Below are 57,671 nucleotides of genomic sequence, written 5' to 3'. Positions count from 1 at the left end.
GGAATACATCACGTGGCTTACTGAAGCTAAAACAGAAGCTACCAGAAACAAAAGAATGGAACAGGCTTTGGAATGGATTGAAGAGGGCAAGGGCAGAAACTGGAAGTACGAAAAAAAATAAACACAACACACAATGAAGAAAAAAATTACGTTCTTTTTCTTCCTCATTATTTCGACATATTCATTTTCTCAAACATTTGATTTTGAGAGACAGTATAAATATGCACGAGGACTTTCTTCAAAAAATCCGGACAGTTCAGAAATTGTTCTCAATACAATTATAGACTCCGCACAAAGAAGAAACTTGACAGAATATCTTGCCAAGGCTTATTATTTAAAGTCATACAACAGCTATTTAAGATCAGATGCAAAGAGCAGTCTTGACTTTTCCGAAAAAACACTGAAGACTTCCATACAAAATAATTATGCTATAGGAAAAGCCCTTGCCTACAGAATGCAGGGCACACAATATGCAAAGTTGGGACTTTTAGAAGAATCTTCTAGAAATCTACAAAAGGCATTGGCCGAAGTCAAAAATAATAATACAGATGAAGGACATGAACTGAAAGGAATGATTTATAATTCTTTTCTGATTCTCCTCAATGAAAATCAGTACAAGGAAAAAGAACTTTACTCCAAAAATGCTATTCAGGAATTCAGAAAGATCAAAAATATACCCCGGCGAAACGAACTATTGATCTCAGCCTATACCAATATGGGGTACAGTTTATCTGAGGTAAAAAAATTCAAGGAAGCAAAATCTTATTTTATACAGGCTCTCACCCTGATAGACGATAACAACCATTATCTTAAATCCAATATTCTTAATGATATCGGGTTTTCATTCTTTAAGCAAAATAAACCGGACAGTGCCGTTTTGTATTATCAGCAGGCATTGGCTATTGTCAATAAGTATGGTTTTAATGAAAAGAAAATAGAAGTTACAAAAAATCTTGAAACGGCCTATACCCAGCTTCACGACTCATCCAATATTCAAAAATATAAAGTTGAAAATCTAAAACTGAAAGACAGTATTTCCTACAACAAAGCAATAGCGATCAATAAAACACTTTCAAAAAAAGAGGAAAATTTTGACAAGGAACTTAACAAAAGTCATAGATTTTCAAAAGGGTTACTTATTGTTTGTCTTGTAATGGTTCTGATATTGGGTGCGGGTATTTTTAATAGTATTCGCCTTAGAAAAAAACATAAAGAAACAGTTGCCAGAATATATAGAGAAGGGGTTGCTCTTCCTGCCTATGAAGAGGATTCCAGTGAAGTTTCTGAGGAACCCCAGCCTCAACACAGCAATACTCGGGCGGAAGTAAAAATTTCCGCTGAAGCAGAAGAAAATATTTTAACGGGATTAAAAAACTTTGAAGAGAGTCTTCAATTTAACAGCAAGAATATTTCACGCTATAACCTAGCCAATACCCTTAATATAAATACGAAGTATCTTTCAGCGGTTATAAGAAAGCATAAGAACCTCAACTTCAATCAGTATATCAATCATCTTAGGATCAACTATATTGTAAATCAACTAAAAAATGACCCGCAATATCGAAAATACAAGATTAATCACCTTGCTGAAATTACGGGTTATTCTTCTCACAGCGCCTTTTCCATTGAGTTTAAAAGAATCACAGGACTACATCCGTCAGCCTTTATTAAAACTCTTGGAGAGGTTACATAAATTACTGCTCTGCAATGGTAAGGTTGTTATACCCGCCCGTATTATTTAATGAAAAATTGGCAGTATTTGAATTATTTAAGTTAAACCAGATATAAGGCATTAGTCTTTGTCCTGTAGTCATATAGAATGATGCCGTACAGTTACTTCCTGCATCAATATTGGTTAAACTATTCGAAGACATTGTATTCACACACTTTACTGTATTTACAATATTGGTGACGAGCAATCCTGTTGTATTATCATACAGTTGCCAGATCGCCTCTATCTGAATCGGATTTAAAACATCCGTAGTATAATTAATGGCAAGCGGTGCAAGATCTGTAGTGAAAGAAGCTACATAAACCCCATTTCTGGGTGCTGTAAAAACTCCTGTAGATGCATTAAAGCTTGTACCGGAATTACTTTCAAAGGTCTTTGCCCAATCTACCAGATAATTACTGGCTCTGTTTTGCAAACCTGCATTTACTGTAGGTATGGCGGGAGTACCCAGTTTTACATTATTATTGGTCTTGGCTGCAATCACAATGATCTTATTATTTGTCGGCTGTGCTGTAAGTAATGGCAGCCACTCTTTTCCGTTGGAGTATTCCATTCCATTATTATAACGGACAGCCCCCTCGTCTGCTGCTGCTGCCGTCAGTGAAGATGTTCCAAAGCCAACAGCACCATTTCCAGAGTTTCTGGCATCTACTTTTACAGCAGGACTATGAGTACCCACTCCTACTCTTCCGTCGCTATTAATCAGGATATCATTACTTTGTTGAACAGGAGTAAAAAGTGTTCCCGAAACGGGATTATCCGCCTTTCCATCAATATGCAAAATGCCTTGTGGATTTGGAGTATTGATTCCAACTTGTGAAAATGCACAATTGAAACCTAATGTCATCAAAATCAGTAAACAGTTCTTTTTCATCATTAATTTTTTTATAATCCGAAAATACTTAAAGAAGTAAGGGTTGCATCTGCATCCAGAGTTTTTGTGCTGCCTAGTTTTTGGTTCAGGCTTACCGTAATATTATCTCCTTTGATGAGGTTAAAGATTCCTGAACAGTTTCCGGCAATACGATTCCCAATGGTATTATTTCCTGGATAGCTCCCTACGCACTTGAAAACCGTATTGGTAGCAGTAGAAGTAGAATTTGTCTGAATCAGGGTTTCATACCGTGAGTCGTTTGCCACACTTCCGGAAGCCAATGAAAATACAAAAGAGACAACATAAACCCCTGTTTTTGAAGCGATAAATGTTCCGGTTCCCGCATTAAAGCTGCTGTTCACATCAGTTTTCTTCGTCCAGCCCTTAATAGTAGTCTGTGTGCTATTGCTAAAGCTTTGCCCAGATGCATTTTCAGCGTCTACAAAGTCATTTGAAGCCTTGTGAGCCAGGGTAACCCAAGATGTACCATTAGAATAACTTAGGTCTTGGGTGCCAGAATTATACCTCACCGCTCCTGATTTTGCTGCGGTTGCAGTCTGGGAAGTCCCTCCAACACCAATTGCATTTACATTTTCCTTTGATCTTAAGTCCAGCCTTGTTTTAGGAGATTTTGTTCCCACTCCCATATTACCGCTAGAAGTTATCACTACATCATCATAATAAGTAGAGGGTACTGAAGCAGAAGTATTTTTTTGTCCGTCCACATGAAGCACCCTTTCAGGCGAGGTTGTATTTATACCTACCTGTGCGTTAATCTCTAAACCTCCGAAAATGATTAGGATGGGTATTAATTTTTTTATCATATCAAAATGTGTTATTGTTCTAATATTGAAATATTTACAAAGCCATAGTCATTACTTGAAGACGAAGTGTTTGTTCGTAAACTCAAACTTCCGTTGTACACTGACTGATAGATTTGTGGTTGAAGCGTATCTCCTTTGTTCAGTTGCACTCCTGCAACGCATGAGCCTGCTACCTGAGCCTGTTTTGAAATATTGGAAAATGATTTTACACACTTCTTAACAGTAGCATTTCCGTTCACTACATATCTCGCTTCAGAAAAATATCCGGATTCAATAGGGATTCTCACAAAATCATACGTAAAGGATACCAGATAAACTCCTGTTCTTGGTGCTGTAAAAGTTCCTGTGGCCGGGGTAAAATCGCCTGTAGGATCGGTAATTTCGTTCCATCCCAGAATGCCTGTAGAAACTTGATAAGGAATTTTAATGGCAAAACTAGCGGCCTCTATATTAGCCACTACAACAGCTTTGGTAGGAGTAGAAATAAGATCCTGCCACACTACTCCATCTGAATATTGCATTTTCCCACCATTTAAGGGATTATATCTTACAGCCCCACCTCCTGCTACAGAAGCAGCTTGGGAAGTCTCACCAATACCAATCGAATTATCCGTATTATCAGTGGAGCGGGCATCTATCTTTACTGCCGGAGACAATGTTCCTATTCCCATCTCACCAGAAGAAGTAATCACCATATCATTGGCAGCCTGTACAGAGGTTATATTTCCAGATGCAGGGTTATCTTTCCCCCCATCCACATGGAGCATTGCCTGAGGATTAGCTGTATTAATTCCTACCTGTGCGTTTGTAAAATTAAAAGAAAGACATCCTGAGACCAGAATCCCCTTTACCAGATAATTTAAATTTTTCATGTAATTTGTGGTTTTAAAATGTGTAGAATTTCTGTTTCAAAGATAAATCCAAAAGGATGTCTTACACAATAGCCCCACAAGCTAAAAACAATAAAAAACCCTGATTTAAAGCAAGTTAACACATTGTTTTACAATATCAAAATTCGGTATTTTGATATATTTAAAGAAATAAAGCCCTATTTTTTTCAGAATTTTTGAAAGGATGGTTTCTCAATACAAATCTTGAACTCCTAATGGAACCTAAAGTTAGCTTCAGGTAAAGTATTATTTTTTAAGAAAGCTTCATATTCAGGAGACAGCTGCGTACGGCCAAAAGTATTCTCACCGCTCATACTTCCCAGACGCACTTTATCTTTCCCGTATTTTCTGTTCATGGCGTCCATTGCTTTCATCACAGGAAGATGTTGATTTTGGGTATCTTCTTCGAAAAGACTGATCTGTCTTTGATCTTCAGGAACAAAGTCATTTACCATAACGCCGGCCCTTTTATAATGAAACCCATCCTTGTAGATGGCTTCAAACAGTTCATTTACAACTCTTCCTATTAAAATGGAGGAATTGGTGGGATTGGGAAGAATTTGGGTCATTCCATTTCTATATTCAGGAAGATCTTTTCTAAACCTATTGGTTTGTACAAACACCGTTATCATCCTGCAACAGGTATTTTGCCTGCGTAGCCTTTCCGAACAATACATTCCAAAGGTTTCTATGCGCTCTCGGATGTCTTCCTTATTTGTAAGCATTTGCATAAAGCTTCGGGTAACGGCAATAGACTTTTTGGGTGATGGAGCATCTAATTCCAGCTGACGAATTCCTTTCAACTCATTGATCATTCTTATTCCATGAATTCCCATTATTTTTCTAACCCAAGCTTCCGGTTTCTGAAGAAGATCCCATGCCTTATAAACCCCACTGTCATTCATCTTTACAGCCAGCTTTCTACCTATTCCCCATACATCACCTATATTAAGCCATTTCAAAGCTTTTTCAATTTTCTCAGGAGTATCCATGATATAAACCCCATTAAATTGTTCCGGAAAATCCTTTACAATTCTATTGGCAACCTTACACAAGGTTTTACTAGGTGCAACTCCTATGCTTACAGGAATGTTTTCTTTTTCATCAATTTCTTCCTTAATTTTAAAACAATAATCATAAATATCAATGTACTTAAACCCCGTTAAATCGAGAAAAAGTTCATCAATACTATACACCTCATAATCCAAAACATAAGAGCTGGCAATATTAATAACTTGCTGGCTTTTGTAATTATACAGCTCAAATTTCGCTGAAAAGCTTTTTACATCATGCTGCTTGAAAAGCTCCTTGTATTTGAAGGCCGGGGCAGCCATGGGAATACCCAGGTCTTTCGCTTCCTTACTTCGGGATACAACACATCCGTCGTTGTTGGAAAGAACCACAACGGGTTTGCCCTCAAGTGCAGGATCCAGAGTCCTTTCACAGGAAACAAAAAAATTATTACAATCTACCAGTGCATACATGATGTATCTTGAATTATCTATGCAAAATTATTGTTTTTAAAGAACAAAATAATCTTTTAAGCCGGAATTAACATTAGATTTAACACACTGAAAAACAAATGAATGATATTTTTAAATACGACATATTTTGTCGCATTATCATTATAGTTTTGTTTTCAAAAACATTTTTCTATACTTCTATTTTTCTTTCCGTTTTTAATTAAAACACGTCAATTTTTGTCGCTTTCCCCTACTAATTTTGCTTTAAAAGATAAAGATTATGGACAAAGTAACATCAGAAAGAATTCAGAAACTTCACCCGCTGGTAAGAGATGAAGTGAAACAAATTATCAAGGAGTGTGACGAAGCTCTTACCGGAAGAGCCAAAATAAGAATCACCCAAGGATTAAGGTCTTTTGAGGAACAGGAAAAGCTCTATGCCATAGGAAGAATTACTTCCGGGAAAAAGGTGACCAATGCCAAAGCCGGACAAAGTATTCATAACTATGGGCTTGCTATAGATATTTGCCTGATGATTGACGGAAAAACCGCAAGTTGGGATACGGTAAAAGACTGGGATAATGATAAAATTGCCGACTGGGACGAATGTGTAAAGGTTTTTGCCAGACATGGTTGGGATTGGGGCGGAAACTGGAAAACATTCAAAGACCTTCCCCACTTTGAAAAAAAGAGTATTTCATCGAAAAAAGGACATATAAAAATTAGCTGGAGAAAGCTTTTAAAGATGCCAAAAGATGAACAAAATTATGTCATTTTTTAATTGAAATTAATTAAAACACGACAAGTTCTGTCGCTTCTCCGTCCTATCTTTGATTTACAAGAAAACAACTAAAAAGGCAATGAAATTCAGGCATTAAGCTCAATAACAGATTTGGTAAACAGCTAATTTCCTAATTAAAATTTGTCTGTATTCTTCAAAAAAAAAACAATTAAAAATATCACATGAAAAAGACAACCATTCTTTCTTTGGACGGAGGCGGAATAAGAGGAATTATTACCTGTATTATTCTACGCTACATAGAAGAACAGCTCCAGTATTATGATAAACCAAGTGCCAAGCTTGGGGATTATTTTGATTTGGTAGCAGGCAGCAGCACAGGAGGTCTGATTGCATCTATTATTCTTTGTCCTGATGAAGTTCGTAAAGCAAAATATTCCATTCAGAAAGGTTTGGAATTGTATGCTGAAAAGGGCGGTGATATCTTCCAGGTTTCCTTTTGGGAAAAACTGGTTAATCCATTTGGATTGTTGAATGAGAGGATTTCGCAGGAAGCGCTTCAGAAAAACCTAAATGACTTTTTTGGAAATTTAGAATTAAAGGAATTAATAAAACCATGTTTAATAACAAGTTATGATATAGAGAACAGACGTGCAAAGCTTTTCAATTCCTGGGAAGCTCATCTTAGCACAGATAATTTTTACGTAAAAGATGTTTGCAGAGCCACATCAGCAGCACCCACCTATTTTAGTCCTGTGCAGATTAAATCTATGTACGGACAAATCTTCAGCTTGATTGATGGGGGTATGTTTGCAAACAACCCTGCTCTTTGTGCTTATGCAGAGGCTAGAAAAATCCCTTTTGCTGAGGTTTTAAAAAACCATCAGAAAGCCAACCATCCGGGAGTTAATGATATGATTATCATTTCTATCGGAACAGGAATTGAAGCCCGCCCTTATTCTTTTAAAAGACTGGAAAAGGCCGGGAAAATAGGCTGGGTAAATCCTATCATTGATATCTTAATGTCTGCCAACGCAGAAACGGTGGATTATCAGCTGGGTCAGATGTTTCAGACCTTAGGATTGAGAAACCAGAAAAACTATTACCGCCTCAATCCATCCTTGAAAAATGCCTCTCCCGCTATGGATAATGTAAGACGCTCTAATATTGAAAACCTGATACAGGCAGGATTAAGCTATATTGATGATAACAGAGAAACATTGAATCAAATTGTTCAGAAGCTCATCAAAAACAAAATATAAGTTTTTAAGCTTATAAATACCCAATATAAGCTAAAAAGATTATATCATTACCTAGAAAAATATTTTTTTAATACGTCAAGTTTTGTCGCTTCCCACCACTACTTTTGGTAGTATAAACAAAGCCACAAAATAACAATCAACAAAAACTTTAAAAGCCTTTGATTTCAACATTTATCAATGCTGAACAACTCAAAATATGTTCAAAATATAACCAACACCTTATCACAAAAAACATGGAAACGCCAACTCACAACACAGATACAATCTTCGATGAAGATCTCTACACCATAGAGTGGAGCGACATCGAAAATGCAGAGATGGACTATGAAAACTATCTCAATGACATTGAAAACTTCTTCAGAACAGACTTTGAAGACGATGTTCTGGAAGAAGACACAATTTAATATATACTTTTAAACACAACACGTTCTGCTGCTGTTCAGTCATTCTATACTACACACCAACAGTCTCATTACTATTATTCTCGAATCCTTTGAATCACCATCACAAGATGCTGAACAGCCAGAGCTGTGTTTAAAATAATCATAAAAACACTAATAAAACCCACCCAAAAGCAGAACAGCCTACAACCACCCCAAAAACAAGGCTATAATACCTTGAAGCCATCCAATATTCTTTAAAATTACGAGAAAAGTTTCAAAAAGAATTTGAGGAAATTGGAGGTTCACTTTTATATAACAATGAATCTTTTGAGTTTCTTGCTTCAAGAGAAAAATAAGATTGAAGGATACCCGGAGCCCATTCTTCAATTTGTTATTGTAGATGCTGAAAAAGGAGAAGTCCTTTTTACTTCAACAAAACATGGCTATGCTGAGGAATGGGAAGACGAAGAAGAACTATAAAATATGTCAGATTATGGAAGATATAATGATATTAATTTTCAATATTGTTTCTTCAAAAAAATAAAACACGACAAGTTTTGTCGCATTAAGAGCATATATTTGTCTTACAAAACTTTACCATGAAACACCTGTGTTTCATACCCTATTAATAACTGTAAGTAACACTGTAAACATAAATATATCCGAATGAAGAAAGATTTTTATCTGACACGATATGCCTTAATTATTAAAAGACTAGAAAGTTCTCCGGCTACTTATTCTCAGCTGGAGGACTATCTTTTAAACTCCTTCGAATTCCAGGATGCTGGAATCAAGAGCTACTCTATTCGTACCTTGCAGAGGGATATTCGTGAAATTTCGGATCTTTTTAACCTTTCTATTCACAACAAAAAAAAGGGTGACAACCGTTATTATATTGAGAGCCGCCCTATCATGGAAGTGGATGAATACAACCAAAAGCTATTGGAATCTTTTCAGGTAAGCAATGCCCTGAATCTTCATCCCAACTTTTCCGACTTTATTTTCTTTGAAAGTAGAAAACCAACCGGTGTAGAGCATTTTTACGATCTGTTCTTCGCTATTCGTAATAAAAGAGTAGTATCTTTTGAACACTACAATTACAAAAACAAACTAATGACTTCCAGAAAGGTACACCCTCTGGCTTTAAAAGAATCTAAAGACAGATGGTACCTCATCGCCATTGATACCAAGGACAAAATTCTAAAGTCATTTGGACTGGACAGAATCAATTATCTGGATGTAGCAAAGAACCAATTCAGAGAAAAATACAAATATAATTTCAAGGAGCATTTTAAAAATGCTTTCGGAGTGATGAATCTGGCAGAACAAAAGCCTCAGAATATTATATTAAAATGCAGCCGTCATCAGGGAGAATATATCAGAAGTTTTCCGCTTCACCAATCACAAAAAGAAACCAAGGAAACTCCGGAAGAAATCTATTTTGAGTTCTTTCTTCACCCTACCTATGACTTTATGCAGGAAATTCTTTCTTATGGGAAAGAGGTAACGGTTCTAGAACCTAAATGTTTAGTTGATGACATTCGCAACCATCTTCAGGAATCATTAAACCGATATCTTGAGAGCTAACAGATCATAAATAATTCTCATATTTTTTGATTATATTTACATAAATATATCCTTATTGAGAACTATATTCATTTGCATTTGCTGTATTATTTCTTCATTTTGCTTATCACAGCAGAAAGAAGAATTTCGGCTTGTAAAAAACTACTACAACCAGCACAGAGGTATGCTGAATAAGGAGTTCAAGAAAAAATTTGATGCAGAAAGCAATACTTTCAAAAAAGAAGCAATCAAGGGGGACTTTCTTTTTTTCATGAAAAAAATGGATAGTATTGAGAACACTGCTTTAATCGGGGCTTTGCTAAAAGTAAGAAATATAGAAGACCTTCAGACCTTGAAAACAATAGGTGGAATCTCTCAAAATCCTACTGATAAACCCGCCAATGTAGAAAAGATTGCTGATTATCCTGGAGGAATGAATACGCTGAGACAGGAAGTTGCCAACCTGCTTTACGTGGATGGCGTTAATTCTGATGCTAAAACCGTAAAAACAGATGTTGTCTTTATTGTAGAAAAGGACGGAAGCATCAGCAATGTTCACGCTCAAGGTGATAATTTCACTTTCAACAGACAGGCAGAGATTGCACTGTATTCTATTACTGAAAAGTTTTCTCCTGCCCTTGTTAAAGGTGACCCGGAAAGGTTTCGTTTCAGAATTCCCTTAACGTTAACTATTTCAGATTAATGAAGAAGTATTCTTTTTTATTTTATTTTTCAATTTAAATTTCGATTAAAATGTTTACTGACGAATATTACATGAAAATGGCTTTGCAGGAAGCAGAAACAGCCTTGGAGAAAGATGAGGTCCCTATCGGATGTATTGTGGTTTCCAATAACCGAATTATTGCAAGAGCACACAACCTTACTGAAACATTAAATGATGTTACCGCTCACGCTGAAATGCAGGCAATAACTTCAGCAGCCAACTTTCTTGGAGGCAAATACTTAAAAGACTGTACATTATACGTAACAATGGAGCCTTGTGTAATGTGCTCCGGAGCACTCTCCTGGTCACAGATCTCAAAGGTGGTTATTGGTGCCAGAGATGAGCAGAGAGGCTTTATCAATAAGCATCTTTCCCTACATCCTAAAACAGAAATTATTACAGGCATTATGGAAAACGAATGTTCTGCCATTGTTAAATCCTTTTTTAAAAGTAAAAGATAATTTTCGCCACTACATATTGAACAAACAACACGCAAGTAATCAAATAATTACCTAAATTTGAATACAACCAAACTCAATCAATATGAAAAAATTAACGAGAAAAGAAGCTTCCAAAATTAACGGAAGTGTGGGAGTAGGCCAATGCCTTTATAAAGATCCTGAAACAGGAAAAACAAGGATCGGGTGTTTGCTACAGCCTATTCCTGATTGCTGTGGAGGATGGGTATACCCTAATCCCGGACATGAATGCCAACCATGCTAAACAAAAAAAACAGCCTTAAAGGCTGTTTTTATATTTTTAAGAAGAAATTATTCCTTGAAAATAGAATACAGAGCAAGATCCAGATATTCTCCGTCTTTCTTTATTTCCTGTTTTAATATAGCTTCTCTCTCCATTCCTATCTTTTCCATAATCTTTCCGGAAGCAGGATTATGAAGAAAGTGAGTAGCAAATATTTTATTGAAATTCAATTCCTTAAATCCAAAATCTACAATAGCTCTTGCTGCCTCGGTGACATATCCTTTATTCCAATAAGGCATTCCTATCCAATATCCCAATTCAGCTTTATCATCATCTCTGTCATGCAATCCGATGGCCCCAATAAGTTGATTTTCTTTATTACGAATCCCAAAAGTATAGCCACTATTATTTTCAAAGGCGTCCTTGGACATCTTTAACCAGAACCTGGCATCATCTTCCGTATAAGGATAAGGAATATTAGACGTCAAATCTGAATAAATTCTGTGCTGAAGATACTCCACGATAAAAGGAATATCCGCCTCTTCCAACTGTGAGAGAATGAGCCTTTCGGTTTCTATGATCGGAAACTCATTTAATTCTTTCATATTACTCAAGGTTAAAGTTAAGGTTCGGACCTGATTTAAGTTTATAGGTCTTTTCCAAGAAAATAAAGCCCTTTTAGGGTATGTAGCCTATCCATCACATGGATTTTATCTGTTAAAGGCTTATAAACATGAGAGACCCCTCCTGTTGCAACCACGAAACAGTCGTCATTTACCTCTTCATTAATACGATCAATAAACCCCTCTACCATTCCCAAAAATCCATACACCATTCCACTCTGCATACAAGTTACGGTATCCAGTCCTAAAACAGTTTTTGGTTTTTTAAGTTCTATATCTGGAAGCTGGGCTGTTTGATTGATCAGAGAGTTTAAGGAGGTTACAATTCCCGGAGCGATAATAACTCCAAGTGTTTCTCCTGTTTCCGTTACACAGCTTGCTGTAAGAGCCGTTCCAAAGTCGATAACAATTTTTTTTCTGCCTGGGTACAAATTGTGAGCGGCAACAAGATTGGCATAAATATCCGTTCCCATCTGCTTTGATTTTGCCTGTACCCCTGATGGAGTTCCTCTGTCAACAATAACCGGATTAACTCCGTGAATCTTTTTGATCCCTGAACTCATCACTTTGGTAAGCTGAGGAACTACCGATCCTATGATCACTTTATTTATTTCCTTTGGATCAATTTTATAGGTCTGATAAAGCATCAGCATTTGTACATACAGCTCATCCGCTGTTCTGTAAGGTTTCGTATTGATCACCCAGGAAATATCACAATTATCACCATTAAAAAGGCCGAATCTGATATTGCTGTTCCCTACATTTATTACAATTGAATTCATTTATATTTTAACAGGCTATGATTTGAAAAAATTTGAGCTTCAAATTTATAAAAAAATAAAAGGAGTATTTGCAAATACTCCTTTTATCTATATGTTTATCTTTTTATTTTACTTCTACAAAATTATCCGCCATGTTTACATCTGCAATTCTTTGGCTGAAATCAATTCCCAAAACGGATAATTGAGATTTTGTATAAGGAACAGTGATGGTATATTCTTTCTGTGTCCAAGGCCAATAAGGCATTGTTTTAAAATCACCATAAATATCCTTTTCTTTCCACGTATGCGTCATGTTCAATGGAATCTGATACGTAACAATCTTTTTGTCTGTTGTCATTACACTGAAATCAATTGGCATTGGAACCTGACCATTATTCACAAGGGTAATTGTAGTAGATTTTTCATCGTACTTTACATCCTTAATTCCATAATCTATTGTCTTGGTAGTATTGATCCAGTAATTGTGGAACCACTTCAGATCCATCCCGGAAACTTTTTGGGCAATATGAAGAAAATCTCTATCTGAAGGATGCTTCATGCTCCATTGATCATAATATTGCTTTAGGGTTTCTGCAAGGTTTTGCTCCCCCATAATGTATCCTAACTGTACCAGATACAACTCTCCTTTCACATAAGTAGAATAAGTATAAGCCGTTCCGTTATCATGGTGGTCTCCTAACCAAACTGCAGGTTCTTCAATTCCTTTTTTAATGAAGTTTCTGTAGGCTTCTATGGTTTTAGCAAAAGGATTTGGAAGTTCTTCAGGAAATAGCTGGTGCATTGTATACCCCTCTGCGTAGCTTGTAAAACCCTCATCCATCCATGGACGTACAGATTCATTGGTGGCAAGCATCTGCTGATACCATGAGTGTGCTCCTTCATGAGCCATAAGCCCCATTAAATCTTTAATATTTTTAGCCTCTCCAAGAATCATCGTACACATTCCATACTCCATTCCTCCATCACCTCCTTGAATAAATGCATAGGTAGGATACACATATTTTCCGAAATGAGAATTCATGATCTGGAAATACTTTGTGATATAAGAGGGTGCCTCGCTCCAAACTTTAGTCTTATCATTTTTCTGATATACTAAATATACTTTCGGTCCATCCGGAACGTTAAAGCTTTCTACAGAATAGTCCCTGTCTGCACTCCATGCAAAGTCAAGAATATTCTTAGCTGTCCATTTCCAGGTTACTTTTTTATCTTTCTCTGCCTTTATTTTTGCGTTAGCGTCATATCCTTTTACATCAGCTGGATTTTCAAGAATCCCTCCTGCTCCTACTACATAATCTTTATTGATCTTAATATTGACATCAAAATCTGAAAACGGTGCATGGAATTCTCTTCCCATGTAATCGAATGTTGCCCAGCCATCATAATCATATTCAGCAATTTTTGGGTACCATTGCGTCATGGTCATATCTACACCTTCTCTGTTATTTCTTCCGCTTCTTCTAATCTGCTCAGGAATTACCGCATCCCAATCCATTGTAAAAGTTGTTGTAGAATTTGGCTTGATAGGCTCTGCCAGATACACCTTCATTATGGTTTCCTGAACTTCAAACTTCAGATCCTTGCCATTTTGCTTGATCCAGTGAATATTTTGAGCGCCCTCCTGATCTTTTGGAATAGAAGACAATCTTGAGATCCCGTCTTTTTGCAATCTTGAGTCACCATTTTTTCCTTGGGAAGCCACCCTTTGATCCATCATCGAATTACGCTTGAAAGCATTCCAATACAAGTGGAAATAAACCACATTCAGCTCATCCGGAGAATTGTTGGTGTATTCTAAGGTTTGTTTTCCCTGATAGGTAAATTTTTCAGCGTTAACATCAATATCCATCTTGTATTTCGCAGCCTGCTGATAATAAGATCCTTGCTGAGCATGAAATTGTGAAATGATAAACGCAAAAATGATTGCAGCCGATTTTCTCATTTAAAATTTTATTTTTTCTAAAGGTAGTTATTTTAAATAAAAACCTCAAACAGGAGTTATCCGGAGGTTTTATTCTGTTGAATATGGTTTTAGATTGATTTTTATTTCAAATGTTAAAGGAGATTTTTGATGATCAATAGAGTAAATTTCTTACACACAAAAAACCTCAGATGCAAATACACCTGAGGCTAATCTTGTAATTTTAAAACTACAATTATTTTTTAGAAGAAGCTTCTTTTTTCGAACTTCTTAGGATCTTTTCAAGAATTCTCAATGTGATCAGGTATGTTGGCTTCACTCCTGTAAGGCCTAATCCTCCTGAAGACAATGTACTTCCTGTTTCCAAAGGATTATCCGAAGCATAATATGCATAGCAAACAAACAGATCCGGTGAAATGTGATGTCTGATCTTGGATGCTACCTGAATGGCTTTTTGGTAATGTGCGCCTTCCATTTCAAGACCAATGGCTTTCCATGAAGTGTTCATAAAGTAAGAAAGAATATCCTTATTCTGAAGTGATGTTCCTAAAACAGTGATCATCGGACCTTCAAAAGCCTTTAGTTCGTCGTCATTGAAATCATCAAGCTTTAATGCGTTCTCAAAAGGATAGTTATCTGCAGTTCCTTCAAAAATATGAGAAGTAGGGATCATAATATCTCCTTTTGCACCGGTAAGAATTCCTGCTTTCCCCATAATGGAAACAGACTTCACGTGCATCATGTATATTTCTCCTTTCTGCTCAAAAGGCTTCAGTAACTCATCCATTACCTCGAAAGCCTGCTCTCCGAATGCGTAGTCGAAAACCATCACTACATCATCTCCTGAGAACTTGCAGTCAGCAAATGGAGTATTTTTCAGATCAGTCTTACTAAGATCGATGATCTGAACATCAATATTACTTCCGCTTTTATCAGCAATATGAATCATTCCCTCGTCCAAGGCATACTTTAATACCTTGTCGCGAAGTTCTTTTTTATTTGAAATTTCTTCATACAGCTTATAGTCTACCTCATTATGATGCTTCTTTTTAAGAGCTTCATTCGCATACAGCACATTTTTCACTGAGTGCATATTGGCAGAAATAATATGTAATGGACGCATATGAAGATTATTTTCAAATAAAACCTCTTTCACTTTGTTTGCCCATTTCTCACCAAAATAGTGATGTCCTACTCTTTCTTTTAATATAGCACTGAAATGAATTTCTCTTTCTCTTGCGCCTTTTGCATCTTCAAGACTTACCTTTCCCAGGTTGTAGATAATTTTGAATAAACGGTCAGGATTATCATCATCACCAAAAGTATTGTAAGCTCTTAACGTTTCATCAAAGGATCTTCCTATTAAAGAAGAAAGATGAATAAGTGCCACTTCTTTTTCTTTTCTGCTGAATTTCTTCTCACCTTTCACTACCTCTTCAATAATTTTAAAGGCACGGATTGGTTTCCAGTTTTCATCTTGGATGAAAGCCAGATTACGGATTTTATCCGCTTCTATAAATAGGAATGTAAGGTGGGTAAGAATGTCATAAATTTCGGAACGGCCCAAAAGAACCTCAATATTCATCTGGTGTTCGTCTATTCTATAGCAGTTTCTTCTTCTTTTCTTTGGAACAATAGGTTCGAAACTTCCTTTATCAAACCCTTCATCTGATGTAAGATGAATAAAAGCACATTCTTCAATCCCCTCAGGAAGTCTGTCTAAAACATACATCAACCCGTCCAGTTCCAATTTGTTTGGAATATTCATGGTACCATAAATTTCCGGATTGATCGTCTTTAACAAACTTCTGATACTTTCTCCTGAAACCCCTCCTGGCTTGAAAAACCCTCTATAAAATAAATGTCTCATAGAGATGTATAACCTTTCAATAGCCTCTGTAGTTTCTCTTGCTCTAGAATTTGTCATAAAATAAATTTCACACAAATATACAAAATCTCCGCTCAACTTATTTTAACTATCTTTTAATTCAGTTGTTTAAAACCCATAAATAGACAGTATTATTTTAAGATATAATGATCTTCTTCTTTATTTTAATATGAAATGAATATTACGGTTTTAATCTTATATTTATACAAGCATAAAGTTTTATGGCTGAGGTTAAAAAATAAATTCAATTTGGAGAGTAACATGACAATATCAAAGGCATTTAACCTGATGAAAGGCAGATTAAATAATATTCCCCTTTTTGGGAAAGTATGGATATGTCATATTTTAATTTATTTTTTACTGCTGATTATATTTTTAATCATAAAAGAAGGCAAGACTGATGATGGTATTTTTCGTAACGACATCCTCCTACTGATATTGAGAAGCACCATAATAGGATTATTCGGGATATTGGACGGAATCGGGGGATTAGTCATTATATCAATGATAACAATGTATCTGATCAATCTGTACTTTCAGAAGTTCTACATAAGCTATATCCTATCATTAGCTTTAACGTATCCTATTTTTATGCAGTTTTGTAATGAAGGCTATGGTTCAAATACCATAACTGTTATATGTCTAGTAATAACAATTATACTTAATATGGTTATTTTTAGAAAGCACATCATCCATACATAGAAAACCTCCAACACTGTATTTCCGGCAATGCTCAATGCTATTTTTCATTTTAATATTTCGTAACAATAAGTCTCAATTCCAATTTACCCCTCTCAAAAAAGTAAAACCATTGTTTAAATTTTAGTTAAAATTACAAATACCCCTAAAAAAATTAGGGGTAAAATATTTTCGATTTATTTTTTTTGTAAATTTGCCCTGTAAAAAATCACCCAAATATGTCAACCTTAAGATTCAAAGCATTAGAAACCCTACCATTTAAGGATTTCAGAAAAGATAACTCTGTTGAAATTCCTGCAAAACTATCGGAACTATTCTGTAAAAATGTTTTCTCGGAAGAAACGATGAGAGAATATTTAACAAAAGAAGCATTCGGTTCTATCATGGATGCCATTAAAAAAGGCACTAAGATCCAAAGACATATCGCAGACCAGGTAGCTGTGGCGATGAAAGACTGGGCTATGAGCAAAGGAGTAACTCACTACACTCACTGGTTTCAGCCTTTGACAGGGACAACTGCAGAAAAGCACGATTCTTTCTTTACACCTATTGAAGGAGGTAGAGCTATTGAAAGATTCAGTGGAAACATGCTGATCCAACAGGAGCCGGATGCATCATCTTTCCCTAACGGAGGAATCAGAAACACTTTCGAGGCAAGAGGTTATACAGCTTGGGACCCTACATCCCCTGCTTTCATTATGGGAACTACATTATGTATTCCTTCCATCTTCATTTCTTATACTGGTGAAACTTTAGACTACAAGGCACCTTTATTAAGAGCTTTGAATGCTGTAGATGAAGCCGCAACCAGCGTAATGCAGTATTTTGATAAAAACGTAACGAAAGTAACCCCTACCTTAGGTTGGGAACAAGAATATTTCCTTGTTGATTCAGCATTATACCAATCACGTCCGGATCTTGTTTTAACAGGTAAAACATTATTGGGACACTCTCCTGCAAAAGGACAGCAGTTAGATGACCATTACTTCGGTTCTATCCCAACAAGGGTAATGAACTTCATGAAGGAGTTGGAAATCGAATGTATGAAATTGGGCATTCCTGCAACAACAAGACACAACGAGGTAGCACCTAACCAATTTGAGCTTGCACCAATGTTTGAAGAAGTAAACGTTGCTGTAGACCACAACTCTTTATTGATGGACATCATGGCAAGAGTAGCTCACAAGCACCACTTCCACATTCTATTCCACGAAAAACCATTCGCAGGAGTAAACGGAAGCGGAAAGCACAATAACTGGTCTTTAGCTACAGACACAGGAGAAAACCTTTTAAGCCCAGGAAAGAATCCAAAGAAAAACCTACAGTTCTTAACATTCTTCGTGAATACAATTAAAGCTGTTCACGAATATGCAGACCTTTTAAGAGCAAGTATTGCCTCAGCGAGCAACGATCACAGACTAGGTGCCAATGAAGCTCCGCCTGCAATTATCTCCGTATTCATCGGAACTCAGTTGTTCAGCGTTTTGGAAGAACTTGAAAAAGTAACTAACGGGAAATTATCTCCGGAAGAAAAAACAGAATTAAAATTAAATGTAGTTGGAAAAATACCTGAAATCCTATTGGATAACACGGACAGAAACAGAACTTCTCCATTTGCATTTACAGGAAATAAATTTGAAATCAGAGCAGTAGGATCTTCTGCAAACTGTGCAGAGTCTATGACCGTAATGAATACCATCGCGGCAAAACAATTAAATGATTTCAAGAAAGAAGTTGATGCTTTAGTTGAAACAGGCCTTAAGAAAGATGAAGCTATATTTAATGTATTAAGAGAATACATCAAGCAATGTAAAAACATTATGTTTGAAGGTGACGGGTATTCTGATGACTGGGCAAAAGAAGCTGAAAAAAGAGGACTGAATAACCTTAAAACAACTCCTGAAGCTCTTAAGCAGGAGATGGATAAGAAATTCTTGGATTTATATGAAGAAATGGGAATTTTCAACCATAGAGAAGTTGAAGCAAGAAACGAAATTAAATTAGAGAAATACTCTACCGTTATTGATATTGAAGCAAGAGTATTAAGTGATATCGCAAGAAACCACATCATTCCTTCTGCTTTAAATTATCAGAACAGATTAATTGAAAACGTAAAAGGTCTTAAAGAAATCTTCGGAGATAAAGATTTTAAACCATTGGCAAAAGAACAAATGAGTTTAATTACAAGCATTTCTGAAAATGTTTCTAAAATCAAACTTGGCGTTGAAGATCTTCTTAAAGCCAGAGAAACAACAAAAAGCATATCAGACAGCCAAAAGCAGGCAGAAAGCTATTGCAACAATGTTAAGCCTTTATTCGATGGAATCAGAGAAGCTTCTGATGCTCTTGAGATGATGGTAGACGATGAGCTTTGGCCGCTGACAAAATACAGAGAAATGTTGTTTACAAAATAACATCTGTAAAGTTCCATATTAGTTTAAATTCCTCGGTTTTCCGGGGAATTTTTTTGTTTTGTTAACAACCTGAAAAATTGGAGTTTCAAATCTTAAATGCCGAATTATAGAAGAAAATCGATATTGTTTGTTAAAGAATCTTAATAAAAAAAACCGCAGACTCACCAAAAATAGGCTGTTGCGGTTTATTTTTCTTTAACATAAGCAAATAATATGTTAAATAGTGTTAAAATAAGATCCTGACAATTATCATATCAGGGGTCTTTTGCTCGGAATCTCTACTTTTGTATTGCTTTTGGAAATAAATATTCCTTTTAACACGGTTAATCAAATATATATGAAGAAAAGAGTTTTGTCTTATTTAGTTGCTATAGTTACTACAGTATCATTGCAATCGTGTGCTACTAATTATGTAGTTTCAAAACCAGCAACTTACGCTAAAGAATACAAAACAGATGCCAAACTAGCTTCTATTGATAACAAAAAAATGGAGCTGGATAAGCAAAAGCTTATTGATTCTTTTCTTGCTGAAAAGGCAGCATCTATAGCTAGCGCTAAAAAAGCCATTAAGAATTCTGAGATTGCAAAAGCAGTCAGATATAATAAAACCATTGACGGTATCCTTACTGAAGCTGAAACATACCTTGGAACTCCTTACAGATATGGAGGAACTACAAGAAGAGGTATAGATTGTTCGGCTTTTGTTCTTTCTGTATTCGGAGCTGCAGCAGGTCTTAGCTTACCAAGAGTAGCAGCATCTCAGGCTCAGGAGGGAGAAAGAATTGAAAAAGAAAGCCTACAGAAAGGAGACTTAATTTTCTTTTCTCATGGAAGAAGAATTTCTCACGTAGGTATTGTAGAAAGTGTTACTGAAGATGGAGAAGTAAAATTCATCCACGCAGCTACATCAAAGGGAGTAATGATCTCTTCACTGAATGATTCTTATTGGGGCCCTAAATACAGATTCGCAAAAAGAGTTATCAACGAAGAAGGAGAAGCTTATAACAACCTAGCGTCAACTACTCCAGCTACACCAGCAAATTTTTAATTTTATAAATAATTGATTTAAATAATGAAGCCATCAGATCCTGATGGCTTTTTTATCTACTCTATCTAAATACCTGAATAAATAATCTAATATATTTAAAGGGTATGGGTTTCTAAAATCCAAGTTCTTTATCTCAGCTATTTTTATCTATTTCTATATCGAGCTTATATAACAGACCATATACTTCAGAAAGCGAAAACCTGGCCTTTTTAAGCCTGTTTAAAGCCGGATCTATTGAATAATTGAACGACGTCCTCAAATCTGTCTTTTCAAGGTTTGTACTATCGAAAACAGCACCAGACAAATCGCAGTTACTAATGATTGCATTTGATAAGTCACATTCAGTGAAATCAACTTCAATCAATCTAGAGTTTTTGAAAACGGTTTTCTTAATTGAAGTCTGATAAAATATGGAATTATTCAGCGAACAACACTCAAATGTAAATGACATCCCAAATTCATTGCAATTACTAAACTCTAGACCAAACATTTTACATTCTTTAAAATTCACCTCCCAAAAGGCTGTACTTATAAGTTTTGCCATGCTAAGATTGCATTCTATAAACTCGCAGTCAGTAAAACTAAAACCTGATAGGTTGATGTATTCGAAATTACAATTTCTAAAAGTACAATTTTCGTATTCTCCTTTTTCTAATTGAGAACAATCTATATTTTCAAAGTTTTGATCTAAAACATAGGCTTCTTTCATAAAAATATAATGGTATATGGGTACAACTTCACAGTCTGCGGATTGGGCAGATTTAAAAAAATAAGAATAGGTTTTTTCAATTACTTAAAGATAGTACCTATACTAAGCTGTTTTTGTCTGAATAATTAAGTTTAAAGAAAATAAAGGTCATCATTGAGAATGCCAACAAAGAACTACCCCCATAACTGAAATACGGAAGAGGAATCCCTACTGTCGGGAAAAGCCCCATAACCATTCCTAAATTGATTGAAAAGTGCATCAGCAGGATCGAAGCAAAGCAATATCCAAATACACGATTAAAGGTGGACTTCTGTTTTTCAGCCAGATAATAGATTCGGCCAATATAAACCATGTAGCACAAAATAAGAATAGCACTTCCCATGAATCCCCATTCCTCTCCTACTGTACAGAATATATAATCGGTTTCCTGCTCAGGAACAAATTTCCCTTGGGTAACAGATCCTTCACGATATCCTTTTCCCCAAAGTCCTCCGGAGCCAATTGCAGTTTTGGAATATAACAAGTTGTATCCTGAAGTATCCCTAAATGCCTTTTCACCTTTGTAAAGAACCTCAATTCTTTCTCTCTGGTGCTTGGGAAGTTTTTCTAAGATAAAAGGTGAGCCAAATGCCAACCCACAAAGCAAAAGAATAGATCCCGTAATTCCTGAAATAGAAATCACATCCCAGGACATTCTATGGTAGTTCATGGCAATCAAAACACCGGCTATTACCAAAACGGCCACAGCCACGTAAACCGGAGGTATTGCCAAGGAAATAAGGAAAACTCCCGCAAAGATAAAGCCTACGCCAAACAACATTCCACTAAGCCCCTCTCTATATAAAGCAATGAAAAATGCAATAAATACAAGCATTGATCCAACATCAGGAATGGCCAATACTACTACAGCTGGAATACCAATAACCGCCAAAGCCGTTAATAAGGACTTCCTGTTTTTAAGATTAAAATCAGGTCCCGAAACATAATTTGCAAGCATCAAGGCCGTACCTATTTTTGCAAATTCTACAGGCTGCATGGTAAAGCTTCCGAACTTATACCAGTTCTTTTGACCCAGTATTTCCTTTCCAAAAGGGAAAAGACCTATTAACAAGAGAACGCCACCAATATAAATAATCCCTGACATATTCTCGAAGAACTTACTTCGTCCTACAAATATGATAAGACCTACAAATACCGATATACAGAAGAAAACCAACTGCTTTTCTCCTAATTTCTGGTCAACACTGTAAATATTTGCAATGGCAAAAATGCAAAGCAGGAAATACAGCCCAAGGCCCAGTTTATCTATTCCTTCAGTCCATTTCATTGCTTGGCAGGTTTTTTAGCAGCTTTATTATTTTTAGTTTCCTCTTGTATCTTCTTTTGAAGCTTGGCTTTTTGTTGCTTAACCAAGTCCAGACTATCCTTTATTCTTTTTTGCTTAATTGAATCCGGTTTAGGATCTTTATAAAGTCCTTTACGCTTCAAATCTGCAATCCATTGTCTTTTATATTCCGGCATGAAACTCGAAGTAATCATTTTTTTATACAGATTTTCTCTTTTCAAATCACCCGTAATATATTTTTCAGCAATCACTGTACACGCTGGACCAGCCCATGTAGCTCCAAATCCCGCATGCTCCATTACTGCAACCACAACAATTTTGGGTTTATCAGCCGGAGCAATCAATACAAAGATGGAATTATCCTTTCCTTGTGGAACCTGTGCGGTACCTGTTTTTGCTAATTGTGTAAAGTCGTTGGATTTTAACCCTCTTGCCGTTCCTCTCAAAACTACGGCTTCCATACCTTTTAAAACAGGTTCAAAATGTTTTGGATCAACCAAAGTTTTATGCTTAACCTTAAATCTTGGATCAGGATTTGCCTTTCCGTCAATTCCTTTTACGATATGAGGCGTATAATACCAACCTTTATTAGCAATAGCGGCCACATAATTCGCAAGTTGAATAGGAGTTACCAAAACATCTCCCTGCCCCATCCCATTATAAATAGCTCCGGTTGACATCTCATCCCAGTTTTTAAAATCAGTTCTCTGGGAACCACTTGCTTTCATGATGGCTTTAAACCTTTTCTCATAAAAATCTCCTGAAGGTATTCTTCCCTTTGCCCCCACAGCAAAATCATTATTTAAAAACTCTCCAACTCCAAAGCTGCTCATGATCTTTTTCCACTCATCAACACCTTTTGAAGGATTTCCTGGATATTTTTTGATTATTGCAATAAATGCGTAGGTGAAAAAACAGTTACTGGATACCTGAATTGAAGGAATTAATGGATCAGCTCCACCATGCCCTTTAATTCTTTTACCTTTATAGAAAAATCCTCCTCCACAAGGAAAAATAGTTTTTTCATCCATTACCCCCATCTGCATTGCAGCTAGGGCTGTCAGCAATTTGAAAGTTGACCCCGGAGGATATCCCGCCTGTAAAGAACGATCAAAAGTCGGTTTATTCTCATAAAGCGTATCTTTTGACAGAGCATATAAATTTTTTGATTTGTAGGGTCCGGTGAAAAGATTCGGATCAATATCCGGTCCTGTTGCCGCCACTAATACTTCTCCATTATTAGGATCTAAAGCTACAATAGCGCCGTGCTTGTTTACCAACATTTCTTCAGCTGTTCTCTGAAGATCATAATCAATGGTTAAGGTAATATCTTTACCTGTAATCACATCTTTATCCAAAGATCCGTTTTTATAGGAACCAATATTTCGGAGCCTGATATCTTTTTGAATGTATTTCACTCCTTTTACTCCACGAAGTTCTTTTTCGTAAGATTTTTCCACTCCTGTTTTCCCGATAAAATCTCCAGGTAAATAGTATAAGGAATCTTTTTTAATATCTCTTTCGTTCACCTCGCTGGTATACCCCAAAAGATTTCCGGATGTGGAGACTTCATATTGACGCTGAGGTCTTGAAACAATATTAAAAGCAGGATACTTAAAAATAATTTCCTGAACTCTTGCTATATCTTCTCTGCTGAGGTCCTTAATGAAAGTCATTGGGGTCAGCTTGGAATAGTATTTTTCTTTTTTAATGAAATCAATCTTTTTGATAAAATCAGCTTTACTGATCTTCATCAAGCCACAAAAGCCTAACGTATCAAAATCTGGCTTCATCAAGGCTTGGGTAAAGGAAATTTCATAGGCAGGCTGGTTTCCTACCATGATTTTACCATTCCTGTCAAAAATAACCCCACGTTGCGGAATAACATATTCTGTTTTAATGGAGGTATTGGCTGCATTTAATGCATAGCGATCTGTAAACAACTGCAAATAAGCAAGCCTCGCTACAAAAATAAGAGCGATTACAACAAGGATGGAAAAAATTTTTAAATAACGTGTGTTCAAACTTTTTGTTTGATTTTAAATATTAATGCGTAGATGACGATAAAGATAAATGAAATAACACTTGTTACCAACACATTAAATAATATTTCAAAAAATCTGCTAAACTTAAAGAACTCAATATACTGTACTAGAAGCTGGTGCAGAAAAATACTTGAAAATAAAAACAGCAAAAACTGCGCCCATTGAAGGGACTGAAAAGAAAAAAAGTCTGTGGAAGTATCCGTGGAAGTCCTGAATATCAATGTTCTAAAATAAGCAATCAACGTTGTTGCAAAGGCATTGATTCCCCATGAATACAAGAATCCATCAATAGCCAACCCCATTAAAAAGCTTAATGCCAGAAACTGAAATTTGTTTCTAAAGAAAGGATAAAACATGACAAATACAGGATATAATACCGGAGTATATTTCCCGAAAAGAGTAATCCTGTTCAATACAAATACCTGTAATGCAACAAGAAAAATCATGATCAATATGTCGGTAAATAAAGTCCTGCTAATCATTTTCTTTCTTTATTACAGCTTGCATAGTATCCTGAATCTTTTGCACTTCTGCTTTTTTAAGATTCTTTACTACAAACACTTTATTCAATGCCCCCATTTTTTCACTCAGTTCAACTGAGATATCCCAGAATCCTGTTTTATTATCCACAGAATAACCGGCAATAGTACCAATGGTAACCCCTTTCGGGAAGATTGCCGACTTTCCGTCTGTAACAACCGTATCACCTATTTTTAATGCAACATATTTAGGAATATCCGCAAGGTGCATCACCCTGGAATTATCTCCGTTCCATGTTAAGGTACCGAAGTACCCTGAATTTTTGAGTGCTGCATTAATTCTGATTTTGTTTACACTCAATACAGATTGAACGAGTGCATAGCTATCTGTAGAATTAATCACAATCCCCGCAATTCCTCTAGGTCCCATTATTCCCATTTGAGGAAATACACCATCTCTTTTTCCACGGTTGATTGTAAAGTAATTATTTCTTCTGTTGATACTGTTAAAAACAATTTCTCCGTCAACAAAAGTATAGATTTGCCCACCACCAATGGTATCATGAACTCTTCTGAAGACAGGTTTTTTCGCTCCGTCTTTTCCATAAAGTTCTGTCATAAGGGCTTTATTCTGAACTACAAGATCTTCATTGATCTGTTTTAGCTTCAGATAAGAAACTCCTTCATCAATATATCCGGAAACCCAGGAGTTAAAAGCAGCCGTTTGGCCTGCTATCCAGGATTTCTGCATGGCATTTCTGGTGAATATCAAAACCAGAGCAATAATTTGCAGGAATATAAAGAAGACAAAAAGTGTGTTCTTCGAAAATAGTCTCAGCAAAAATCCCATTCAGATATAAAGTCGTAAAAAGTTAAAATTATTTAATTAAGAAATTGAATTTATCCATATTCTTAAGGGCAATACCTGTTCCACGAACTACGGCTCTCAACGGATCTTCCGCTACAAATACAGGAAGACCTGTCTTTTTGTGGATTCTGTCTGCAAGACCTCTTAGCAATGCTCCTCCTCCTGCAAGATAAATACCTGTTTTGTAGATATCAGCAGCCAATTCCGGTGGAGTAAGAGAAAGGGTTTCCATTACAGCATCTTCAATTCTAATGATAGACTTGTCTAATGCACGTGCAATTTCCTTGTATCCAACCATAATTTCTTTAGGCTTACCTGTAATAAGGTCTCTACCTTGTACCGGGATGTCCTCGATGTCTACATCAAGATCTTCCACTGCAGAACCTACTTCAATTTTGATTCTTTCAGCAGTTCTTTCCCCAATATAAAGGTTATGGTGGGTTCTTAAGTAATAAGCAATATCATTTGTAAATACGTCTCCTGCAATTTTTACAGATTTGTCACATACAATACCACCTAAAGCTACTACAGCAATTTCAGTAGTACCTCCACCTATATCAATAATCATGTTCCCCTCAGGTTTCTGTACGTCAATCCCAACTCCTATAGCAGCTGCCATTGGCTCATAGATCAATCTCACTTCTTTAGCATTTACTTTTTGAGCAGAATCTCTTACCGCTCTTTTTTCAACTTCAGTGATACCAGAAGGAATACAGATTACAATTCTTAATGCAGGCTGTATAAATTTACCCTTGATTCCAGGAATTTTTTTGATAAATTCCTTAATCATGTGTTCAGAAGCGTGGAAATCTGCAATAACACCATCTTTCAAAGGACGGATCGTCTTGATATCCTCGTGAGTTTTACCTTGCATATGCTTAGCCTGTTCACCTACAGCAATGGGTTTACCCGTAGAACGTTCAATTGCGACAATTGACGGTTGATCTATAACAATCTTATTATTATGGATGATAAGGGTATTAGCTGTTCCTAGGTCTATCGCAATTTCTTGCGTAAACATATCAAATAAACTCATATTTTTCTTCTGATTTTAAGATTACAAAGATATAAATTTAACACTACTAAAGAAATTTCCCACCAACATTATTTGGTTAAAATTTTATTAAAATTTATAATTCTTTATTAACTTTCTGTCTAGATAATTACAGAGTTTGAGTTAAACTAAAATTAATGAGGGAAATTGAAAGGCAAAAAGGTTAAATAGTAAAATATTAAGATAGCAAAAAGGATGCCTGAAAAATACGGAAGCAAAGAAGCTTAAATTCTGTATAAGGTTGGAAATTTGCGATTAACATGATAAAGAAGACAATAAGCATAAAAAATCACACAACCTATCTGCCTTTTTACCATTCTATCCTCTTACATTTTTTCTATAAACCTTTTATAGTTTTTTACGATAATTATCATATACACTATCAGGGGCTGATTAATTAAAAAAATCGTAAATTTGCGACTGCTTATGTTACAGTATTCCAACATCCATCGAACATCGAATTTTGCCGTGCTTTCCATCAGCTACGAAAAGGCCGATGTAGAAACTAGAGGAAAGTTTGCATTTTTTGATGAAAACATCAAAAACTTCGTTTCCCGGGTCCATCAGGAAGATCTTGGGGATGCATTTGTGGTCTCCACATGTAACAGGACTGAAATTTACACCACCTCTCCCAATTATCTTTTAGTGGCAGAAGAATACTGCAAAACCATTGGAGTTAACATTACAGATTTTCTTCAGTTTGCTAATATTCTTACTAAAGAAGAGGCACTCATACACCTTTTCAGAGTAGCTGCCGGTCTTGAAAGCCAGATTATCGGAGATTTTGAAATTATCGGTCAGATAAAGAAAGCATACAGCCGCTTCAAAAAAGAGAGACAAAATTCTAACCCATATCTGGAAAGGGCTATTAATGCAGCGATACAGATTTCGAAAAGAATTAAAAATGAAACCGGCATTTCTAATGGTGCGGCTTCCGTTTCCTATGCTGCAGTACATTATATTTTAAACAGCCAAAAGAGAATTACTGAAAAGAACATTCTTCTTTTAGGGGTAGGTGAAATTGGACAAAATACCGTTGAAAATCTGGTAAAACATGTCTTCCAGCCTAAAATTAAAATAGCAAACAGAACTCAGGAGAAAGCTGAAAAGATTTCCCAGAAATATAATATTCCTCATGTTGATTATTCTGATTTTGACAAGGAATTAAAAAATACAGATATCCTCATCGTGGCAACCGGGGCCAAGCACCCGATTATCAACCAATCTCACTTCCCTAATGGAAAGGAAACGTTAGTTATTGATCTTTCTATTCCGCATAACGTTGAAAAAAATGTAACGGAAAATGAAAATGTAACTTTAATTGATGTTGATGAACTTTCAAAACAAATCCAGGAAACGATCCAGCAGCGGGAAAAAGAAATCCCAAAAGCGGAAAAGATCATCAAGGAGTTGATGAAAGACTTCATTGAGTGGGAAAAAAAGAGAAAACTAGCACCAAATATTCATCATTTCAAGGCCGTTTTAAAGAACATGGAACGCAATGAGATGCATAATTTCTATAAGAAGAATAAATATATAGACATTACGGACATGGAACTTTCGGACAAAATGATACAGAAGATCACCAACCGTTTTGCAAAATATATCATCGACAATCCTTTAAAAGCCGAAGAAATTAGTAAATTAATGCACGAAATATTAGTTGAACAACCAAACAACGAATTCAATGAAAAGCATTAGAATCGGAACAAGAAATTCCGCACTTGCACTTTGGCAGGCAAGAGAGGTTGCGAGGCACCTTCAGAACAACAATTATTTAACAGAGATTGTTCCTATCGTTTCTTCTGGCGATAAGAACCTTAACCAGCCATTGTATTCACTGGGAATCACCGGTGTTTTCACAAGAGATCTTGATGTGGCATTACTCAACGACGAAATAGATATTGCTGTTCATTCTTTAAAGGATGTCCCTACTCAGTTACCTCAAAACGTTGAGATGATTGCTTACCTGGAAAGAGATTATCCTCAGGATATCCTAATCAGAAAGGAATCTGCAAGAAATAAAGAGCTTCATGAGCTGAAACTGGCAACCAGCAGCTTGAGAAGAAGAGCATTCTGGTTAAGACATTACCCTACCACGGAGTTCTCAGACATTCGTGGAAATATTCAAACTCGTCTTCAAAAGCTTGAAGATGGAAATTTTGATGCTACCATTCTATCTTTGGCAGGAATCAAAAGAATGAAAATGGAAATTGATTACGAAATGCTTCCGATAATGACCCCAGCTCCATCTCAGGGTGTGATTGCTGTTGCTGGACATTCGGACAAACCGGAAATCAATGAAATTCTAAGACAAATCAACCATGAGCCTACACAGGTCTGTGTAGAAATAGAAAGAAATTTCCTAAGCACATTAGAAGGAGGTTGTACCGCACCTATCGGGGCATTTGCAGAAATCATCGGGGATCAGATCCGCTTTACGGCAGCACTTTGTTCTTTGGATGGTAAAAACTGCATCGCCATTGATGAGAACTTTGAATACAATTCATCAGAGAACTTTGGTGAAAAATTTGCAAAGGTTGTTCTGGAAAACGGCGGAAAAGAATTAATGGCAGAAATTAAAAGCCAGATCTAAGGATTATTTTAAGTTTCCTTTAGCATCCCATTCATCTTTACTTAGCAGAAATATGAAAATCTTATTTACCAAAAATATAGACCAATTGATTATATCCAAAGAATTAGGAGAGGATATTTCGGTTGATTGTGTTGAGGTAATCAAGACCAAACCTATTATAATTAGCCCTTTTGATCTTAAAAACTATTCCCTGATTTTTACCAGCGTGAATGGTGTGGCTGCGTTTTTCAAAAACCGCTTCAAGCCCAATGAAGATTTTACGGCAAAAAATTATAATAAGATTTACTGCGTTGGTGAAAAAACCAAGAGAGCTTTAAGGAAAAATGGCTTTGGAACATTCAAGGTATTGAAAAACGCTGAAATGTTATCCCAATTTATTATTGGAAACTGTCAGCACGAAAAGTTCCTCCATTTTTGTGGCAACCTTGCCATTAATGTTCTGGACAATGATCTTCCTCTACAAAATATTAAGTATAAAAAAATTACGATCTACAACACAGAGGAAACCAATCCGTTAATACCTGAAAAATATCATGCTGCAGTATTTTTTAGTCCAAGCGGAGTTCGTAGTTTTGCAAAGCAAAATTCCTTAAAGGATATGAAGTTGTTTTCAATTGGGGAAACCACATCCGGAGAATTGAGGAATTACACCCAAGAAAGAATTTTTACTTCCGAAGAAAATACACTGACCTCAATTTTTGAATTGATCAGGAACGAAATGGGAGGAAAATTTTAAAATATTTGTTACCGAATTGGAAGGTAATGTTACTTTAAATAGATTATGATAAAAAACGACCTATATTTAAAAGCACTTCGCGGAGAAACCGTTGAAAGACCTCCTGTCTGGATGATGAGGCAGGCTGGAAGATATCTGCCGGAATTCATTGCCTTAAGAGATAAGTATGATTTCTTTACAAGATGTCAGACTCCTGAACTTGCAGCTGAAATTACCATGCAGCCTATCCGCAGATTTCCTTTGGACGCTGCGATTCTGTTTTCAGATATTTTGGTGGTTCCACAGGCGATGGGGATTGATTTCAAAATGAAAGAATCTGTTGGACCATGGTTGGATACTCCAATCAGAACAATGGAACAGGTTCAGAATATTGAAACTCCGGATGTGAATGATACTTTAGGATACGTTTTTGATGCTATTGAACTGACTCTTCAGAAACTAGATAATGAAATTCCATTGATTGGTTTTGCAGGTTCTCCTTGGACGATTCTTTGCTATTGTGTAGAAGGAAAAGGAAGCAAGGCTTTTGATATTGCAAAGTCATTCTGCTTCCAACAGCCTGAGGCGGCTCATTTATTACTTCAGAAGATCACAGATACTACTATTGCTTATTTAAAGAGAAAAGTAGAAAAAGGAGTTTCTGCTGTGCAGATATTCGATTCTTGGGGAGGAATGCTTTCTCCAACTGATTATCAGGAATTTTCTTGGCAGTATATCAATCAGATTGTTGAAGCACTAAGCCCTCTTACTCATGTTGTAGTATTTGGAAAAGGATGTTGGTTTGCATTGGAAGAAATGACGATGTCTAAGGCTTCTGCTCTTGGTGTTGACTGGACCATTAAGCCAGAATTCGCAAGAACACTTACTAACCACACGATGACATTACAAGGAAACTTTGACCCTGCAAGGTTACATTCAACACCTGAAACCATTAAGAAAATGGTAAATGAAATGATTAACCGTTTCGGAAAGGATAGATATATTGCAAACCTTGGCCACGGAATCCTTCCAAATGTTCCTGTTGAAAATGCTGAGGCATTCATCAGAGCAGTTGTTGACTGGAAACCTAATCTTTAAAAAAAATTAACTTTCACGCTGAAAGTTTAAGATCATAATAAAGCCCTATCATTACTGACAGGGCTTTTTATATTTTTGATTATTTGCTTAATTACTAGCTCAGCATTCTTTGTGCTTTTTTAACTCCTTCAACCAGAATATCGATTTCTTCAAAGGTATTATACACTGCAAAGCTTGCTCTTACCGTTCCAGCAATATTAAAAAAGTTCATAATGGGTTGTGTACAATGATGTCCTGTTCTTACAGCAATACCCATTTTATCCAGGATCATTCCTACATCAGATGAAATTCCTACTCCCTCAAGATTAAAGGAAACAACTCCTGTTCTATGAGCCTTTTCACCATAGATTTTAATACCCTCTATTTCTAAAAGCTGTCTTTGAGCATATTCCAGCAAAGCATTTTCATGATTCTGGATATTTTGACGCCCGATTCTTTCCATAAAATCAACGGCTGCTCCTAACGCGATATTTCCACCTACATTGGGAGTTCCTGCTTCATACTTAAATGGCAGACCCGCATAAGTTGTTCCATCGAAAGAACATGTGGCAATCATCTCTCCTCCCCCGTGAAATGGTGGTAAAGCTTCCAATATTTCACGTTTTCCGTATAAAATACCTGTTCCCATTGGAGCATACATTTTATGACCTGAAAAAACAAAGAAATCACAATCCAGCTTTTGGACATCAATACTAAAATGAGGAGCAGACTGAGCACCATCAATAACGATATAGGCATCTGAATTCTTTCTCGTCTTTGCAATAATTTCTTCAATAGGGTTCACAATTCCTAATGCATTGGAAACCTGATTTACAGAAACAACCTTTGTTTTTTCACTTAAGAACTGATCAAGGTAATCCAACTGCAAAATTCCATTTTCATCAATAGGAATTACACGAAGTTTTGCACCTGTTCTTTCACACAGCATTTGCCAAGGAACAATATTGGAGTGGTGCTCCAGGTATGAAATAATGATCTCATCGTCTTTTTGTAATTTTTGTGTTAGAATATAAGCGATGAGGTTCAACCCTTCTGTTGTTCCCTTGGTAAAGATTACTTCAAAATCATGTTCAGCATTGATGAATTTCTGAATCTTTCTTCTGGAAAGCTCCATTTCTTCTGTTGCCAATTGGCTTAATGTGTGAATTCCTCTGTGAACATTGGCATTAAGTTCTGTATAATATGCGTGACAGACTTCTAAAACCGAATTTGGCTTTTGAGATGTAGCTGCATTGTCCAGATAAACCAGCGGCTTACCATTCACTTCTCTGTCCAATATAGAAAACTGGCTTCTTATTTCCTGAATGTCAAACATTTATTTATTTTTTAAATTAAAACGTCCTTATTTAGAACTCTTCAAATTTACGGCTTTTTTTCTGAAAGGAGGCATCCGGTTGGCTACTGATACTTGTCAGTTCATAGAAATACTCAATGATTAAGGGCTAATAAAGCTGATAAAGTAAAATAACAAAATAGAAAAAAAGACAAATTTGATTATATCTTCTCTCACTTTTCTTTACTTTTTTGCTATTAACGACACAAAAAAACCTGCCAATAAATTGACAGGTTTTTTATATTCTTTAAATAAGTAAGTCTTATTCTGCAGATTTTTCTTCTGTTGTTGGAACATCAGGAGATTGAGTAGCCACTTCTTCAGCTTCTTCTTCATCCTCATCATCCATTGCAGCAGCACCTCCCTTCATTGCATTTCTAGACATCTTAACAGCAACTACTACTGCGTTGTCTGGGTGAACGAAAGAATATCCTGTAGTTTTGATACCACCGATGTAAAGTTTGTTACCGATTCTTAATGGAGTAACATCTACAACGATCTCATCTGGCAAGTTAGCAGGAATAGCTTTTACTTTTAGTTTTCTGAAAGACTGACGTAAAACACCACCAGCTACAACACCTTTAGAACGTCCAGTGATTCTTACAGGAACCTCCATAATAACTGGCTTATCGTCAGATAATTGATAGAAGTCTACGTGAAGAATTTTGTCCGTAATTGGGTGGAACTGAATATCTTGAAGAACTGCTGGAATTGTTTGACCATCAACTTCAATAGATACCGTGTGTGCTTCAGGAGTGTATACTAAACCTTTGAAAGCTTTCTCTTCAGCAGAGAAGTTCAATGGTGCGCCACCTCCATAAACAACACAAGGAACTAATTCAGCATCACGTAAAGCTTTTGTAGACTTTTTGCCCACGCTTTCTCTTTTTGTACCTTGAATTGTAATAGATTTCATTTATAAAAATTTAAAAATTTGTTCTAATTTTGTTTTGTAATTTGCTAAAAATCAATTAAATAACAAATTTACTACTAATTGATCTATGCTCATGAACCATGGTCATAACATCTGCAAATAACGGGGCGCAAGATAGCACTTTTATTTTAGATGACAAATTATTTTTAACAGGAATTGAGTCAGTTACAATAACTTCCAACAATTTTGAGTTCTCAATATTCTCGTAAGCTTTTCCTGAAAGTACTCCGTGAGTAGCCATTGCTCTTACTGTTTTTGCTCCTTTCTCCATCAAGATATCCGCAGCCTTACAAAGTGTTCCTGCAGTATCAATCATATCATCAATAAGGATTACGTTTTTACCTGTTACATCCCCGATAAGGAACATTTCTTCTACAACGTTTGCCTTTTTTCTTTCCTTATAAGCAATTACTACCTCTGCACCTAGGTGACCTGCATAGTTTTTCGCTCTTTTTGCACCTCCCATATCCGGAGAAGCAATGGTAAGGTTGTCAAGATTTAAGGATTTAATATAATCAACAAAAATAGAAGAAGCATAAAGATGATCTACCGGAATTTCGAAAAACCCCTGGATCTGGTCTGCGTGAAGATCCATTGTCATCACTCTTGTTGCTCCCGCTGCTGTAAGAAGGTTTGCAACTAACTTAGCACCAATTGGCGCTCTTGGTTTGTCTTTTCTGTCCTGTCTAGCAAGTCCGAAGTAAGGAATTACAACGGTAATGCTCTTTGCAGAAGCTCTTTTTGCTGCATCAATCATTAGAAGAAGCTCTAAAAGATTGTCTGCAGGTGGGAACGTAGATCCAATTAGGAAAACCCTTCCACCTCTTACAGATTCGTCCAAAACAGGCTCAAATTCTCCGTCGCTGAACTCCTGAAAGTTGATTTTTCCTAATTCTTTCCCATAACTCTGGGCAATTTTCTCTGCCAAGTCCCTGCTGGTTCTTGTACAAAATAGATAACTTAACTGATCGGCCATTTTTACTTTTTAAAAGATTTTGCAAATTTAAAAAAAAACCACAAGAATTACTCCTGTGGTTTCTAAGTTTTTATTTTATCAATTATTAAGGGAATTTAACTCCTGAATATTTGTTCGGATCTACCTGTGGTAATGTTGACTTATATTTACCATTAATTGTTTTGATAAATTCATTGGCAACAATAGCATATCCTCTACCTGTAAGGTGAACTCCATCAAGGGAGAAAGCACCTCCTGTAACGAATGTTGCAGTATATTTCACTCCATCCCAAACAATTCCTGATTTAGAATTCAGCTCCATCATTTTAGCATCCATATCTACAAAAGCAAGACCTTTGTCTGCTGCAGCCTTTTTAATAGCAGCATTATATCCAGCAGTAGCGGTAAGCACTTTTGCAGTCTCAGCTTCAGTAAGTACAAGTTTATCTTCTAATGGTACAGAAGTACCTCCCCCAGCCTGTGGAGTAAGAACTTTACTTGCTGGTAAAAGAATTAAATCTCTGCTTGTAGTTTGTCTGTATTTTGGAAGCCCCGGAACTGTCACCAAGTCTTTGTCTACAATTACAGCTCCGTTAACTGCTGCACCTGCAGTGAATTTAATTAATCTTTTCTGATATTCTGCATCATTGATCGCTCCCAGAGTCTTAGCCTGAAGTAATCCTGCATTATACTGTGCGTATCCTGAATTCAGCTGAGTTACCTGAGCATCCGTCAAACCTGTAAGAGGCATAGCAGGAACTCTTGTAAAGTAAGGAACATTAGTAACTGTTGGAATGTTAGCAATGACTCCTTTTCTTGTTGTTCCAGCCGGGAATAATTTATCTACTAAATAAGCATAGGTATTACTGAATCCTACTCCTACAGCACCTTCTACCGGTGTAATCGGAACATTTGGATCAGCACCTCCTGAAGTTGCATATAATAAAACATCATTGTTTCCTATCCATAAAGAGACAAAAGTAGGGTTCTGCTTCAATGCATCTTCTACTACTGAAGTTGTTGTTGATGATGCGAATCTTACGAAATATGGATTAGCGGTAGCAGGTGTAGTTCCCAAACCTGCAGGATTTCCATATCCCGGAGCTATTAAATGAGCCACTCTTGCACCAGGAACTCCCATATTCTGGTAAGGACCTCCTGCAGAAACATTATCTAATGCTGCACCTGGAGCTGTTGGCCCCGGAGTTAAAGCACCACTTACCACACTTAGCACGTATTTACCTGCAAAATCTCCCGTTACTGGATTAAACAAATTGGTAAAACCTCCAGTATCATTAGGCATCATAGGTTGTTTAAAAGCTCCTCCACCAGCGAACTGCATTTGCCCAGCAATCATACTTGGATAAGACTCACTCTGACCGCTACTATAAAGCGCTCCGTCTCTATAACCAGCAGTCAATGAGTTTCCTAAAGAAATATATTTAGTAAAGTCTGCATCACCTTTTGTTACCTGGATATCTTTCACATCCGTATCGAAATCCGTATTACAGCTTGTTACTGTAAAAAGAAGTGCAGAAACTGCAATTGTCGATATTATAATTTTTTTCATAGTCTTCTAAAATTAAAATGGATTATAAGAGAAACCTAGACCAAAGTAGAAAGCTGTTGCTTTTGACTGTCCGTTAAGCCCTATATTAACATTGTTTACCTTTCTGTACTGAGGCATTGCATATCCACCAGCTACATCGATTCCGAACTGCTTCAGCTTGAAACCTACCCCTCCTGTAACCACATAGGTATCATACGAAGGCGTTTCCGGGATAAAGTTGTCTGTAGTATAAGGTGCTTCATCATAATAAGCTCCCAAACGTCCGTATATCATATCTGTGAACGCATATTGAGTTCCCAATCTGAATGTTTTGGAGTTTTTGAAATTCTTAGGATTTGTAAGAATAGTTGCATCCGATGGATTATTCCCAATAGGGGCATTGTCAAAATCTAAAGTAAGCTTGCTGTATCTTTCCCATCCATGATAGTTAAAGTCTGCAGAAACCAACCATTTCGGCGTCAGTTTATAAGTTAAACCGATTGTATATTCTTCCACCAATGGAAGAACTGCAGAGAAGCCATCTTGTCCCGCTGCATTCAATTTCAACTGTGTATAAACAGACTGTGACGGGAACTGGAACGTAGCTGTTCCTTTTTTAGCTTTCATATCTATTGCTGAACGGTAGGCAATACTCACATCTAATTTAGGATCGGGTCTGAAATAGAAACCAAATCCATATCCGTGTCCGCTTGCATTATTGTCATTAATATTAACCTTACCATCAAATTGCGTTACCGCTTTATCCCAATCTACTTTTCCTTTTGCATAGATATAGCTGGCACCAAAAGACACCCAAGGAGCAAGTTTCACAGAGACCATTGGCTGGAAGTAGAAGCTTTTCAGTTCCAATTTCTGCACCAACTCCCTGCCTTCCCAGTTTTCAGGCCATTTGATTGTACTCCCAAAAGGCGTTGTTACACTAAGACCTACGGTAAGTTTCTCTATTGGTCTATAAGTAATCGCCGCATAGAATGGAGTCCCTATAGGATTATCCGTCTCTGCACTTTGTAAAGTATTGAAGTTTTGAAAAGTAACTTTATTACTTGCACCAAATCCTCCTGCCACAACACTCAGTTTGGAAGGGATAAATGACATACCCGCTGGGTTAAAAAATGTCACACTCGCATCTTCGGCATGAGCACTAGTATGCGCCATTGCCAATTGTTTTACCCCTTGCAAAGAAACTCTAAAGCCTCCTGCGTAAGATAGAACGCCCGCCAATAAAGCAGTTGATACTAATATTTTTTTCATAGACTATTATTATATAATCCAAATATAAAATTATTTTGAATACAACTGTTAACATTTCCCAATATTTTAAACAATACATCAAAAGAAAACTATGTTTAAAATAACATTCTACACATAATAAGCTACAAAGCTATAGTTTATAGTAGTTTAAAAAATATATTAAGAAACACATAAGACCTCGTTTAATATTAAACAAATGTTTAACAAAAGAAAAAAAACCAGAGCTGTGATAAAAGTAAAGACAGAAAATTGAATACAATCGGTGGGAATGTTAATTTTAAAAATTCATTAAGTATAAAGTGCATCTAGCTTTTACAATCATAAAAAAAGCGATCCATCTAGCCCCATTAGAGCTTTATTCTTTCTGCTTCCAGCTTCCTTTCCATGTTAAAATATAGAAATGTTTTATCTGAATTCAGGTTATTTAAGTATTTTAGAATTGCATAAAGATAAAAATACATAAATTTGCAAGATTATAAATAATAGTAATATGAGTTGTGGATGTAAAACATCCGGCGATTCTGCACATTCTTGCGGCCCTAAAAAAACCGCAACTGGTTGTGAAAGTGTAAATACCTGCGGGAATAGTTATAAATTAAGTGTTTTTGACTGGCTTTCTAACATCAACAATCCTACATCAAACAGGTGTGATTTTGTAGAAGTTAGGTTTAAAAATGACAGGAAATCGTTTTATAAAAATGTAAATAATATTCCTTTACATATAGGTAGTGTAGTTACAGTAGAATCTAGTCCGGGACACGATGTAGGCGTTGTAAGCCTTACGGGAGAATTAGTAAAAATTCAGATGAAAAAGAAAAAGTTTTCTGAAGAATTGGCACTTAAAATATACAGACAGGCCAACCAAAAGGATCTTGAGGTATGGCAGGAAGCAAGAAAAAAAGAAGACGGCGTAAAGCTTGAGGCAAGAAAAATTGCTCAAAGATTAGGCCTTGAAATGAAAGTTACTGATGTAGAATATCAGGGTGATTCTTCAAAGATCACATTTTATTACACTGCAGACAACAGGATAGACTTCAGACAGTTAATTAAAGACTATGCTGGATCTTTCAGAACCAAGATTGACATGAAGCAGATCGGGTTCAGACAGGAAGCCGCAAAAGTAGGTGGAATTGGCTCTTGCGGACGTGAACTTTGTTGTTCAACATGGCTTACAGATTTCAGATCTGTAAACACCAATGTAGCTAGATACCAACAGCTAAGCATTAATCCTCAGAAACTTGCAGGACAGTGTGGTAAACTTAAATGTTGTTTAAACTATGAACTTGATAGTTATTTAGATGCATTAAGCCACTTCCCTTCTTCTTCAACAACACTGGATACTGAAAAAGGAAGAGCATTCTGTATCAAAATAGATGTTTTCAAAAAGAAAATGTGGTTTGCCTATGTAGATCATTCTATTGCATGGTATGATTTTGATATTGATCTTGTTAAAAAGCTGATTTCTAAAAATAAAAGAGGAGAAAAAATCCTTCCTTTAGAAGATTTAAAACAGCCCGAAACATCAGTTCAGACTATTGATTTGATTCAGGAGAATAGTGTAGACCGTTTCGAAAAGAAAAACAGAAACAATAGAAATAACAGGAGTAACCAGAATAAGCCAAGCAACAACCAAGGACAGGGACAACAAGGACAGAAGAAAAACAGACCTGAGAGACAAGAAAGGCCTGAAAGATCTGACAAACCTGTAAGAACTGAAAATCCTAGTGCAAATTCCGGAAACCAACCTAGACAACAAAAGCCACAGCCTCAACAAAAAGTGCCAGTGGAAAAAGTAAAAAGTGAGGCTACTCCAAATGCAGAGCAAAACACGCAAAGCAACCCAAACAAGAAAAAATTTAAAAAGAAATATCCTCCAAAAAAAGATAAAGATGCGTAAAATTTTAGGATTATTTTCCCTTATCCTTTTCTTTAGTTGTAATTCTTCTTCAGGAGAAGACACTATAATGAATTCCGTTGACAACAAATGGAATAAGAAAAGTGAGCAAAAATTTAATCTTGAAATTTCAGATCCGCAGAATCCTAAAAATATTATATTTGTCGTAAGAAATAACAACAATTACCCTTACAGTAATATAAGGTTTATTGTGAATTTCACTAATCTACAGAACAAAAAAAAGGAAATTGACACCTTAAATTATGTTCTGGCAAAACCAAACGGAGAATGGCTTGGTACAGGCTTTGGTGACACAAAGGAAACATTGTTTCAATATAAATTAAATTACAGGTTTCCAGGAAAAGGAAAATATCAAATTGGTCTTACACAAGCGATGAGAAATGATAACCTTCCGGGAATTGAGGACATTGGGATAAAAATAGAAACGGCTAAAACCGTAACCATAAATGGAAGAAAACAATAAAAATGCAGGAAACAGAGGGAAAACTTTTCCCCTGCCTCCTAAAAAAAAGAAAGATACCTCTTGGAAAAAATGGGTCTCATTTATTTGGATTGGACTCATTGCGGTAGTTTTAGGAATTTCAGGACTTTTCTTTGCGGTTTCCCAAGGCTTTCTTGGAGAAATGCCAGATGTAAAGGAACTTGAAAATCCGGACATCTTTGTCGCTTCTGAAATTATTTCCTCAGATGGGGTAACGTTAGGTAAGTTTGAAAAAGAAAAAACCCAACCTATTGTTTATAAGGATCTCCCTCCTTATCTTATCTATGCACTGCAAGCCAAAGAGGATGAGCGTTTCAAGGAACACTCAGGAATTGACCTATACTCTATTGCCAGAGCCGTTGCTTACGGAGGGGGCCGTGGAGGTGGTTCTACCATTACTCAACAGCTTGCCAAGCTTCTTTTCACAGGAAATGCTTCTCAAAATAAATTTGAAAGAGCTTTCCAAAAATTAAAGGAATGGGTTGTAGCCGTAAGTCTTGAAAAAAGATATACCAAGGAAGAGATCATTACGCTTTACTTTAACAAATTTGACTTCCTTTTCAATGCCAATGGTGTTGAAATGGCTTCCAGAGTATATTTTAACAAAAAAACATCAGAGCTTACATTGCCTGAGGCTGCTACTTTTGTGGCTATGCTTGAAAACCCAAGAAAAAACAACCCTTACAGATATCCTGAAAGAGCAAAGGAAAGAAGGAATGTTGTATTGGATCAAATGCAGAAAACAGGATACATCAATGAAGAAACCTACCAAAAGGCGATCAACACTCCTGTAGAAGTAGATTTCCACCCTATTAAAAGTATTACAGACGGATATTCTGCCTATTATAAGTTCTATCTGAGAAAAGAGATTGATAAATATCTTGAAACTCATGAAAAAGAAACAGGAAAGAAACTAAATCTTTATAAAGACGGATTAAAAATCTATGTTACCCTTGATTCTAAAATGCAGAAGTATGCAGAAGAGGCTATCAAGGAACACTTAACTGATCTTCAGAAAAGATTTGATGCAGAACAAAGAGGAAGAAAGAACAGACCTTTCTACTACCTTAATGACAAACAAATTAAGGATGTAATGCTTCAGGCCATGAAGAGAACAGGAAGATACAAGCTTCTAAAAGCAGACGGAATGCCTGAGGATTCAATCATGATGGAATTCAAGAAGCCTATCAAAACTTCAAGATTTACTTGGAACGGAGAAGAAGAGGTGGAAATGTCACCTTGGGATTCTATCCGATATCATAAGCAAATTGCACAGGCCGGATTAATGTCTATGGTTCCAGGAACCGGAGAAATCAAGGCATGGGTAGGTGGTATCGATTGGCAGCACTTCCAGTATGACCACATCAAGCAAGGTAAGAGACAGGTAGGATCCACATTCAAGCCTTTCGTATATGCAACCGCTATTATGAAACTTGGAATGACTCCTTGTTCAACTGTTTCTAACGGAACTTATGATCACAACGGATGGCACGTACCGGGAAGAGGTGGAATGCTTACTTTAAAAGATGGTTTAGCACACTCTCAAAACCCGATTGCAGCAAGACTTATCGAAATGACCGGAGTAGATGCTGTTATTCAAACTGCCAGAGACTTGGGAGTTACAGAAGACATTCCTAGAAACAATACCATTGCCCTGGGTTCATCAGATATTACCATCTATGAGATGCTAGGTGCCTACAGTACTTTCGCAAACTACGGTAACCACAATAAGCCGGAAATGATCTGGAGAATTGAAGATGCCAATGGTAGAGTAATTAAGGAAGTAAATGTAGAGCCTAAAGAAGTAATGAATCCATTATATGCATACACAATGATCGAATTGATGAAAGGTGTTGCACAATATGGTACTGCATCAGGAGAACTTGGAAGAAGAGGAATCTCAAAAGCAGTTGAAATTGCAGCTAAAACAGGTACTACACAGAACAACTCCGATGGTTGGTTTATGGGAATTACACCAAAATTAGCAACCGGAGCTTGGGTTGGATGGGAAGACAGAGCAACCCACTTCTTTGGAACAGGAGAAGGTCAGGGTGCAAAGATGGCATTACCAATCTGGGCGATCTTCATGAAGAAAGTATGGGCGGATAAGAGTTTAGGTATTACACCTGATGACAAATTCACCAAGCCATCAGACTGGAAAGACGGATGCTCTAACCTTAAAGGACTCAGTGGCGGATACGGAGATGACGGAAGTCTTCAGACCATCGACGAGATCAAAAATCCGAGACCGGCAGATCCTACTCCTAAGAAACCTACAGAAAAGAAAGAAGAAAATATTAATGAAAATCTCCATTCCAATGATGAGGTAGATTTTAATAAATAAATTCTCTTTTAGAAATACATAAGACCTTTCAATAATTTGAAAGGTCTTTTCTTTTATAATTAATACCTTTGAAGCATGAATATCGAAAGCATCAGACAACCTTTCATCAAGAAATTCCCTGGAGATTTTTCTAACAATACCATGCAAAGAAATACTCCTAAGGTTCTATTTTCGACCATCAAGCCTGCCGGTTTTGATCGCCCTCAATTAATTGCTTTTAACAATGTCCTTTCAGAAGAAATAGGATTAGGAAAGTATGAAGAGAAAGACCTGAATTTTCTTGTAGGAAATGACCTCCCTGAAAACGTTCAAACCTATGCTACTGCCTATGCAGGGCATCAATTTGGAAACTGGGCCGGACAACTTGGAGACGGAAGAGCCATCCTTGCAGGTGAAATCCTTAATGATTCCGGCAAAAAAACAGAAATCCAATGGAAAGGAGCCGGCGCAACACCTTACTCCAGACATGCAGATGGAAGAGCTGTACTGAGATCCTCTGTACGAGAATACCTGATGAGTGAAGCAATGTATCATTTGGGAGTTCATACAACAAGAGCATTAAGTTTGGCATTTACTGGAGAAGAGGTTGTTCGTGATATCATGTATAATGGAAATCCACAGCTGGAAAAGGGAGCCGTTGTCATAAGAACTTCCGAAAGCTTCCTGCGTTTTGGTCATTTTGAACTAGTGTCTGCTCAGCAAGAATATAAAACACTACAGGATCTTCTAGATTTTACTATTGAAAATTATTTTCCTGAGATCACATCTTCGGAAAATCAAAAATATAAGGACTTTTTTGAAAATATTTGTACCCGTACAGCAAATCTTATGGTTGAATGGTTCCGCGTTGGATTTGTACATGGTGTGATGAATACAGACAATATGTCGATTTTAGGACTAACCATCGATTATGGACCTTATTCCATGATGGATGAATATGATCTGAATTTCACTCCAAATACAACGGATCTACCTGGAAGAAGATATGCTTTTGGAAAACAAGGACAGATTTCCCAATGGAACCTTTGGCAGCTTGCCAATGCATTGCACCCATTAATAAAGGATGAAAAGTTTTTAGAAGACACCTTAAACAAATATGGCACTTATTTCTGGGAGGCTCATGATACAATGCTTTGCAAAAAGTTCGGATTCGATGAGCTTAAAAAAGAGGATGAAGAGTTTTTCACCAATTGGCAAGGATTAATGCAGGAACTTGAACTTGATTACACCTTATTTTTCAATCAACTGGAAAAAATAACAGCAGACTTAGACCTAAAAGAACACTTTAGTAAGGTTTCCTACACCTTTTTGAACGAAGAAAAGCTTGGAAAACTTAAAAATTTCATTGAAAATTATGAGTCCCGATTAAAACTCAACTCAATTTCAAGAGAAGATTCCCAGAAATTGATGGAAAAATCTAATCCAAAGTTCACACTCAGAAATTATCTGCTTTACGAATGCATTGAAGAAATAAGCAGCGGCAATACAGAAATGCTACAAAAACTTACCAAGGCTCTTGAAAATCCTTACGAGGAAATATTTCCTGAATTTTCTACCAAAAGACCATCCGGCTATGATGACACAACGGGATGTTCTACTCTTTCCTGTAGTTCTTAGTTAAAAAACAATATTGATAAAAACCACCAGCTTTGGTGGTTTTTTATTTTACTTTTGCAAAAAATACGACACGTGTCTATTATCAAAACAAAATTCATTCATTTTCTAAGGTTGGTTTTCCCATCCTCATATACTGAACTTGCAGTTTTCCTATTCTTCATTACTTGCTATGGGACTCTGGGATCATATATTGCAATCCATTATAGAATCATTTTCGACAGTAGAATTCCATGGGATGCCTACTTTAGTTTCGACAATAAATCTATATTGCTTACTGGCGGCAGTTTTGAAAGACATCCTCTATCCTATTATTTCTTCAACTGGATTAGGGAATTTTCATTATTTGTTTCTGGTGGAAAAATGGATATGACTTTCAGGCTTACACTGGCTTGGCTCAGCAATATCATCATTACCCTGAATATAGTTCAGATTTTTAAATACCTGAAGAACATCATCAGACTTCCACTTACCTTCAGTCTTTTGATTACATTCTTCTTTGGAGCATTTTCTACAAATATCATTTTATCGTTTACACCAGAGAACTTCACGTATACCCTATTTTTACTTTCTCTTTATAATTATTATGCAGCCATAAAACTCAAAAAAGAAGAAAAAATACCAGTCTCAGCACTATCATTGGCAGCAATTACCATTGGCGGACTTACCATTACCAACCTTGTAAAGGTTTTTATCCCGATATTCTTTGAAAAAAATCTTTTTAGGAATTGGAAAAAAATAGGAAATGCTATTATAAGAGGAACAATTGCTATGGTTATCTACATCCTGCTTTATCTAAACAGGATTGATTTTAAGTATCAAAACATTTTTTCAAAAACCAACCAACAGTATGAAAAGTTCTCCAATGTTGAATCTATGCCCACCTGGGACATGATCATGTCTTTCTTTTTTGGAGGAAATATTTTGTTTCCAAGCTTTACAATTTCCGACAAACATAACATGAAAGGCTTTGATTTTAAGGCATTGTATATGGATCTTTATTCCTCCCCATTTTCTTATGTTTTTATTGCTGTATTATTGATATTGATAAGTTGGAGTTATCTTAAGAATTTTAAAAATAAATGGGTTCAAATAATTGCCCTTTCATTTTTGTTTGACATCTTCATCCATTGCATAATGAGGTTTGGTCTTCATACTTCATATATCTACGGCGGACACTTTGTTTTCGTTTATCCGTTGCTTATTGGCTGGTTATTTTATGCATACAGATCATCACCAAAAATGACAGCATTTTTAACCCTTACGGTTAGCATATTATTCACCTATCTTATCATCAATAATTGGTTTAGAATGTCAGAGTTTTTTTGGTTTTTGGAGACCTATTACAAATAAAAAAAGCTGAGAAAATTCTCAGCTTTTTTATATTTATATCTTAAAATTCTACTTAGCTTCTGCACAGAAAATTCTATACTGTACAGCAACGGCAGACTTGAAGTATTCTCTAATTTTTGAAAGATCACTGGCAGCACTCTGCTTTGTAAAATAACTTCCAGCTAGGATCTTATAGTTAGGTCTTAAAGAAGCATCCGTTTCCACTTTAAGGTTAGGAAATCTCTTTCTGAAATAAGATTTAACCTCATTAGCTTCTTCATTGCTTTTAACTGTTGTAATCTGAATTTTATACCCTAAAATACGAGGATTTTTCTTACAAATCTCAGCATTGGTCAATTCCCTATTCGGCACATAAATCTTTGGAGGTTTCGTACTGATGCCTGTAGAAATATTACCATCATTATTGTTGTAATCCTTAGTCGGATTATTAACGGCAACTTTTGAACATTTGCCTTCAACTCCTTCCAAGGCAGCATTTATTTTAGAATCCATAGTGATGATTAGCTCCGTTCCCGAAAGCGTATCTTTTTTAACAACCTGCTGTGCTTCAATACTATAAAAACCAAATAATGATAATATCGAAAATATTTTAATCAAATTTCTCATTTAAACTTGTTTGCGCAAATTTATACAAATTAAAAAACTATACCAAACCAGTTATTTAGAATCAATACAAATTAAACGTAAATGATATTTTCCCCTTTCTATATGCCGTTAAATTTCTGTTAAAAATATTATTTTTGCGGAATTGATATGTTCAATAATTTACTAACATAAGATAATTTAAATGATTAGTTGGAGAAAGCATTATAAAAAAACGTTGATCGCAATAGGCTTATTGCTATCAACCAGTGCTTCATTTTACGGGCAAGACGGCGATCCTAAAAACGGAGAGAAACTTTTCAAAGCGAATTGTACTGCATGTCACGCACTGGACAAACAAGTTGTAGGACCCCCATTAAAAGGAGTTGTAGAGCGAGTAAAGACAGAGGGTGGTGTAGACAAAGATTGGCTTCACAAGTGGATCAAAGACAACAAAGCTCTTAGAGCTTCGGGGGATAAATACGCTAATGAGATTTTTGAAAAGTTTAACAAGACTGAAATGCAGGTCTTTCCAAATCTTACAGATAAGGATATTGACGACATTTTAGCTTTCACAACTAATCCACCAGCTCCGGAAGAGAAAAAGACGGAAGCAACTCCTGCACCTGGCGCTGAAGCGACAGCTCCTGCAGACAAAAGCACAACAAACATTGTAATCATTTCCCTTTTAGCCATCGCTGGTTTATTAGTTTGGATTTTGGTGAAACTAAGACAATTAGTGAAGCTAGGCCAATCTGACGAACTATCCGGGCTTAACGAAACGAGAGTTCGTTCGTTTAAGGAAATGTATGAGAAGTTCCACTATGTAGGAAAAGGATTAATAGCTATTCTTGCTATTCTTGCTGCTTACGGAGTATGGAACTGGTTAATGTGGATCGGGGTTTACAAAGGATACAAACCTGAGCAGCCTATCTACTTCTCTCACAAAATCCACGCTGGAGAACAGAAAATTGACTGTCAATTATGTCACTCTAGTGCTAAATACGGAAAAGTATCTGAGATTCCTTCTATGAACGTTTGTATGAACTGTCACAGAACAATTTCTGAATACAACGCAGATCACTACATGGAGCCAGGAAAAGACAAGGCATTCTATGATGGAGAAATCCAGAAGATCTACGCAGCAACAGGTTGGGATCCTGCTAAACAACAGTATACAGGAAAAACACAACCGGTTGAATGGACAAGAATCCACAACATGCCAGACTTCGTTTACTTTAACCACTCTCAGCACGTAGTAGCAGGTGAACAAGCGATCATCAATTCTTTCAACAAAAAGAATCCTAACAACAAAATTGATGTTGTATGTAAGGCTTGTCACGGAAAAATTGATACAATGAATGTTGTTCAAATGGCTAATGACTTTACGATGGGATGGTGTATCGAATGTCACAGAACGACTGAAATCGATATGAACAACGGTTATAATAAAGAGTACTTCAAGAATCTACACGACAAGTTGAAAAAACAATATCCACAAGATGGAGGTAAGATCACTGTAGATGCAATTGGAGGTCTTGAGTGTGGTAAATGTCATTATTAATAACTAAAAAATTAGAAGTATAAATGGCTTCAAACAAAATACAATTCAGAAGTATTCATGAACTTAAAGATCCAGCTTTAAATGGTAAGCTGGCTCTTAAAGAGTTCCAGGAAGAAATTCCGGTAGAAGATTTCCTTGGAGATGCTGAACAGAATGGTTCTAGTACTTCAAGAAGAGATTTCTTAAAATTACTAGGATTCTCTACAGCAGCGGTAACTCTTGCTGCCTGTGAAGCTCCGGTAATTAAAACGATTCCTTATGTGGTAAAGCCGCATGATATTATTCCAGGAACCCCGAACTATTACGCTTCAACATATTTTGATGGGTTCGACTTTGCTAGTGTTTTAGTAAAAACTCGTGAAGGTAGACCAATCAAGATTGAACCAAACCCGGCTGGTGGTGATTTAGGTAAAACTAACGCAAGAGCTCAGGCAAGTGTTCTTTCTCTTTATGATAACGATAAAGTAAAGCAGCCTAAACTAGACGGTAAAGACGAAACTTTCGATAAAGTAGACAGTTTTGTTATTAAAGGTTTGGAAGAAGCTAAAGCGTCAGGCAAAAAGATTGTGGTTTTATCCCACTCTTTTGCTTCACCTACTTTCAAAAAGTTATTCGCTGAATTCAAAGCTAAATATCCTACAGCAGAATTAGTAACTTATGATGCTTTCCCTTATTCTGCAGCTTTGGATGCTGCTCAGGAAGTATTCGGACAGAGAGCATTGCCAATCTATGACCTTAAAGGTTCTGAATTGGTGGTTTCTTTCCAGGCTGATTTCTTAGGAGATTATAACGCTTCAAGCTTAGAGTCTTCTTACGCAGCGGCTAGAAAACCAAGTGCAACCATGTTGAGACACATTCAGGTAGAATCTAACATGTCATTAACTGGTGCTAACGCTGACTCAAGATACAGATTAAAGCCAAGTGCTGTAAACAAAACTTTAGTTGAGGTTTACAATGCAATCGTAGGTGGTGGTACTTCTGATAAGACTGCAACTGAAATTGCAAACGAATTGAAAGCAAAAGGAAGCAAAGCTGTTGTTTTTGCTGATGGTTCTAAAGGAGCACAGGTTTTAGCACACTTAATCAATCAAAAATTAGGATCAGTAGCTTTCACAGGCAAAGCAAACTTCTTAAAAGAATTCAACGGTGCAAGATATCAGGAATTCCTAGGTTGGGTAAACGGTGGACAAGTTGGTGTATTAATCGCTAATAATGTAGACCCTATTTACTCTCACCCGAAAGGAGAAGATTTCAAAAAATCTTTATCAAAAGTTCCTTATGTAGTTGCTGTAGCTGATAAGAAAAATGAAATGTACAAAGCAGCTAAGGCTGTTATTCCGGTTGCTAACTGGTTAGAGTCTTGGGGAGATATCGAACCACAGACTGGCGTATATTCACTAATGCAGCCTACAATCCAGAAAATCTACAAATCAAGACAGATTGAAGAATCTCTATTGGTTTGGAAGAATGGTAAAAATAATGCTGCTAATAACTACTACGATTATTTAAAAGCTAATTCAGCTTCTATCTTAGGGGGTACTTCTTTCAACAAAGCATTATATAACGGTATCAATGCTTCTACTAACTCAACAACATTATCTTATGCAGGTGGAAATGCTGCACAGGCTGTTGCTGAACTAGGAAACTTCAAAGCTTCTGAATTAGAATTGGTATTATATACTAAGACTTCAATGGGAGACGGAACTCAGGCAAACAACCCTTGGTTGCAGGAATTACCAGATCCATTGACAAGAATGTCTTGGGATAACTACTTGACGATTTCTCCTAAAGATGCAGAGAAATTTGCGATTGAAAATGATCTTAATGCAAGAATGCAGTTAGATGGTTCTATCGTAAACCTTACTGTAAATGGAGTAACAATAAAAGATGTTCCTGTATTTATTCAACCTGGTCAGGCAGAAGGATCTGTAGGTCTTGCACTTGGTTATGGTAAGAAAAACTCAGGGGCTACTGCAGATACAGGTGTAAATGCTTATCCATTATTCGATGGTTCTAACCTTGTTGTTTCAGGGGTGAAAATCGAAAAAACTGGAGAAGATCATGAATTTGCAGGTATCCAGCTTCAGAATACTCTGATGGGACGTTACGAGATTGCTAAAGAAGTTCCTTTAGCTGAATTCATCAACGTACCTTTCGATGATGAGCACAAAGGATGGAATAAGCCTTTGGAATACCACACAATCAGTGGAGCTCTTCCAGCAAGAAAAATTGACCTTTGGGATGCTTTCGACGATACAGATGGACCTCACTTCAACTTATCTATCGACTTGAACTCATGTACAGGTTGTGGAGCTTGTATCATTGCTTGTCAGGCAGAAAACAACGTTCCTGTAGTAGGAAAAGAAGAAGTAAGAATGTCTAGAGATATGTATTGGTTAAGAATTGACCGTTACTATTCTTCAAGACAAAAAGTAGAAGTATACGAAGGATTGAAAGAAGGAATGGCTGTACCAGAATTGTATGGTACTGCTTTCGGAGACGGAGGTGCATTAAACCACCCTGCAGACAATCCGGATGTAATCTTCCAACCAGTAATGTGTCAGCACTGTAACCACGCTCCTTGTGAAACTGTATGTCCTGTAGCGGCTACTTCACATGGTAAGCAAGGTCAAAACCATATGGCTTACAACAGATGTATCGGTACAAGATATTGTGCAAACAACTGTCCATACAAAGTAAGACGTTTCAACTGGTTTACTTATAACCTAAATGATAAGTTCGATTTCAACATGAACAACGATTTAGGAAGAATGGTACTTAACCCAGACGTAGTTGTAAGAACTAGAGGGGTAATGGAGAAATGTTCAATGTGTATCCAAATGACTCAGAATACTATTCTTGAGGCTAAGAAAGAGGGAAGAAAAGTGAAGGATGGTGAATTCCAGACTGCTTGTTCTAAAGCTTGTTCTACTGGAGCAATGACATTTGGAGACATGAATGATAAAGAATCTGAAATTAGAGAGCGCTATGCTTCTAACAGAAGATATTATTTACTAGAGGAGATCGGAACAAAACCAAACGTGTTCTATCACACTAAAGTAAGAAACAGAGTAGAAAAATAAAGTTTAAATAATAAATAGGTAAAAAATGTCAGGACATTACGAAGCTCCGATAAGGGAACCTCTAATTATTGGTCACAAAACTTATCACGATATCACAGAAGATATTGCACGACCTATCGAAGAAAGAGCAGGTAAATTATGGTGGATCTCATTATATGCAGCCTTAGTTCTATTCATCTACGGATTCGGCTGTATCGCTTATACTATCGGAACAGGTATTGGAGCATGGGGGCTTAACAGAACTATTAACTGGGGTTGGGATATTACCAACTTCGTATGGTGGGTAGGTATCGGTCACGCCGGGACCCTAATCTCCGCAGTATTATTATTATTTAGACAGAGATGGAGAATGTCTGTAAACAGATCTGCAGAGGCGATGACGATCTTTGCGGTTGTGCAGGCAGCAATCTTCCCTGTAATCCACATGGGTAGAGTTTGGGTTGGATATTGGGTATTCCCTTTGCCAAACCAATTCGGTTCTCTTTGGGGGAACTTTAACTCTCCTCTACTTTGGGACGTATTTGCGATCTCTACGTATTTCTCAGTATCAACTGTATTCTGGTTCATGGGACTTATCCCTGACTTTGCAATGATCAGAGATAGAGCTAAGACTCCATGGACGAAGAAAATCTATACATTCCTAGCATTCGGATGGGGTGGTAAAGCAAAACACTGGCAAAGATTCGAAGAACTTTCTTTGGTTCTTGCAGGTTTAGCAACTCCACTTGTATTCTCGGTACACACAACGGTATCTTTTGACTTCGCAACTTCAGTTATTAAAGGATGGCACTCTACAATCTACCCTCCTTACTTCGTAGCTGGTGCGATCTTCTCAGGATTCGCAATGGTACAGACTCTATTGTTGATTGCTAGAAAAGTTTGTCACTTAGAAGAATATATCACAATGTATCATATCGAAATTATGAACATCGTAATCGTTCTTACAGGTGGTATGGTAACTGTAGCTTATGCTACTGAATATTTTATCGGATGGTATTCCGGATCAAGATTTGAAGACTTTACTTACCTTTCTCCAGGTGCTGCAGTAGGACCTTACTGGTGGGCATTCTGGTCATTGATCATCTGTAACCTTGTGGTTCCTGCTTCTTTCTGGTTCAAAAAAGCTAGAACGAACATTATCTGGACATTCATTGTTGCATTGATCATTAACATCGGTATGTGGTTTGAGCGTTTTGATATCATCGTTATCAACCTTTCTAGAGACTACTTACCAGGATCTTGGACAATGTTTAAGCCAACGATCATTGATGTGGGTGTATACTTAGGAACTATCGGATTCTTCTCTGTATTATTCTTATTATATGCAAGAACATTCCCTGTAATTGCACAGGCTGAATTAAAATCGATTTTGAAAATCTCAGGTGAAACTTATAAAGCAAAAGAAGGAGATGAGCACCACTAAAATTGTATACGGACTTTATGCTGACGACGACGATTTAATGAACGGCGTTAAGGCATTCAACGATAAAGGAATCGCAATAAACGAGGTTTATACTCCGTTTCCGGTTCACGGACTAGACAAGGCTTTAGGGTTAAAGAAAACTAGAATTTCTGATGCCGCATTCTTATATGCTCTTTATGGTGTTACTATTGGTGCTACTGTAACTTGGTATGTAATGAATCATGACTGGCCACAGAATATTGGTGGAAAACCAGCTTTTGACTGGGCACACAATATGCCTGCGTTCGTAGTTCCAATGTTTGAATTAATGGTATTCTGTGCAGCTCACATGATGTCTTTAACTTTCTTAGTTAGAAACAAAATGTATCCGGGAGCTCCAGCTCAGAATCCTGATCCAAGAACTACTGATGATAAATTCATGATGGAATTCGTAACTGAAGATGTAGAATCTGTAAAGCAGTTGCTAATTGAAACTGGAGTTGAAGAAATAACTGTTAAAGACGCTTAAAATGAAAAAGAACGTATTAAGAATTACAGCAGTTTTAGGTTTAACAACAGTTTTACTTAACTCTTGCGGACCAAAGGAGAACACTCCATTGGTATATTTCCCGGATATGTATTTTCCGGTAGCTTATGATCCATTGATGAAAGCTCAGGATGCTTATTCAGATCATGAAAACGAAATTCCTGCTTTTGTTAAAAATAATGGTGCAACAGGTCTTACTCCAGTAGAAGGATCTGTTCCTCAAAATAAAGATGGAGTTTTTGAAGAAAGCTTATTACCAAAGAATGTTGACGAGTACAACGCAGGGTATGAAGCTTCTAAAAAACTGACAGCTTCTCCTCTAAATCCGGCTAATGCAGCTAAGGATCTAGAAAGAGGAAAAGTATTATTTGACCACACTTGTGCTGCATGTCACGGAACAGGAGGTGATGGACAAGGTCCAATTGTACAAACAGGAGCATTCTCTGGAGTACCTAACTATGCTGATAGAGAGCTTACTGTAGGATCTGTTCATTATGTATTAACAAACGGTAGAAATGCAATGGGATCTTATGCGGGACAATTGAACGCAGGAGATAGATGGAGAGTGGCTATGTATGTGATGAGTGCTTTCAAAAAAGGAGCAGCAGCACCGGCAGCAGCTACAGCGGCGGCACCAGCAACTGAAACGACTACCGAAACTAAAAAATAAGAAAAGAAATGTATAGTTTTTCACCAAAATTAAAATCAACTTCTATCATACTTCTTGTTGTAGGTTTAGTTCTGTTTGGTATTGGTTTCTTTATGAACAAAGGACTTTCTACTGAGCAAATAGAACACATGATGGAAGCTGTTCATGCTTCTGGACATGACGCTCCTACACACTCAAGTGAAATGGTTGGACCGCAGGACCATGCTGCTCACCTAGAGCATGCTACCATGCAAGTCCACAACCAGCCTTTGGCATCGCTACACTTTGTAGCTGTGTTCTTCTTTGGAGTAAGCTGTGCTGTATTGTTTTTTTACTGTATTCAGCATGCTGCCCACGCTGGTTGGCCAATTATTATTACAAGAGTAATGGAAGCTATTGCTTCTTATATTCCTTACGGAGGTGCTATTCTGGTTATTATGATGATCTTAAATATCACTCACAATGGCCACCTATTCCACTGGATGGATCCGGAATTAACGAATCCTGAATCTGCACACTTTGACGTAATTTTATTCGAAAAGAAAAGATTCTTAAACATACCTTTCTATGCTATCAGAACGATCATCTATGTAGTAGGTGCTTCTTTCTTCGCATGGAAACTTAAAGCTCAGTCTAAAAAAGTAGACGATACTAAATCTAAAGTTGAGTATCAAATGCTTTACAGATGGGCAGTAGGATATATCGCATTCTTCGGATTTGCTTCTGCTGCTTGGGCTTGGGACTGGTTGATGTCTATTGACCCTCACTGGTATTCTACAATGTATATCTGGTATTCAATGGTTAGCTGCCTTTCAAGTGGTATTGCTGTAATCATTTTATTAAGTGTTTATCTTAAGAAAAATGGTTATTTACCACAGTTCAATGACAACCACTTACACGATTTAGGAGTATTCCTTTTCGCTACAAGTATGCTTTGGACATATACATGGTTTGCTCAGTTCATGCTTTATTGGTATGCAAACGTTCCGGAAGAGGTTAACTACTTCTTTGGAAGATTCCAACACTATGGTACTACATTCTTACCAATGCTGATTGTAAACTTCTTATTACCACTATTGGTATTAGTAAGTAGCAGCATCAAGAGAAACTACAAAGTAGTAACAGTAATGGCTGTAGTAGTTATCTTAGGACACATCTTAGATTACTTCAACATGGTAATGCCAGGAACGGTAGGACCATACTGGAAAACTCCTGAAGTATTTATATTAATCCTGGGAGCTCTTCTATTCGTAGTTGGATTGTTTATGTTTACTGTTCTTTCCGCTTTATCTAAATTGAAGCTGATTCCTACAGGAAACCCATACTTACACGAATCTGAAATTTATGAGTATCCTTTCTAAGGACTTGTAACAAAATAAAAAGAGAAAAGACTGATTGTTAAACAATCAGTCTTTTTTTATGCCATGATGTGAATAATTGTCTTTTAGAAAAGTCATTTTTCATCCTCATATTAAAAACTGTCTTATTCTTTAACACCAAATAAAGTCCTTCTATGAAAAGAATTTACATGTTCTACATTATTTTTAGTTTGATCTCCATCTTTACCAATGCACAGACCATTACTTTCATTTCCGAAAAAAGTAATAAGCCTCTCCCTAAAGTTTCGGTTTTTGACAAGGATGGAAGTATACTCGCTTATTCTGATATTGATGGGAAGATTGATAAACAATCATTAATTCCCTCACAGGAAAAGTTTCAACTGGTTTATAATAACTTTCCCGTTGCTACCCTATCCTATTCAGACTTTGAGCAACCCATTATCAAAATCAATGATCAGGTAAAGGAGATTGAAACCATTGTTATCAAAAATAATAAACCCGCGAAATACATTTTAATAAAAGGAAATTTTAACTCCTATGTCACGGTCAACAATAAATTGAACGGCTATGCTGATGGCATTATCACTTATATTTTTGATAATAAAACAAAGAAATTAAAAAGTACAAATATTGAACAATACAGAATTTACAGATTGAATGATCCAAAAGAGGAAAAAAAACAAACAGCAAGCTGGGACTACGGAAGCTCACTGAATCCTCCTAAACTAAAAAAAGTAGGCAACCTTGAAGAATTTAAAAAGAAGAATACAAGAATTAAAGAGCTTAAAGGGACTTCAAAAGATGAAATAGAATTTACAGGAGAATATCTTCAGAAAAAAGAATTTGCATTATTTGGATTCCGTTTTTTTGATTTAAGAGGTATTCAAAATATTGCTTTTGAAAAAAATTCTCAGAAAACCCTCAAGGACCTTCTTGAATTTAATGAAATAGAATTTATTAAGCTAAAACATAAAAGCGAGAAAGACTATAATCAAGTTATTACCTATGAAAACTTCTACACCAAAGAAATCAGTTTTAGCAATGAAAATAAGATGGAAAGTGTAAAATTCAATACGGAAATAAGCAATTATAAAACTCAATACTGGCAAGACCCTTCATTCCCTAATATGCAGACCATCTTTAGCAGCTTTTTCAAGGGTAATTTGCAGGAAAAACAAAACAAAAAATAAAATCTACTATTAATAAAGGTTTTACTAAATTTGCAACAAACCAAATAAAAATGAAAAAGTTTTCTTTTCTACTTGTTTTCAGTCTGTTGCTTTTTACAGCATGTAAGAAAGATCATGTAGATGCTACGAATACTAAAACGCTGCAGTCAAGTATTAATGATATGACTTCTAGCCTACCTACCATTAAGCAGATTAAGTTTAATGAAGCTCTTTATATCCTTAAAACATTCGGCGTAGAAGCAGATGGAGATGTAAATGAGCTAAAAGCTCTTGGAAAACTGATCAACGGGAAGAAAGTTCCTGAAATTATGACACTGGCTGACGAAGTTGCACAGAAAAACGGAATAGAATGGGTAAGTACAGACCCACCATCTCTTGGAGAAATGAACATCTTTGGAGATGATAAAGCTAAGGAAAGTGACCCTAATGATGTAAAAGCCGGAGCATTAAGCCTTAATACAAGACCAACCGGAGATGATGGAAACGGTGCACCTACAGCCATCCAAATTGTACCTAGACTTGTAGATGCTGCAGGAAATCCTGTATCATTCACGGGTGCTGGTCTGGAAGCTACATTAGAGGTATTCAGCAATGGAGTAAGACTTTCTACCGCTAAAAACCTGATGCAGGATAATAACTTTAAGGGATTCAACCTTAAATTCTCCTCTATTCCGGCTTCAAAAGTTGTAGATAATAAAATTGACATCACTGTTTCGGTAAAAACCACTGCAAAGACTTTCAAAATGTCTAAAATTGGATTGGATGTAAATGCTGCTGCCTTAAAGGTTCCTGCAGTTCCTAAAACTGATACAACAGCTGTAACACAGCAGCCAAGTGCAGTAGTGGATCCAAATAATCCTTCTGCAACAATACCTACTACAACGGAACCAGGCGCTACAACGACTCCTGCAGCTCCCGCAACACCAAAACAACCGGCTGCAGATCCTAAAAATACAGTAAGCAAATTCTTAAACAGCGTAAGCTCTCAAAATTTAAAGGCAGCTTATGAAACATCCAGTAACCCAAGCTGGGGAAGCTACGAGTCTTTCTCTAATCCAAACTCTGGTTTTGGGGCTGTAAAAAATGTAAGTGTAAAAAACATTACTACAAGTGCATCCAATCCTAACGGAGCCAGTGTAAACGCTACCTATGATGTTACCGATAAGAATGGTAAAACAACATCCTTAAAAGTAACTTTCGGACTTAAAAATGTAAACGGAGACTGGAAAATTTCCAGCTATAAAATAAACCCATAAATGGCTTCAGCAGAACTGATCAAAAAACTAGAAGAAACAATTGAAAATATCCCAGACTTTCCGATTCCCGGAATACAATTCAAGGATATTTCGCCCATCTTTTTAGATCCAAAACTTTACGAAGATGTTATTGCAGACCTTGCCGCTTTCAGTAAAGGTAAAGTAGATGCAGTTTGCGGAATAGAAAGTCGCGGTTACCTATTCGGAATTGCTATTGCCGTTGCTTTGGAGGTTCCGTTTATCTTAATTAGAAAAGCAGGAAAGCTTCCTCCACCTATCATTTCAGAAAAATATGATTTGGAATACGGAAGTGCTGAAATAGAAACCCGTGAAGGACAAATCAAAAAAGGGCAAAGAATCCTTATTCACGATGATCTTTTAGCAACAGGCGGAACTACAGAAGCTGCTGCTAAATTAGTAGAAAAACAAGGAGCTATTGTTTCTCAATTCAGTTTCCTGATTGGTCTGAAAGGCTTGAATGGAGATGAAAGACTAAAGAAATTTGGTGCAGACGTTTACCATATCCTGGAATATTAAGATTTAAATAAATATACACTTCGGCTCTGCTCAGCATGACAATCGTTACAAAACAAATCGTTTTAGAAATGTCAGCCTGAGCAGAGCTGAAGCTTTTTTACGGTAATTTCACAACATTTATATAATAATACCAACAAAGTATTTTGTAAATCTCTCAGAAACAATTAAATTTGCATTTCAATTTTTAAAAACTTATGGCAAAATTGGGAAAGAGTGCTCAAAACGAGCAAGAAGGTAAAGAAACGGTTGAGTTCTTTAAAGACCTTGACAGAGAAGCTTTAAACACTGAAAGATTTGTTGAAAAATACTCAAAGCCACTAGGCGTTGT

51 protein-coding genes (2 of these 51 cut by a window edge) are annotated in these 57,671 nt (G+C 36.5%); 31 read left to right on the top strand and 20 right to left on the bottom strand.

Going from position 1 to position 57,671, the window contains the following annotated elements; translation table 11 throughout:
• On the top strand, nt 1–121 hold the final stretch of the coding sequence (locus EG359_RS15535; protein WP_076353059.1) for a YdeI/OmpD-associated family protein. 491 nt of this gene lie to the left of the window's left edge; only the last 121 of its 612 coding nucleotides appear in the window; its start codon lies beyond the left edge, outside the window; its stop codon occupies nt 119–121.
• 12 nt (nt 122–133) lie between these two features.
• A complete protein-coding gene (locus EG359_RS15530) occupies nt 134–1,693 on the top strand; it encodes a tetratricopeptide repeat protein (RefSeq protein WP_076353058.1) in 1,560 nt (519 codons plus the stop codon).
• Nucleotide 1,694: 1 nt separating this feature from the next.
• Here EG359_RS15530 and EG359_RS15525 read toward each other — a convergent pair whose 3' ends face one another.
• The 4 genes from EG359_RS15525 to EG359_RS15510 form a co-directional block, all read right to left on the bottom strand.
• Nucleotides 1,695–2,606 carry a hypothetical protein gene (locus EG359_RS15525; RefSeq protein WP_123867414.1) on the bottom strand — a complete coding sequence of 304 codons (912 nt, stop codon included), beginning with the start codon at nt 2,604–2,606 and terminating at the stop codon, nt 1,695–1,697.
• 11 nt (nt 2,607–2,617) lie between these two features.
• Complete coding sequence (locus EG359_RS23010) at nt 2,618–3,430, bottom strand: hypothetical protein (protein WP_076353056.1); 813 nt, start codon at nt 3,428–3,430, stop codon at nt 2,618–2,620.
• Between the two features lie 11 nt (nt 3,431–3,441).
• A complete protein-coding gene (locus EG359_RS15515; RefSeq protein WP_076353055.1) occupies nt 3,442–4,302 on the bottom strand; it encodes a complement C1q domain-containing protein in 861 nt (286 codons plus the stop codon).
• 230 nt (nt 4,303–4,532) lie between these two features.
• On the bottom strand, nt 4,533–5,804 hold the full coding sequence (locus EG359_RS15510; RefSeq protein ID WP_076353054.1) for a Y-family DNA polymerase: 1,272 nt from the start codon (nt 5,802–5,804) through the stop codon (nt 4,533–4,535).
• A gap of 259 nt (nt 5,805–6,063) precedes the next feature.
• On the opposite strand from EG359_RS15510, the gene EG359_RS15505 reads away from it, so the two are divergent.
• The 8 genes from EG359_RS15505 (at nt 6,064) to EG359_RS15480 (ending at nt 11,180) form a co-directional block, all read left to right on the top strand.
• On the top strand, nt 6,064–6,564 hold the full coding sequence (locus EG359_RS15505; RefSeq protein WP_076353053.1) for a M15 family metallopeptidase: 501 nt from the start codon (nt 6,064–6,066) through the stop codon (nt 6,562–6,564).
• Nucleotides 6,565–6,746: 182 nt separating this feature from the next.
• Entirely contained in the window at nt 6,747–7,784 is a 1,038-nt protein-coding gene (locus EG359_RS15500) for a patatin-like phospholipase family protein (protein WP_076353052.1), read from the top strand.
• Nucleotides 7,785–8,017: 233 nt separating this feature from the next.
• Nucleotides 8,018–8,188 (top strand): hypothetical protein, encoded by a 171-nt coding sequence (locus tag EG359_RS22495; protein ID WP_162926177.1) that lies wholly within the window; start codon nt 8,018–8,020, stop codon nt 8,186–8,188.
• 297 nt (nt 8,189–8,485) lie between these two features.
• The gene (locus EG359_RS22490) at nt 8,486–8,647 is read left to right on the top strand and encodes a hypothetical protein (protein ID WP_164463071.1); all 162 of its coding nucleotides are present in this window, start codon (nt 8,486–8,488) and stop codon (nt 8,645–8,647) included.
• 186 nt (nt 8,648–8,833) lie between these two features.
• Entirely contained in the window at nt 8,834–9,754 is a 921-nt protein-coding gene (locus tag EG359_RS15495; protein WP_076353050.1) for a helix-turn-helix transcriptional regulator, read from the top strand.
• Between the two features lie 55 nt (nt 9,755–9,809).
• Nucleotides 9,810–10,436 (top strand): hypothetical protein, encoded by a 627-nt coding sequence (locus tag EG359_RS15490; RefSeq protein WP_228434983.1) that lies wholly within the window; start codon nt 9,810–9,812, stop codon nt 10,434–10,436.
• A 50-nt stretch (nt 10,437–10,486) separates the two neighbouring features.
• Nucleotides 10,487–10,918, top strand: a complete 432-nt coding sequence (locus EG359_RS15485; protein ID WP_076353048.1) for a nucleoside deaminase — start codon at nt 10,487–10,489, stop codon at nt 10,916–10,918.
• A gap of 82 nt (nt 10,919–11,000) precedes the next feature.
• The gene (locus tag EG359_RS15480; RefSeq protein WP_076353047.1) at nt 11,001–11,180 is read left to right on the top strand and encodes a hypothetical protein; all 180 of its coding nucleotides are present in this window, start codon (nt 11,001–11,003) and stop codon (nt 11,178–11,180) included.
• Between the two features lie 47 nt (nt 11,181–11,227).
• On the opposite strand, the gene EG359_RS15475 is transcribed toward EG359_RS15480, so the two are convergent.
• From EG359_RS15475 to EG359_RS15460, 4 genes are all read right to left on the bottom strand, one after another.
• Nucleotides 11,228–11,764, bottom strand: coding sequence for a GNAT family N-acetyltransferase (locus EG359_RS15475; protein ID WP_076353046.1), 537 nt, complete (start codon nt 11,762–11,764; stop codon nt 11,228–11,230).
• Nucleotides 11,765–11,805: 41 nt separating this feature from the next.
• Entirely contained in the window at nt 11,806–12,564 is a 759-nt protein-coding gene (locus EG359_RS15470) for a type III pantothenate kinase (protein ID WP_076353045.1), read from the bottom strand.
• 103 nt (nt 12,565–12,667) lie between these two features.
• Nucleotides 12,668–14,506, bottom strand: a complete 1,839-nt coding sequence (locus EG359_RS15465) for a M1 family metallopeptidase (protein ID WP_076353044.1) — start codon at nt 14,504–14,506, stop codon at nt 12,668–12,670.
• 214 nt (nt 14,507–14,720) lie between these two features.
• Entirely contained in the window at nt 14,721–16,412 is a 1,692-nt protein-coding gene (locus EG359_RS15460) for a DUF6909 family protein (RefSeq protein ID WP_076353043.1), read from the bottom strand.
• Between the two features lie 878 nt (nt 16,413–17,290).
• On the opposite strand from EG359_RS15460, the gene EG359_RS15455 reads away from it, so the two are divergent.
• On the top strand, nt 17,291–19,486 hold the full coding sequence (locus tag EG359_RS15455; RefSeq protein WP_076353041.1) for a glutamine synthetase III family protein: 2,196 nt from the start codon (nt 17,291–17,293) through the stop codon (nt 19,484–19,486).
• A 337-nt stretch (nt 19,487–19,823) separates the two neighbouring features.
• A complete protein-coding gene (locus EG359_RS15450) occupies nt 19,824–20,534 on the top strand; it encodes a C40 family peptidase (RefSeq protein ID WP_076353040.1) in 711 nt (236 codons plus the stop codon).
• 133 nt (nt 20,535–20,667) lie between these two features.
• On the opposite strand, the gene EG359_RS15445 is transcribed toward EG359_RS15450, so the two are convergent.
• From EG359_RS15445 to EG359_RS15420, 6 genes are all read right to left on the bottom strand, one after another.
• The gene (locus tag EG359_RS15445; protein ID WP_076353039.1) at nt 20,668–21,243 is read right to left on the bottom strand and encodes a pentapeptide repeat-containing protein; all 576 of its coding nucleotides are present in this window, start codon (nt 21,241–21,243) and stop codon (nt 20,668–20,670) included.
• Nucleotides 21,244–21,340: 97 nt separating this feature from the next.
• Nucleotides 21,341–22,570 carry a rod shape-determining protein RodA gene (rodA, locus tag EG359_RS15440; RefSeq protein WP_076353038.1) on the bottom strand — a complete coding sequence of 410 codons (1,230 nt, stop codon included), beginning with the start codon at nt 22,568–22,570 and terminating at the stop codon, nt 21,341–21,343.
• A complete protein-coding gene (locus EG359_RS15435) occupies nt 22,567–24,612 on the bottom strand; it encodes a peptidoglycan D,D-transpeptidase FtsI family protein (RefSeq protein ID WP_076353037.1) in 2,046 nt (681 codons plus the stop codon). Before EG359_RS15435 ends, rodA begins: the two co-directional genes overlap by 4 nt.
• The gene (locus EG359_RS15430; protein WP_065395698.1) at nt 24,609–25,115 is read right to left on the bottom strand and encodes a rod shape-determining protein MreD; all 507 of its coding nucleotides are present in this window, start codon (nt 25,113–25,115) and stop codon (nt 24,609–24,611) included. The genes EG359_RS15435 and EG359_RS15430 overlap by 4 nt, the downstream gene beginning before the upstream one ends.
• A complete protein-coding gene (mreC, locus tag EG359_RS15425; protein WP_076353036.1) occupies nt 25,108–25,962 on the bottom strand; it encodes a rod shape-determining protein MreC in 855 nt (284 codons plus the stop codon). The genes EG359_RS15430 and mreC overlap by 8 nt, the downstream gene beginning before the upstream one ends.
• Nucleotides 25,963–25,990: 28 nt before the next feature.
• Nucleotides 25,991–27,016: a rod shape-determining protein gene (locus EG359_RS15420; RefSeq protein ID WP_045491741.1), complete on the bottom strand. Its 1,026-nt coding sequence runs from the start codon at nt 27,014–27,016 to the stop codon at nt 25,991–25,993.
• Between the two features lie 444 nt (nt 27,017–27,460).
• On the opposite strand from EG359_RS15420, the gene hemA reads away from it, so the two are divergent.
• The 4 genes from hemA to hemE are packed head-to-tail and all read left to right on the top strand — an operon-like array spanning nt 27,461 to nt 31,443.
• Complete coding sequence (gene hemA, locus EG359_RS15415; RefSeq protein WP_076353035.1) at nt 27,461–28,735, top strand: glutamyl-tRNA reductase; 1,275 nt, start codon at nt 27,461–27,463, stop codon at nt 28,733–28,735.
• The gene (gene hemC / locus EG359_RS15410) at nt 28,722–29,630 is read left to right on the top strand and encodes a hydroxymethylbilane synthase (protein ID WP_076353034.1); all 909 of its coding nucleotides are present in this window, start codon (nt 28,722–28,724) and stop codon (nt 29,628–29,630) included. Before hemA ends, hemC begins: the two co-directional genes overlap by 14 nt.
• Nucleotides 29,631–29,682: 52 nt before the next feature.
• Nucleotides 29,683–30,366, top strand: coding sequence for a uroporphyrinogen-III synthase (locus EG359_RS15405; protein WP_076353033.1), 684 nt, complete (start codon nt 29,683–29,685; stop codon nt 30,364–30,366).
• A gap of 45 nt (nt 30,367–30,411) precedes the next feature.
• Complete coding sequence (gene hemE, locus EG359_RS15400; protein WP_076353032.1) at nt 30,412–31,443, top strand: uroporphyrinogen decarboxylase; 1,032 nt, start codon at nt 30,412–30,414, stop codon at nt 31,441–31,443.
• Between the two features lie 94 nt (nt 31,444–31,537).
• Here hemE and EG359_RS15395 read toward each other — a convergent pair whose 3' ends face one another.
• The 5 genes from EG359_RS15395 to EG359_RS15375 form a co-directional block, all read right to left on the bottom strand.
• Nucleotides 31,538–32,758 carry an aminotransferase class V-fold PLP-dependent enzyme gene (locus tag EG359_RS15395; RefSeq protein WP_076353031.1) on the bottom strand — a complete coding sequence of 407 codons (1,221 nt, stop codon included), beginning with the start codon at nt 32,756–32,758 and terminating at the stop codon, nt 31,538–31,540.
• Between the two features lie 280 nt (nt 32,759–33,038).
• Complete coding sequence (locus EG359_RS15390; RefSeq protein WP_076353030.1) at nt 33,039–33,692, bottom strand: 50S ribosomal protein L25/general stress protein Ctc; 654 nt, start codon at nt 33,690–33,692, stop codon at nt 33,039–33,041.
• Between the two features lie 55 nt (nt 33,693–33,747).
• Nucleotides 33,748–34,686 (bottom strand): ribose-phosphate pyrophosphokinase, encoded by a 939-nt coding sequence (locus EG359_RS15385; RefSeq protein WP_076353029.1) that lies wholly within the window; start codon nt 34,684–34,686, stop codon nt 33,748–33,750.
• A gap of 85 nt (nt 34,687–34,771) precedes the next feature.
• Nucleotides 34,772–36,235 (bottom strand): SGNH/GDSL hydrolase family protein, encoded by a 1,464-nt coding sequence (locus tag EG359_RS15380; RefSeq protein WP_076353028.1) that lies wholly within the window; start codon nt 36,233–36,235, stop codon nt 34,772–34,774.
• 12 nt (nt 36,236–36,247) lie between these two features.
• Nucleotides 36,248–37,486 (bottom strand): OmpP1/FadL family transporter, encoded by a 1,239-nt coding sequence (locus tag EG359_RS15375; RefSeq protein ID WP_076353027.1) that lies wholly within the window; start codon nt 37,484–37,486, stop codon nt 36,248–36,250.
• 490 nt (nt 37,487–37,976) lie between these two features.
• Between EG359_RS15375 and EG359_RS15370 the strand changes: the two genes are divergently transcribed.
• The 5 genes from EG359_RS15370 (at nt 37,977) to EG359_RS15350 (ending at nt 45,193) form a co-directional block, all read left to right on the top strand.
• Nucleotides 37,977–39,383, top strand: coding sequence for a PSP1 domain-containing protein (locus tag EG359_RS15370; protein ID WP_076353026.1), 1,407 nt, complete (start codon nt 37,977–37,979; stop codon nt 39,381–39,383).
• Nucleotides 39,376–39,864 (top strand): gliding motility lipoprotein GldH, encoded by a 489-nt coding sequence (locus EG359_RS15365; protein ID WP_076353025.1) that lies wholly within the window; start codon nt 39,376–39,378, stop codon nt 39,862–39,864. Before EG359_RS15370 ends, EG359_RS15365 begins: the two co-directional genes overlap by 8 nt.
• On the top strand, nt 39,848–42,226 hold the full coding sequence (locus EG359_RS15360) for a transglycosylase domain-containing protein (protein ID WP_076353024.1): 2,379 nt from the start codon (nt 39,848–39,850) through the stop codon (nt 42,224–42,226). The genes EG359_RS15365 and EG359_RS15360 overlap by 17 nt, the downstream gene beginning before the upstream one ends.
• A gap of 75 nt (nt 42,227–42,301) precedes the next feature.
• Nucleotides 42,302–43,843 carry a protein adenylyltransferase SelO gene (locus tag EG359_RS15355; RefSeq protein ID WP_076353023.1) on the top strand — a complete coding sequence of 514 codons (1,542 nt, stop codon included), beginning with the start codon at nt 42,302–42,304 and terminating at the stop codon, nt 43,841–43,843.
• 72 nt (nt 43,844–43,915) lie between these two features.
• On the top strand, nt 43,916–45,193 hold the full coding sequence (locus EG359_RS15350) for a DUF6080 domain-containing protein (protein WP_228434981.1): 1,278 nt from the start codon (nt 43,916–43,918) through the stop codon (nt 45,191–45,193).
• Nucleotides 45,194–45,241: 48 nt separating this feature from the next.
• On the opposite strand, the gene EG359_RS15345 is transcribed toward EG359_RS15350, so the two are convergent.
• Nucleotides 45,242–45,799: an SPOR domain-containing protein gene (locus EG359_RS15345; RefSeq protein WP_076353022.1), complete on the bottom strand. Its 558-nt coding sequence runs from the start codon at nt 45,797–45,799 to the stop codon at nt 45,242–45,244.
• 181 nt (nt 45,800–45,980) lie between these two features.
• On the opposite strand from EG359_RS15345, the gene EG359_RS15340 reads away from it, so the two are divergent.
• The 10 genes from EG359_RS15340 to EG359_RS15295 form a co-directional block, all read left to right on the top strand.
• On the top strand, nt 45,981–47,339 hold the full coding sequence (locus tag EG359_RS15340) for a c-type cytochrome (protein WP_076353021.1): 1,359 nt from the start codon (nt 45,981–45,983) through the stop codon (nt 47,337–47,339).
• Between the two features lie 23 nt (nt 47,340–47,362).
• A complete protein-coding gene (locus EG359_RS15335) occupies nt 47,363–50,422 on the top strand; it encodes a TAT-variant-translocated molybdopterin oxidoreductase (protein WP_076353020.1) in 3,060 nt (1,019 codons plus the stop codon).
• Nucleotides 50,423–50,447: 25 nt separating this feature from the next.
• Complete coding sequence (gene nrfD / locus EG359_RS15330; RefSeq protein ID WP_076353019.1) at nt 50,448–51,845, top strand: NrfD/PsrC family molybdoenzyme membrane anchor subunit; 1,398 nt, start codon at nt 50,448–50,450, stop codon at nt 51,843–51,845.
• Entirely contained in the window at nt 51,832–52,353 is a 522-nt protein-coding gene (locus tag EG359_RS15325) for a DUF3341 domain-containing protein (protein ID WP_047376185.1), read from the top strand. Before nrfD ends, EG359_RS15325 begins: the two co-directional genes overlap by 14 nt.
• A 1-nt stretch (nt 52,354) precedes the next feature.
• A complete protein-coding gene (locus tag EG359_RS15320; RefSeq protein ID WP_076353018.1) occupies nt 52,355–53,041 on the top strand; it encodes a c-type cytochrome in 687 nt (228 codons plus the stop codon).
• Between the two features lie 8 nt (nt 53,042–53,049).
• Complete coding sequence (locus EG359_RS15315; protein WP_076353017.1) at nt 53,050–54,381, top strand: quinol:cytochrome C oxidoreductase; 1,332 nt, start codon at nt 53,050–53,052, stop codon at nt 54,379–54,381.
• Nucleotides 54,382–54,533: 152 nt separating this feature from the next.
• Complete coding sequence (locus EG359_RS15310; RefSeq protein ID WP_076353016.1) at nt 54,534–55,550, top strand: hypothetical protein; 1,017 nt, start codon at nt 54,534–54,536, stop codon at nt 55,548–55,550.
• A gap of 50 nt (nt 55,551–55,600) precedes the next feature.
• Nucleotides 55,601–56,806 (top strand): NTF2-like N-terminal transpeptidase, encoded by a 1,206-nt coding sequence (locus EG359_RS15305; RefSeq protein ID WP_076353015.1) that lies wholly within the window; start codon nt 55,601–55,603, stop codon nt 56,804–56,806.
• Nucleotides 56,807–57,343 carry an adenine phosphoribosyltransferase gene (locus EG359_RS15300; RefSeq protein ID WP_076353014.1) on the top strand — a complete coding sequence of 179 codons (537 nt, stop codon included), beginning with the start codon at nt 56,807–56,809 and terminating at the stop codon, nt 57,341–57,343.
• Nucleotides 57,344–57,537: 194 nt separating this feature from the next.
• A protein-coding gene (locus EG359_RS15295; protein ID WP_076353013.1) for a YfgM family protein crosses the window boundary here: on the top strand, nt 57,538–57,671 show its start. It continues 574 nt past the right edge of the window; only the first 134 of its 708 coding nucleotides appear in the window; its start codon is at nt 57,538–57,540; its stop codon lies beyond the right edge, outside the window.

It is taken from the genome of Chryseobacterium joostei (assembly GCF_003815775.1).
In the GTDB taxonomy this organism is placed as follows: Bacteria; Bacteroidota; Bacteroidia; order Flavobacteriales; family Weeksellaceae; genus Chryseobacterium; species Chryseobacterium joostei.
Note: the sequence above shows the minus strand (reverse complement) of the source record. Positions and strands in the feature narration are given on the sequence as shown.

Coding starts and splice junctions, on each gene's coding strand:
- EG359_RS15480 (WP_076353047.1), top strand. CDS start 11,001: ATGAAAAAATTAACGAGAAAAGAAGCTTCCAAAATTAACGGAAGTGTG.
- rodA (WP_076353038.1), bottom strand. CDS start 22,570: ATGAAATGGACTGAAGGAATAGATAAACTGGGCCTTGGGCTGTATTTC.
- EG359_RS15470 (WP_076353045.1), bottom strand. CDS start 12,564: ATGAATTCAATTGTAATAAATGTAGGGAACAGCAATATCAGATTCGGC.
- EG359_RS15300 (WP_076353014.1), top strand. CDS start 56,807: ATGGCTTCAGCAGAACTGATCAAAAAACTAGAAGAAACAATTGAAAAT.
- EG359_RS15305 (WP_076353015.1), top strand. CDS start 55,601: ATGAAAAAGTTTTCTTTTCTACTTGTTTTCAGTCTGTTGCTTTTTACA.
- EG359_RS15405 (WP_076353033.1), top strand. CDS start 29,683: ATGAAAATCTTATTTACCAAAAATATAGACCAATTGATTATATCCAAA.
- EG359_RS15420 (WP_045491741.1), bottom strand. CDS start 27,016: ATGAGTTTATTTGATATGTTTACGCAAGAAATTGCGATAGACCTAGGA.
- EG359_RS15475 (WP_076353046.1), bottom strand. CDS start 11,764: ATGAAAGAATTAAATGAGTTTCCGATCATAGAAACCGAAAGGCTCATT.
- EG359_RS15510 (WP_076353054.1), bottom strand. CDS start 5,804: ATGTATGCACTGGTAGATTGTAATAATTTTTTTGTTTCCTGTGAAAGG.
- EG359_RS15430 (WP_065395698.1), bottom strand. CDS start 25,115: ATGATTAGCAGGACTTTATTTACCGACATATTGATCATGATTTTTCTT.
- EG359_RS15345 (WP_076353022.1), bottom strand. CDS start 45,799: ATGAGAAATTTGATTAAAATATTTTCGATATTATCATTATTTGGTTTT.
- EG359_RS15455 (WP_076353041.1), top strand. CDS start 17,291: ATGTCAACCTTAAGATTCAAAGCATTAGAAACCCTACCATTTAAGGAT.
- EG359_RS15310 (WP_076353016.1), top strand. CDS start 54,534: ATGAAAAGAATTTACATGTTCTACATTATTTTTAGTTTGATCTCCATC.
- EG359_RS15525 (WP_123867414.1), bottom strand. CDS start 2,606: ATGAAAAAGAACTGTTTACTGATTTTGATGACATTAGGTTTCAATTGT.
- EG359_RS15365 (WP_076353025.1), top strand. CDS start 39,376: ATGCGTAAAATTTTAGGATTATTTTCCCTTATCCTTTTCTTTAGTTGT.
- EG359_RS23010 (WP_076353056.1), bottom strand. CDS start 3,430: ATGATAAAAAAATTAATACCCATCCTAATCATTTTCGGAGGTTTAGAG.
- EG359_RS15460 (WP_076353043.1), bottom strand. CDS start 16,412: ATGACAAATTCTAGAGCAAGAGAAACTACAGAGGCTATTGAAAGGTTA.
- EG359_RS15505 (WP_076353053.1), top strand. CDS start 6,064: ATGGACAAAGTAACATCAGAAAGAATTCAGAAACTTCACCCGCTGGTA.
- hemC (WP_076353034.1), top strand. CDS start 28,722: ATGAAAAGCATTAGAATCGGAACAAGAAATTCCGCACTTGCACTTTGG.
- EG359_RS15385 (WP_076353029.1), bottom strand. CDS start 34,686: ATGGCCGATCAGTTAAGTTATCTATTTTGTACAAGAACCAGCAGGGAC.
- EG359_RS15340 (WP_076353021.1), top strand. CDS start 45,981: ATGATTAGTTGGAGAAAGCATTATAAAAAAACGTTGATCGCAATAGGC.
- EG359_RS15335 (WP_076353020.1), top strand. CDS start 47,363: ATGGCTTCAAACAAAATACAATTCAGAAGTATTCATGAACTTAAAGAT.
- hemA (WP_076353035.1), top strand. CDS start 27,461: ATGTTACAGTATTCCAACATCCATCGAACATCGAATTTTGCCGTGCTT.
- EG359_RS15515 (WP_076353055.1), bottom strand. CDS start 4,302: ATGAAAAATTTAAATTATCTGGTAAAGGGGATTCTGGTCTCAGGATGT.
- EG359_RS15390 (WP_076353030.1), bottom strand. CDS start 33,692: ATGAAATCTATTACAATTCAAGGTACAAAAAGAGAAAGCGTGGGCAAA.
- EG359_RS15320 (WP_076353018.1), top strand. CDS start 52,355: ATGAAAAAGAACGTATTAAGAATTACAGCAGTTTTAGGTTTAACAACA.
- EG359_RS22495 (WP_162926177.1), top strand. CDS start 8,018: ATGGAAACGCCAACTCACAACACAGATACAATCTTCGATGAAGATCTC.
- EG359_RS15485 (WP_076353048.1), top strand. CDS start 10,487: ATGTTTACTGACGAATATTACATGAAAATGGCTTTGCAGGAAGCAGAA.
- nrfD (WP_076353019.1), top strand. CDS start 50,448: ATGTCAGGACATTACGAAGCTCCGATAAGGGAACCTCTAATTATTGGT.
- EG359_RS15395 (WP_076353031.1), bottom strand. CDS start 32,758: ATGTTTGACATTCAGGAAATAAGAAGCCAGTTTTCTATATTGGACAGA.
- hemE (WP_076353032.1), top strand. CDS start 30,412: ATGATAAAAAACGACCTATATTTAAAAGCACTTCGCGGAGAAACCGTT.
- EG359_RS15465 (WP_076353044.1), bottom strand. CDS start 14,506: ATGAGAAAATCGGCTGCAATCATTTTTGCGTTTATCATTTCACAATTT.
- EG359_RS15380 (WP_076353028.1), bottom strand. CDS start 36,235: ATGAAAAAAATTATAATATCGACAATTGCAGTTTCTGCACTTCTTTTT.
- EG359_RS15530 (WP_076353058.1), top strand. CDS start 134: ATGAAGAAAAAAATTACGTTCTTTTTCTTCCTCATTATTTCGACATAT.
- EG359_RS15375 (WP_076353027.1), bottom strand. CDS start 37,486: ATGAAAAAAATATTAGTATCAACTGCTTTATTGGCGGGCGTTCTATCT.
- EG359_RS15315 (WP_076353017.1), top strand. CDS start 53,050: ATGTATAGTTTTTCACCAAAATTAAAATCAACTTCTATCATACTTCTT.
- EG359_RS22490 (WP_164463071.1), top strand. CDS start 8,486: ATGAATCTTTTGAGTTTCTTGCTTCAAGAGAAAAATAAGATTGAAGGA.
- EG359_RS15445 (WP_076353039.1), bottom strand. CDS start 21,243: ATGAAAGAAGCCTATGTTTTAGATCAAAACTTTGAAAATATAGATTGT.
- EG359_RS15325 (WP_047376185.1), top strand. CDS start 51,832: ATGAGCACCACTAAAATTGTATACGGACTTTATGCTGACGACGACGAT.
- EG359_RS15495 (WP_076353050.1), top strand. CDS start 8,834: ATGAAGAAAGATTTTTATCTGACACGATATGCCTTAATTATTAAAAGA.
- EG359_RS15500 (WP_076353052.1), top strand. CDS start 6,747: ATGAAAAAGACAACCATTCTTTCTTTGGACGGAGGCGGAATAAGAGGA.
- EG359_RS15360 (WP_076353024.1), top strand. CDS start 39,848: ATGGAAGAAAACAATAAAAATGCAGGAAACAGAGGGAAAACTTTTCCC.
- mreC (WP_076353036.1), bottom strand. CDS start 25,962: ATGGGATTTTTGCTGAGACTATTTTCGAAGAACACACTTTTTGTCTTC.
- EG359_RS15450 (WP_076353040.1), top strand. CDS start 19,824: ATGAAGAAAAGAGTTTTGTCTTATTTAGTTGCTATAGTTACTACAGTA.
- EG359_RS15370 (WP_076353026.1), top strand. CDS start 37,977: ATGAGTTGTGGATGTAAAACATCCGGCGATTCTGCACATTCTTGCGGC.
- EG359_RS15355 (WP_076353023.1), top strand. CDS start 42,302: ATGAATATCGAAAGCATCAGACAACCTTTCATCAAGAAATTCCCTGGA.